This window comes from Variovorax sp. GW821-FHT09A10, from assembly GCF_059418385.1.
This window is the reverse complement of sequence record NZ_JBWKPT010000004.1, coordinates 553505-608051: the sequence shown is the minus strand read 5'-3', so window position 1 is coordinate 608051 and position 54547 is coordinate 553505. Positions and strand designations below refer to the sequence as shown.

General features: G+C 66.4%; 61 protein-coding genes and 1 tRNA gene (1 of these 62 only partly in view). 21 read left to right on the top strand and 41 right to left on the bottom strand.

Annotated elements, in window-relative coordinates:
- Window positions 1–582: the 3' portion of a helix-turn-helix transcriptional regulator gene (locus tag AC07Q9_RS19550; RefSeq protein ID WP_495311391.1), read on the top strand. It extends 402 nt beyond the left edge of the window; only the last 582 of its 984 coding nucleotides appear in the window; its start codon lies off the left edge, out of view; the stop codon is at window positions 580–582.
- A 63-nt stretch (window positions 583–645) separates the two neighbouring features.
- Here the strand turns inward: AC07Q9_RS19550 and AC07Q9_RS19545 are convergent, their stop codons facing one another.
- Window positions 646–2775, bottom strand: coding sequence for a PQQ-dependent dehydrogenase, methanol/ethanol family (locus tag AC07Q9_RS19545; protein WP_495311389.1), 2130 nt, complete (start codon window positions 2773–2775; stop codon window positions 646–648).
- Between the two features lie 143 nt (window positions 2776–2918).
- Between AC07Q9_RS19545 and AC07Q9_RS19540 the strand changes: the two genes are divergently transcribed.
- Entirely contained in the window at window positions 2919–4169 is a 1251-nt protein-coding gene (locus tag AC07Q9_RS19540) for a helix-turn-helix domain-containing protein (protein ID WP_495311386.1), read from the top strand.
- A 14-nt stretch (window positions 4170–4183) separates the two neighbouring features.
- Here the strand turns inward: AC07Q9_RS19540 and AC07Q9_RS19535 are convergent, their stop codons facing one another.
- The 19 genes from AC07Q9_RS19535 to AC07Q9_RS19445 all read right to left on the bottom strand — a co-directional run bounded on the left by AC07Q9_RS19535 (window position 4184) and on the right by AC07Q9_RS19445 (window position 27787).
- Window positions 4184–5338 carry an ROK family transcriptional regulator gene (locus AC07Q9_RS19535; RefSeq protein WP_495311384.1) on the bottom strand — a complete coding sequence of 385 codons (1155 nt, stop codon included), beginning with the start codon at window positions 5336–5338 and terminating at the stop codon, window positions 4184–4186.
- Between the two features lies 1 nt (window position 5339).
- A complete protein-coding gene (locus tag AC07Q9_RS19530) occupies window positions 5340–6134 on the bottom strand; it encodes an ATP-binding cassette domain-containing protein (RefSeq protein WP_495311381.1) in 795 nt (264 codons plus the stop codon).
- 1 nt (window position 6135) lies between these two features.
- Window positions 6136–7326, bottom strand: coding sequence for a sugar ABC transporter permease (locus AC07Q9_RS19525; protein ID WP_495311379.1), 1191 nt, complete (start codon window positions 7324–7326; stop codon window positions 6136–6138).
- A gap of 138 nt (window positions 7327–7464) precedes the next feature.
- Window positions 7465–8487, bottom strand: a complete 1023-nt coding sequence (gene xylF, locus AC07Q9_RS19520) for a D-xylose ABC transporter substrate-binding protein (RefSeq protein WP_370869643.1) — start codon at window positions 8485–8487, stop codon at window positions 7465–7467.
- Window positions 8488–8750: 263 nt separating this feature from the next.
- Complete coding sequence (locus tag AC07Q9_RS19515; RefSeq protein ID WP_495311377.1) at window positions 8751–11309, bottom strand: phage head spike fiber domain-containing protein; 2559 nt, start codon at window positions 11307–11309, stop codon at window positions 8751–8753.
- A complete protein-coding gene (locus AC07Q9_RS19510; RefSeq protein ID WP_495311375.1) occupies window positions 11306–11917 on the bottom strand; it encodes a DUF4376 domain-containing protein in 612 nt (203 codons plus the stop codon). The genes AC07Q9_RS19515 and AC07Q9_RS19510 overlap by 4 nt, the downstream gene beginning before the upstream one ends.
- 2 nt (window positions 11918–11919) lie before the next feature.
- Window positions 11920–18627, bottom strand: a complete 6708-nt coding sequence (locus tag AC07Q9_RS19505; protein ID WP_495311373.1) for a phage tail protein — start codon at window positions 18625–18627, stop codon at window positions 11920–11922.
- A complete protein-coding gene (locus tag AC07Q9_RS19500; RefSeq protein ID WP_495311371.1) occupies window positions 18615–19031 on the bottom strand; it encodes a DUF6950 family protein in 417 nt (138 codons plus the stop codon). Before AC07Q9_RS19500 ends, AC07Q9_RS19505 begins: the two co-directional genes overlap by 13 nt.
- The gene (locus AC07Q9_RS19495) at window positions 19028–19651 is read right to left on the bottom strand and encodes a hypothetical protein (protein WP_159274826.1); all 624 of its coding nucleotides are present in this window, start codon (window positions 19649–19651) and stop codon (window positions 19028–19030) included. Before AC07Q9_RS19495 ends, AC07Q9_RS19500 begins: the two co-directional genes overlap by 4 nt.
- Window positions 19648–20271, bottom strand: a complete 624-nt coding sequence (locus AC07Q9_RS19490; RefSeq protein WP_495311369.1) for a hypothetical protein — start codon at window positions 20269–20271, stop codon at window positions 19648–19650. The genes AC07Q9_RS19495 and AC07Q9_RS19490 overlap by 4 nt, the downstream gene beginning before the upstream one ends.
- Window positions 20268–22931: a phage tail tape measure protein gene (locus AC07Q9_RS19485; protein ID WP_495311367.1), complete on the bottom strand. Its 2664-nt coding sequence runs from the start codon at window positions 22929–22931 to the stop codon at window positions 20268–20270. Before AC07Q9_RS19485 ends, AC07Q9_RS19490 begins: the two co-directional genes overlap by 4 nt.
- Window positions 22932–23020: 89 nt before the next feature.
- The gene (locus AC07Q9_RS19480; protein ID WP_139700586.1) at window positions 23021–23371 is read right to left on the bottom strand and encodes a DUF1799 domain-containing protein; all 351 of its coding nucleotides are present in this window, start codon (window positions 23369–23371) and stop codon (window positions 23021–23023) included.
- A 17-nt stretch (window positions 23372–23388) separates the two neighbouring features.
- The gene (locus tag AC07Q9_RS19475; protein WP_095950412.1) at window positions 23389–23739 is read right to left on the bottom strand and encodes a hypothetical protein; all 351 of its coding nucleotides are present in this window, start codon (window positions 23737–23739) and stop codon (window positions 23389–23391) included.
- Window positions 23740–23806: 67 nt separating this feature from the next.
- Window positions 23807–24736 carry a phage tail tube protein gene (locus tag AC07Q9_RS19470; protein ID WP_492683416.1) on the bottom strand — a complete coding sequence of 310 codons (930 nt, stop codon included), beginning with the start codon at window positions 24734–24736 and terminating at the stop codon, window positions 23807–23809.
- A 68-nt stretch (window positions 24737–24804) separates the two neighbouring features.
- Complete coding sequence (locus tag AC07Q9_RS19465; protein ID WP_495261448.1) at window positions 24805–25284, bottom strand: hypothetical protein; 480 nt, start codon at window positions 25282–25284, stop codon at window positions 24805–24807.
- 174 nt (window positions 25285–25458) lie between these two features.
- On the bottom strand, window positions 25459–25731 hold the full coding sequence (locus AC07Q9_RS19460; protein ID WP_235944287.1) for a hypothetical protein: 273 nt from the start codon (window positions 25729–25731) through the stop codon (window positions 25459–25461).
- Window positions 25728–26378, bottom strand: coding sequence for a hypothetical protein (locus AC07Q9_RS19455; protein WP_495311364.1), 651 nt, complete (start codon window positions 26376–26378; stop codon window positions 25728–25730). The genes AC07Q9_RS19460 and AC07Q9_RS19455 overlap by 4 nt, the downstream gene beginning before the upstream one ends.
- Window positions 26375–26875, bottom strand: coding sequence for a lysozyme (locus tag AC07Q9_RS19450; RefSeq protein WP_495311362.1), 501 nt, complete (start codon window positions 26873–26875; stop codon window positions 26375–26377). The genes AC07Q9_RS19455 and AC07Q9_RS19450 overlap by 4 nt, the downstream gene beginning before the upstream one ends.
- A 189-nt stretch (window positions 26876–27064) precedes the next feature.
- Window positions 27065–27787 (bottom strand): XRE family transcriptional regulator, encoded by a 723-nt coding sequence (locus AC07Q9_RS19445; RefSeq protein WP_221937729.1) that lies wholly within the window; start codon window positions 27785–27787, stop codon window positions 27065–27067.
- Window positions 27788–27954: 167 nt separating this feature from the next.
- Here AC07Q9_RS19445 and AC07Q9_RS19440 point away from each other — a divergent pair, with 167 nt between their 5' ends.
- From AC07Q9_RS19440 to AC07Q9_RS19390, 11 genes are all read left to right on the top strand, one after another.
- On the top strand, window positions 27955–28218 hold the full coding sequence (locus AC07Q9_RS19440) for a helix-turn-helix domain-containing protein (protein WP_159274832.1): 264 nt from the start codon (window positions 27955–27957) through the stop codon (window positions 28216–28218).
- A 110-nt stretch (window positions 28219–28328) separates the two neighbouring features.
- Entirely contained in the window at window positions 28329–28481 is a 153-nt protein-coding gene (locus AC07Q9_RS19435; RefSeq protein WP_185993763.1) for a hypothetical protein, read from the top strand.
- Window positions 28481–28897, top strand: a complete 417-nt coding sequence (locus AC07Q9_RS19430; RefSeq protein ID WP_495311361.1) for a hypothetical protein — start codon at window positions 28481–28483, stop codon at window positions 28895–28897. The genes AC07Q9_RS19435 and AC07Q9_RS19430 overlap by 1 nt, the downstream gene beginning before the upstream one ends.
- 116 nt (window positions 28898–29013) lie before the next feature.
- Window positions 29014–29319 carry a hypothetical protein gene (locus AC07Q9_RS19425; protein ID WP_495311360.1) on the top strand — a complete coding sequence of 102 codons (306 nt, stop codon included), beginning with the start codon at window positions 29014–29016 and terminating at the stop codon, window positions 29317–29319.
- Entirely contained in the window at window positions 29316–29702 is a 387-nt protein-coding gene (locus tag AC07Q9_RS19420) for a hypothetical protein (RefSeq protein ID WP_495311358.1), read from the top strand. The genes AC07Q9_RS19425 and AC07Q9_RS19420 overlap by 4 nt, the downstream gene beginning before the upstream one ends.
- An 11-nt stretch (window positions 29703–29713) precedes the next feature.
- Window positions 29714–30334, top strand: coding sequence for a DUF3164 family protein (locus tag AC07Q9_RS19415; RefSeq protein ID WP_095950404.1), 621 nt, complete (start codon window positions 29714–29716; stop codon window positions 30332–30334).
- Window positions 30331–30510 carry a hypothetical protein gene (locus AC07Q9_RS19410; RefSeq protein WP_139700597.1) on the top strand — a complete coding sequence of 60 codons (180 nt, stop codon included), beginning with the start codon at window positions 30331–30333 and terminating at the stop codon, window positions 30508–30510. Before AC07Q9_RS19415 ends, AC07Q9_RS19410 begins: the two co-directional genes overlap by 4 nt.
- A 16-nt stretch (window positions 30511–30526) precedes the next feature.
- On the top strand, window positions 30527–30967 hold the full coding sequence (locus tag AC07Q9_RS19405) for a Mor transcription activator family protein (RefSeq protein ID WP_492683422.1): 441 nt from the start codon (window positions 30527–30529) through the stop codon (window positions 30965–30967).
- Window positions 30968–31353: 386 nt separating this feature from the next.
- Window positions 31354–32376: a thiamine pyrophosphate-dependent dehydrogenase E1 component subunit alpha gene (locus tag AC07Q9_RS19400; RefSeq protein ID WP_495311356.1), complete on the top strand. Its 1023-nt coding sequence runs from the start codon at window positions 31354–31356 to the stop codon at window positions 32374–32376.
- Window positions 32367–33329: an alpha-ketoacid dehydrogenase subunit beta gene (locus tag AC07Q9_RS19395; RefSeq protein WP_454900997.1), complete on the top strand. Its 963-nt coding sequence runs from the start codon at window positions 32367–32369 to the stop codon at window positions 33327–33329. The genes AC07Q9_RS19400 and AC07Q9_RS19395 overlap by 10 nt, the downstream gene beginning before the upstream one ends.
- A 21-nt stretch (window positions 33330–33350) precedes the next feature.
- Window positions 33351–33800, top strand: coding sequence for a MarR family winged helix-turn-helix transcriptional regulator (locus tag AC07Q9_RS19390; protein WP_495311353.1), 450 nt, complete (start codon window positions 33351–33353; stop codon window positions 33798–33800).
- Here the strand turns inward: AC07Q9_RS19390 and AC07Q9_RS19385 are convergent.
- A complete protein-coding gene (locus AC07Q9_RS19385) occupies window positions 33788–34555 on the bottom strand; it encodes an SDR family oxidoreductase (protein ID WP_495311351.1) in 768 nt (255 codons plus the stop codon). The genes AC07Q9_RS19390 and AC07Q9_RS19385 overlap by 13 nt on opposite strands.
- 123 nt (window positions 34556–34678) lie before the next feature.
- Here AC07Q9_RS19385 and AC07Q9_RS19380 point away from each other — a divergent pair, with 123 nt between their 5' ends.
- Both AC07Q9_RS19380 and AC07Q9_RS19375 read left to right on the top strand, forming a co-directional pair.
- The gene (locus AC07Q9_RS19380; RefSeq protein WP_495311349.1) at window positions 34679–35608 is read left to right on the top strand and encodes a LysR family transcriptional regulator; all 930 of its coding nucleotides are present in this window, start codon (window positions 34679–34681) and stop codon (window positions 35606–35608) included.
- A 71-nt stretch (window positions 35609–35679) separates the two neighbouring features.
- Complete coding sequence (locus tag AC07Q9_RS19375; protein ID WP_492683427.1) at window positions 35680–36714, top strand: Bug family tripartite tricarboxylate transporter substrate binding protein; 1035 nt, start codon at window positions 35680–35682, stop codon at window positions 36712–36714.
- A 17-nt stretch (window positions 36715–36731) separates the two neighbouring features.
- Here the strand turns inward: AC07Q9_RS19375 and AC07Q9_RS19370 are convergent, their stop codons facing one another.
- Complete coding sequence (locus tag AC07Q9_RS19370) at window positions 36732–37061, bottom strand: DUF1840 domain-containing protein (RefSeq protein WP_489061229.1); 330 nt, start codon at window positions 37059–37061, stop codon at window positions 36732–36734.
- Window positions 37062–37078: 17 nt separating this feature from the next.
- A complete protein-coding gene (locus tag AC07Q9_RS19365) occupies window positions 37079–38347 on the bottom strand; it encodes a class I SAM-dependent methyltransferase (RefSeq protein ID WP_489061230.1) in 1269 nt (422 codons plus the stop codon).
- A gap of 118 nt (window positions 38348–38465) precedes the next feature.
- Here AC07Q9_RS19365 and AC07Q9_RS19360 point away from each other — a divergent pair, with 118 nt between their 5' ends.
- From AC07Q9_RS19360 to AC07Q9_RS19335, 6 genes are read left to right on the top strand one after another with little or no spacing between them, the layout of a single operon-like run.
- Window positions 38466–40850: a bifunctional salicylyl-CoA 5-hydroxylase/oxidoreductase gene (locus tag AC07Q9_RS19360; RefSeq protein WP_495311346.1), complete on the top strand. Its 2385-nt coding sequence runs from the start codon at window positions 38466–38468 to the stop codon at window positions 40848–40850.
- Between the two features lies 1 nt (window position 40851).
- Window positions 40852–41331 (top strand): MarR family winged helix-turn-helix transcriptional regulator, encoded by a 480-nt coding sequence (locus AC07Q9_RS19355; RefSeq protein WP_101491458.1) that lies wholly within the window; start codon window positions 40852–40854, stop codon window positions 41329–41331.
- A complete protein-coding gene (locus AC07Q9_RS19350; RefSeq protein WP_354347742.1) occupies window positions 41328–42182 on the top strand; it encodes an enoyl-CoA hydratase family protein in 855 nt (284 codons plus the stop codon). Before AC07Q9_RS19355 ends, AC07Q9_RS19350 begins: the two co-directional genes overlap by 4 nt.
- Before the next feature lie 8 nt (window positions 42183–42190).
- Entirely contained in the window at window positions 42191–43384 is a 1194-nt protein-coding gene (locus tag AC07Q9_RS19345; RefSeq protein ID WP_139700616.1) for an acyl-CoA dehydrogenase family protein, read from the top strand.
- A 4-nt stretch (window positions 43385–43388) separates the two neighbouring features.
- Complete coding sequence (locus AC07Q9_RS19340) at window positions 43389–45017, top strand: AMP-binding protein (protein WP_495311344.1); 1629 nt, start codon at window positions 43389–43391, stop codon at window positions 45015–45017.
- Window positions 45014–45412 carry a RidA family protein gene (locus AC07Q9_RS19335; protein ID WP_056576966.1) on the top strand — a complete coding sequence of 133 codons (399 nt, stop codon included), beginning with the start codon at window positions 45014–45016 and terminating at the stop codon, window positions 45410–45412. Before AC07Q9_RS19340 ends, AC07Q9_RS19335 begins: the two co-directional genes overlap by 4 nt.
- A gap of 204 nt (window positions 45413–45616) precedes the next feature.
- On the opposite strand, the gene AC07Q9_RS19330 is transcribed toward AC07Q9_RS19335, so the two are convergent.
- The 18 genes from AC07Q9_RS19330 to rplN form a co-directional block, all read right to left on the bottom strand.
- Window positions 45617–45693, bottom strand: a tRNA-Met gene (locus AC07Q9_RS19330).
- Between the two features lie 18 nt (window positions 45694–45711).
- Window positions 45712–46110 carry a 50S ribosomal protein L17 gene (gene rplQ / locus AC07Q9_RS19325; protein WP_056576970.1) on the bottom strand — a complete coding sequence of 133 codons (399 nt, stop codon included), beginning with the start codon at window positions 46108–46110 and terminating at the stop codon, window positions 45712–45714.
- Between the two features lie 87 nt (window positions 46111–46197).
- Window positions 46198–47187: a DNA-directed RNA polymerase subunit alpha gene (locus tag AC07Q9_RS19320; RefSeq protein ID WP_056576973.1), complete on the bottom strand. Its 990-nt coding sequence runs from the start codon at window positions 47185–47187 to the stop codon at window positions 46198–46200.
- Between the two features lie 142 nt (window positions 47188–47329).
- Window positions 47330–47953: a 30S ribosomal protein S4 gene (gene rpsD / locus AC07Q9_RS19315; protein WP_056576976.1), complete on the bottom strand. Its 624-nt coding sequence runs from the start codon at window positions 47951–47953 to the stop codon at window positions 47330–47332.
- 130 nt (window positions 47954–48083) lie between these two features.
- Window positions 48084–48488 (bottom strand): 30S ribosomal protein S11, encoded by a 405-nt coding sequence (rpsK, locus tag AC07Q9_RS19310; protein WP_009124825.1) that lies wholly within the window; start codon window positions 48486–48488, stop codon window positions 48084–48086.
- A 12-nt stretch (window positions 48489–48500) separates the two neighbouring features.
- Window positions 48501–48866 carry a 30S ribosomal protein S13 gene (gene rpsM, locus AC07Q9_RS19305; protein ID WP_013544105.1) on the bottom strand — a complete coding sequence of 122 codons (366 nt, stop codon included), beginning with the start codon at window positions 48864–48866 and terminating at the stop codon, window positions 48501–48503.
- Window positions 48867–48889: 23 nt separating this feature from the next.
- Window positions 48890–49003 carry a 50S ribosomal protein L36 gene (gene rpmJ, locus AC07Q9_RS19300; protein ID WP_013544106.1) on the bottom strand — a complete coding sequence of 38 codons (114 nt, stop codon included), beginning with the start codon at window positions 49001–49003 and terminating at the stop codon, window positions 48890–48892.
- Between the two features lie 66 nt (window positions 49004–49069).
- Window positions 49070–50383, bottom strand: coding sequence for a preprotein translocase subunit SecY (gene secY, locus AC07Q9_RS19295; protein ID WP_119555012.1), 1314 nt, complete (start codon window positions 50381–50383; stop codon window positions 49070–49072).
- 27 nt (window positions 50384–50410) lie between these two features.
- Entirely contained in the window at window positions 50411–50842 is a 432-nt protein-coding gene (gene rplO, locus AC07Q9_RS19290) for a 50S ribosomal protein L15 (protein WP_099793804.1), read from the bottom strand.
- Between the two features lie 11 nt (window positions 50843–50853).
- The gene (gene rpmD, locus AC07Q9_RS19285; protein WP_019653974.1) at window positions 50854–51036 is read right to left on the bottom strand and encodes a 50S ribosomal protein L30; all 183 of its coding nucleotides are present in this window, start codon (window positions 51034–51036) and stop codon (window positions 50854–50856) included.
- Window positions 51037–51071: 35 nt separating this feature from the next.
- Window positions 51072–51590, bottom strand: a complete 519-nt coding sequence (gene rpsE / locus AC07Q9_RS19280; protein WP_099793806.1) for a 30S ribosomal protein S5 — start codon at window positions 51588–51590, stop codon at window positions 51072–51074.
- Window positions 51591–51608: 18 nt separating this feature from the next.
- Window positions 51609–51974, bottom strand: coding sequence for a 50S ribosomal protein L18 (rplR, locus tag AC07Q9_RS19275; RefSeq protein WP_056577252.1), 366 nt, complete (start codon window positions 51972–51974; stop codon window positions 51609–51611).
- A 14-nt stretch (window positions 51975–51988) separates the two neighbouring features.
- Window positions 51989–52522, bottom strand: coding sequence for a 50S ribosomal protein L6 (rplF, locus tag AC07Q9_RS19270; RefSeq protein ID WP_099793808.1), 534 nt, complete (start codon window positions 52520–52522; stop codon window positions 51989–51991).
- 24 nt (window positions 52523–52546) lie between these two features.
- Window positions 52547–52942 (bottom strand): 30S ribosomal protein S8, encoded by a 396-nt coding sequence (gene rpsH / locus AC07Q9_RS19265; protein WP_056516708.1) that lies wholly within the window; start codon window positions 52940–52942, stop codon window positions 52547–52549.
- Window positions 52943–52962: 20 nt separating this feature from the next.
- Window positions 52963–53268 carry a 30S ribosomal protein S14 gene (gene rpsN / locus AC07Q9_RS19260; protein WP_489061237.1) on the bottom strand — a complete coding sequence of 102 codons (306 nt, stop codon included), beginning with the start codon at window positions 53266–53268 and terminating at the stop codon, window positions 52963–52965.
- Window positions 53269–53276: 8 nt separating this feature from the next.
- Window positions 53277–53816: a 50S ribosomal protein L5 gene (rplE, locus tag AC07Q9_RS19255; protein ID WP_056576993.1), complete on the bottom strand. Its 540-nt coding sequence runs from the start codon at window positions 53814–53816 to the stop codon at window positions 53277–53279.
- An 11-nt stretch (window positions 53817–53827) separates the two neighbouring features.
- Window positions 53828–54160, bottom strand: a complete 333-nt coding sequence (gene rplX / locus AC07Q9_RS19250; RefSeq protein WP_062474813.1) for a 50S ribosomal protein L24 — start codon at window positions 54158–54160, stop codon at window positions 53828–53830.
- Window positions 54161–54172: 12 nt separating this feature from the next.
- Entirely contained in the window at window positions 54173–54541 is a 369-nt protein-coding gene (gene rplN, locus AC07Q9_RS19245) for a 50S ribosomal protein L14 (RefSeq protein WP_009124801.1), read from the bottom strand.
- Window positions 54542–54547 lie beyond the last annotated feature (6 nt).

Sequence of the window (54547 nt, the reverse complement as noted above, 5' to 3'; positions counted from 1 at the left end):
CAGACGAACTTCGTGCACTGGCTCAGCCTGTTCCGCGCCGACCCGCAGGCCCATCCGTCGGAGGCCGAGCGGCAGCTGCTCGAGAGCCTCGCACCGCACGTGATGCAGGCGCTGGCGCTGAACCGCGTGATGCACCTGGACCGCCTCGAGGCGGGCAGCGCGTCGCCCGGCGGCTCGGCCATCGGCGACCTGCGCGGCGTGCTGTACCACGCCGACCGGCTGTTCGAGGCCATGCTGAAGGCCGAGTGGCCGGCCTGGCACGGCCGCACGCTGCCCGATGCGCTGCTGCAGCACTTCCTGCAGGGCCACGCGCGCTTCAACGGGCGCGAGATCGTGGTCACGCACCGCGTCGAGCAGCGCCTGCTGTTCCTCAAGTGCCGCCATCGCTGCCGCGCCGACAGCCTCACGCCGCGCGAGCACACCATCGCCGAGCTGCTGGCGCGCGGCGACACCCACAAGGAAGTGGCCGCCATCCTGAACCGCTCGCCGGCCACCGTGCGCAACCACATCCAGTCGATCTACGACAAGCTGCAGGTGGGCAACGTGGCGGGGCTGATCCACGAGCTGCGGCTCGCAGGCTGACAAGCGCCCTGCCCAAAAGAAAAGGCGCCGAGGGCGCCTTTTCTGTTTGAGTCCGCGATGCCTCTACTTCGGCCGGATCGCGTCCGCCGTGCCCTGGATGAAGGCCTTGATGCTCTCGATGTCGTCGCCCGAGAGCTTGCCCGTGAAATCGGGCATGCCGCGCGACATGGCCGGGCCCTTGAGCACGAACTTGTCGAGGTTCTCGATGTAGGCCGGGTCGAGGTAGCCCAGGTTCGGGATGTTGCCGCCGCGGTCCACGCCCGGCACGCCGTGGCAGAACACGCAGTTGCTCACGTACAGCATGGTGCCGGCCTGGACCTTGGCGGGGTCGTACTTCACGCCCTGCACGAGCTTGGCCATGCGGTACTCGACGAAGGCGGGCATCTTGGCCGTGCCGCCGACCGCGAAGGTGTAGACCGTGCCCGGGCCCTGGCGCTCGGTGGCGCGCTGCGCCAGGCCATACACGCCGCCCCAGCCCACGGCCACCGACACGTACTGCTTGCCGTCCACCATGTAGGTCGCGGGCGCCGCCACCACGCCGGTGCCGGTGGGCGTTTCCCAGAGCTTCTCGCCGGTCTTCGCGTGGTAGGCCACCAGGCGCCCGTCGGCCGTGCCCTGGAACACGAGGTCGCCGGCGGTGGTCAGCGTGCCGCCGTTCCATGGCGAGGCGTAGTCCACGCCCCAGGCTTCCTTCTGCTTGATGGGGTCCCAGGCCACGAGGCGGCCGAAGGGCTTGCTCGTGGGCGGCTCGACGTTGGCGAACTTGCCCAGGTTCCAGCCCAGCGCCGCGTGCGGCCGGCCGGGCGCGTTCTCGTCGAACTTCCAGGCCTTGTCGTCCATCAGGTTGATCGGCACGTGCTGGGCGGGCAGGTAGGCCAGGCCGGTCTGCGGGTTGTAGGACATCGGGTGCCAGTTGTGCGCGCCGAACGGGCCCGGGATGCTGTCGCCCGGTTTCTCGTTCTGGCGCGCGGCGGCGATCTCGATCGGCCGGCCGTTCTTGTCGTAGCCCGTGGCCCAGTTGACCTCGACGAAGTTCTTCGCCGAGATGAACTTGCCGTTGGTGCGGTCGATGACGAAGAAGAAGCCGTTCTTCGGCGCGTGCAGCAGCACCTTGCGCGCCTTGCCGCCCAGCTTGACGTCGGCCAGGATCATCGACTGGGTGGAGGTGTAGTCCCAGTTGTCGCCGGGCGTCTCCTGGTAGTGCCACTTGTACTTGCCGGTGTCGGGGTCGAGCGCCACCACCGAGCCCAGGTACAGGTTGTCGCCGCCCTTGGGGCTGCGCGCCTTGGCCGCCCAGGGCGAGCCATTGCCGGTGCCCACGTACATCAGGTTGAGCTCGGGGTCGAAGGCGAAGCTGTCCCACGCCGTGCCGCCGCCGCCGGCTTCCCAGTACTTGCCGCTCGGGTCCCAGGTCTTGGCGGCGCGCGCCATCGACTCGTCCTCGAAAGGCTTGCTCGGGTCGCCGGGCACCACGAACCAGCGCCATTTCTGGTCGCCGGTCTTCGCGTCGTAGGCGGTGACGTAGCCGCGCACGCCGTACTCGGCGCCGCCGTTGCCGATGATGACCTTGCCCTTGAACACGCGCGGCGCGCCGGTGATGGTGTAGCTGCCCTTCTGGCCGTCGATGGTGTTCTTCTCCCACACCTTCTGGCCGGTGGCGGCGTCGAGTGCGATCAGCCGGCCGTCGTAGGCGGCCACGTAGACGCGGCCCTCGTACAGCGCCACGCCGCGGTTGACCACGTCGCAGCAGCCCTTGAAGCCCTTGGAGCGGTCGACCTGCGGATCGAAGGTCCAGATCTTCTGGCCGGTGCGCGTGTCGATCGCATGCACGATGCTCCACGAGGCCGTGACGTACATGATGCCGTCGACCACCAGCGGCGTGGCTTCCACGCCGCGTGTCGATTCGAGGTCGTACGACCAGACCAGCCCGAGCTGCTTCACGTTGCCGGTGTTGACCTGGTCGAGCCGGCTGAAGCGCGACTCGGCGTAGTCGAGCCCGTGGCTGGGCCAGTCGGGCGTCTTCTTCGCCGCGTTGGCGCGCACGAAGTTGCCGTCGACGCGCTTGACGGCCGCGCCGGCGCGGTCCTGCGGGGTGGCCGCGGTCTGGGCCAGCGCCGGGGCCGCAAGGCCCAGGCACAGCAAGGCGCCCGCAAGCAGGCGCCGCCCGGAAAGAGGCTTTGTTGTCGTCTTCATCGTGGTCTGTCTCCTTCGTCGTTCTGCCCCAAGGATCGTTCGCACGGCGCCAGCCTTCACCCCCGGGATTTCCCCAGTCCAGCCTTGTTCCATTGCGGAACACATTCGAGACGGTCCCTGAATCCAGAAGAGGCGGCGAACCCATGGCGCTCGACAGGCTCGGCACGGCGGATGCGCCGCGCCAACTCTTTGCCAGCACGCCGGCGCAGCGCGTGGCGCTGGCGCGGCAGCAGTTCTTCGAAGAAGGCGTGCGCCCCTCGGGGCTGGTCGGCGAGGCGGTCATCCAGTCGTGGATGCGCTGCAGCCGCACCCACGCCGACCGGCAGCGCGTGGTGTCCTTCGACGCGGTCACTCCCAGCCGGCTGCACACCACGCTCGCGCGCAACCGCGAGCTGCTGGACGTGGCGCGGCACGAGCTCGCGCAGATGGAGCACATGCTCGCGGGCACCGACTGCCGCGTGATCCTCACCGACCGCGACGGCGTGGTGGTGCATGTCACGAGCCAGCCCGCCGGCACGCACCAGCCCGTGCTGCGCCAGACCGCGCGCCTGGGCGTGAACATCTCCGAGCGCGTCGTGGGCACCACGGCGCCGGGCATCGTGGCCAGCACCGGGCAGGCCTGCACCGTCGACGGCGCCGAGCACTACTACGACGTGCTGTGCCACATGCAGTGCGCCGCGGCGCCGATCCGCGACGTGAGCGGCCAGCTCGCGGGCGTGCTCGACCTCACGGTGGAGGCGCGGCGCTTCGGCTTCGACGCGGCCTCGATGGTCGCGCTGCACGCCACCATCATCGAGAACCGGTTGCTGCAGGCGCAGTCGCGCGACCACCTCATCCTGCGCTTCCAGGCCAGCCCCACGCTGCTGGGCACGCCGCTCGAGGCGCTCGCGGGCATCGCGCCCGACGGCACCATCGCGTGGCTCAACAACGCCGGCGCGCGGCTGCTGGGGCGGTTGCCCGAGGCGCCCGACGACCGCGACGTGGAATGCCTGCTGGGCCACGACCTCGCAAGCCTGCTGCGGCTGGGCCGGCGCGAGGCCGCGCAGCCGCTGCGGCTGGCCAGCGGGCTCGGCGTGTGGATGCAGGCGCAGCTCAAGGGCGCGGACGGTGCGGACTTCCGGCATGCGGTGGCGATGCCGGACATGGCGAGCGCGCAGGTCGATGCGCCGGTGGCGATTGACGTGCAGGCGGAGCAGCCCGTGGCGCTGGCCTCCGCCGGCGAGACACCACCGACCGAAACCCTGCGCGAGCACAGTCGCAAGCTGATCGAGGACACGCTCGCGGCGCACGGCGGCAACGTGTCGCAGGCGGCGCGGCAGCTCAACGTGTCGCGCGGCACGCTGTACCGGCGGCTGCGCGGCTGGCACAACGACGACAGCAGCGCAGCGGACTGACGGACAGCGAAGGTTCAGGCGCCGGCGCGCGCCAACGCACGCGCGCGGCGCGCCTTCGCATCGGGCTGCAGCGGCCGCAGGTAGTCGTGCAGCGCCAACGCCGCCGCCCCCACCGCAGGCGCAAGCGCTTCGTAGCGCGCCGTGCGCAGCTCCGGCGCGGGCATGCCGGCGCGCTCGGCGTGGCCCTTCACGCCTTCGAACGCGGCCTGCGCGAACTCCGGGTGTTCCGCGCAGACCTTGCCCCCGAGCACGATCGCGCGCGGGTTGAAGGTGACCCACAGGTTCTGCAGCAGCACGCCGAAGAACGCGGCGGCGCGCGCCATGTCCGCGCCCTCGCGCGCCAGCACGCGCGAGCCGAAAAAAGCCTCGGCGCAGCCGCGCCGGCCGCACGAGCACAGCGGCCCGTCCAGCTGCAGGATGGTGTGGCCGATCTCGCCGGCCATGCCTTGCGCGCCAGTGAAGAGGCGGTCGTTCAGCACCACGCCCGCGCCCACGCCCACGTCGCTGTTGACGAAGATCAGCGGGTCTTCGCCCTCGCCCGCGGCGAACTCGTACTCGCCGAGCGCTGCCGCATCGGCGTCGTTCTGCAGCTGCACGGTGACGCCCGGCAGGCCGGCCGCGGCCAGCGCCTTCTCGAGCGCAGGCAACAGGCTCACGTTGCGCCAGCCGAGGTTCGGCGCGAAGCGGACCACGCCCGTGCAGTCGTCCACCGCGCCGGGCACGCACACGCCGATGCTCGACAGGCGCAGGCCGCGCTCGTCGAGCTGCGCGTGCGCCGCCGCCGCCATGCGCGCGACCTGTGCGCATACGCGGGCGGGCTCACCGTCGTCCAGCGGCTGGGCTTCCGCATGCAGCACCTCGCCCTGCAGCGAGACGCACACGAGGCGCAGCGTTTCGACGGCGATCTCCACGCCCATCAGCGCGCGCACGCCGACGTTGATCTGCAGCGGCGTGGACGGCCGCCCGAGCCCATCGGCCACGGCCGCGCCCGATTCGCTGAGCCAGCCTTCGTCGAGCAGCTCGCGCACCAGCAGGCTCACGGTCGACTTGGTGAGCCCGCTTTCGCTCGCGAGCCGCGCACGCGACAAGCCCGGCTGCGCGCGCAGCAACCGCAGCAGCACGCTGCGGTTCAGGCGCTTCAAGAGCTGCTGGTCACCGATGGTCTTCATGTCATGCCGCTGCGGTGGCTGCGTGGTGCGCCTGTTCGCGCCCCTCGGGCCGCTTGCCGGCGATGATCATCCCGAGCACTTCGTCCTCGGTCACGTCGGCCGTGCGGTAGGTGCCCACGAGCTTGCCGTTCTTCATCACCGCGAGCCGGTCGCTCAGCGAGAACACGTCGGGCATGTCGTGCGTGATGAGGAAGATGCCGACGCCGTCGTCCTTCAGCTGCTTGACGAGGCGCCCGACCATCGCCGTCTCTTCGGGGCCGAGCGCGGCGCAGGGCTCGTCCATGATGAGGATGCGCGCGTTGAAGTACAGCGCGCGCGAGATCGCCACCACCTGCCGCTGCCCGCCCGACAGGCGCCGCACCGGGATGCGGATGTTGGTGAAGTTCTTGTTCAGGCGCTGGAACACCTTGCGCGCCTGCACTTCCATGAAGTGGTCGTCCAGCGTGTTCCACGCCGTCATCTTCTCGCGGCCCAGAAAGAGATTGGCCACCGAGTCGAGGTTGTCGGCCAGCGCGAGCGTCTGGTAGATGGTCTCGATGCCTTGGGCCTGCGCCTCGGCGGGCGTGCGGATGTGGACCTTCTCGCCGGCGATGAGCGTGTCGCCCGAATCGATCGGGTAGGCCCCCGCGAGCATCTTCATCAGCGTGGACTTGCCCGCGCCGTTGTGGCCCAGCAGCGCGACCACTTCGCCGGGGTAGAGGTTGATGCTCACGCCGTCCACGGCCTTCACGCCGCCGAAGGCCTTGCGGATCTCGCGCAGCTCGACGAGCGGTTTCGTCTTGTCGATGTCGGCCATGTCAGTTTTCCCCGAACTTGCGGCGGTACAGCACGTCGAAGACGACGGCGACGATCAGCACCTGGCCGATGATCACCATGCGCTTGCCGATGGGCACGTCGAGCAACAGCATGCCGCTGTCCAGCGACTGCATGATGAGCGCGCCCAGCACCGAACCGAAGATCGAGCCGCTGCCGCCCGCCAGCGCCGTACCGCCGATGACGGCCGCCGCGATCACGTACAGCTCCATGCCCGTGCCCAGCGAGTTGGTGCCCGCGTTGAGCCGCGCGATCGACACGATGGCCGCCACCGTCACCAGCACCGCCAGCAGCGCGAACAGCATCAGCGTGACGCGCTGCACCGGAATGCCCACCAGCGCCGCCGCGTCGGGGTTGCCGCCCATCGCGAACACGTAGCGGCCGAAGCGCGTGCGGTGCACGATGAACGACAGCACGATCGCCACCGCCGCCCAGATCAGCACCGGGATCGGAATGCCCTGCGGCTCGCTCTTGGACGAGATCTGGTAGCTGTTCATCACCCAGGCGAAGCCGACCACCACCGCCACCGGCACCGCCGTGAGCAGCACGTCGAGCCACAGCGCCTCGGTCGGCATGTCGTAGCGCTGGCGCGCGCGGCGCTTTTGCACCATGCGCCCGAACAGCACCAGCGCCACCAGCCCCGCGAGCACCCAGCTGGCCGTGACGCCGATGCCGCCGTCGTAGCCGCCGCCCAGGCGCTGGAAGAACTCGTCGTTCACCGGCTGCGTCTTGCCGTCGGCCACCAGGAAGGCCGCGCCGCGAAACGACATCAGCCCGCCCAGCGTGACCACGAACGACGGCACGCCCAGCACCGCCGTGAGCCAGCCCTGGTAGATCGATACCAGGAGCGCCACCGCGAGCCCCGCGAGGCAGGCCGTGGGCCACGACCAGCCCGAGGTGTACTGCAGGTAGGCGATGAGCACGCCGACGAAGCCCATCACCGAACCCACCGACAGGTCGATGTGGCGCGCCACGATGATCAGCACCATCACCGTGGAGACGATGCCGACCACCGCCGTCTGCTGCGCGACGTTGTAGAGGTTCTCGGGCGAGAGGAACACGCCGCCCGACATGATGCTGAACGCCACCGCCATCGCGGCCAGCAGCACGCACATCAGGAGCAGGCGCAGGTCGATGCCGGTGCGGCGCCACCAGCCGGGTGTTGGATCGCTCATTTTTTCAAGCCCCCTCAGGACGGACTACAGGTGCGCAACCGCCCACCGGCAGGCCCTTGCGGGTCGGCCGGAAGCCATGTTGCGAAGAGATGGAACGGCGCGCTCAGCGGGAAGCTGAACGCGCCGGTGGTTGCAGCGTTACTTGCAGGCCGCGGGCGCGTTCGCGCCCGAGACGCCCTTGCAGAGTTCGTCCTTCTTGATCCAGCCGGCCTTGACGATCACGTCGAGGTTGTCGCGCGTGATCGGCACCGGCGTCAGCAGGCGCGAGGACAGCGAGATCTTCTTGGCACCGCCGGCCCAGGGTGCGGCCTTGTCGACCGGCTTGCCGGCTGCGAGCGATACCGCGGCCGTGGCGGCTTCGCGGCCGAGTTCGCGCGAGTCCTTCCAGATCGTCGCGGTCTGCGTGCCCAGCGCCACGCGGTTCAGCGCGGCAAAGTCGGCGTCCTGGCCCGACACCGGAATGCCGCGCAGGCCCTTGGCCGTGAGCGCCGCCACCGCACCGCCGGCGGTGCCGTCGTTGGCCGCCACCACCGCATCGACCTTGTTGCCGTTCTTGGTGAGGATCTGCTCCATGTTCTTCTGCGCGACCTCGGGCTTCCAGCCTTCGGTGTACTCGTCGCCGACGATCTTGATGTCGCCCTTCTTGATCGCGGCGTCCAGCACCTCTTGCTGGCCGGCGCGCAGGAAGTCGGCGTTCGGGTCGCTCGGCGAGCCCTTGATGATCACGTAGTTGCCCTTGGGCTTGACCTTGAGCACCTCGCGCGCCTCCATGCGCCCGACCTCGACGTTGTCGAAGGTGATGTAGAACACGCCGGGCGCCTCGATCAGCCGGTCGTACGCCACCACGGGCACCTTCTGGCGCGTGGCCTTCGTCACGGCGGGCAGGATCGCGTCCTTGTCCATCGCCAGCACGATCAGCGCCTTCGCGCCCTTGGACATCAGCCCCTCGATGTCGCCCAGCTGCTTCTCGGGCGAGCCGCCCGCGTCGGCGCTGATGTATTTCGCGCCGAGTTTTTCCAGCTGCGCCTTGATCGCGGCCTCGTCGGTCTTCCAGCGTTCTTCCTGGAAGTTGGACCAGCTCACGCCGACCACGGTCTGCGCCATCGCGCCCACGGCCGTGAGACCGAACGCCAGGGCGGCCAGGGTGTGTTTCGTTGTCAGTTGCATCGATGTCTCTCCTCAGAACGGTGGGCCGGGGTAGTTAGTTTGAGTGGCGAACTAACTATCCCATCGGCGGGAGGTTCCGGGCACCCGGGAATTCCCCGAGACGTGGGCGAAGGCACGGATGGGTGATGGGCTTGGCAGTACGAAGAAGGATTGCCTGGGGATGCCGTGAGTTCGTGAGCAGGCATGAAAAAGGCCCCCGAAGGGGCCTGATGTGTGATTGCGCTTTTCGCGCTGGGCCTGCGGCCAGGGTTACTTCCTTACGCCGTCAGTGCCACCACTTCCGCATCCGTGAGCTTCTGCGGCTGGTAGCGCACCGCGCGGACGTGGAAAAAGGGTTGATTGCTGCCGCCGTAGGACAGGTTTCCAACGCCAAGGTTGGCGAACGGCGGGACCGTTGGCAGGGCAGCCTTGAGGAGTTGGCCGTTGCACGCGAACCGAAGGCCATCGGCGCCATAGCTGAGGGCGACCTTGACCGGGCTCCCAACAGGTGTTCCCTGGAGTCCGACCGAGACCGTGTTCGGCCCCGACGGACCGTTGACAGCCGAGTAGGCGTAGGCGAGCGCCGACGCAGTGAACCCGATGCCCACGCGATTTCCGACCGCTGTGCCAATCTCGACAAGATTCCTTGCCGTTGTGTCTCCCTCTTTCGGCCGTCCAAACTCCATGAGGATGGTGCCTTCAGCGGCATTGCACCAGCCCTTCTTTGCGTCGACGAGGACGAGATCACCTGCTCTCGTGGTTGCCCCGGAGGTAGCGGCGTCTGCCTGTCGGGTTGTCGTTGCTGAAGTGGCGCCGTCAGCGAGACGCGTCACTGTCGCCGTCGTTGTCGGGATATAGCTCGACGCGGACGACGCCTGTTCCAGCTGCAAGCCCGTGAACTTGAAAGCCCGGGCGCTGTTGGTGCCGTACTTCCAGATACCCGACACAGTGCTGGGAACGGATGCATCGGTGGTCCGCGTGCCCGTGAGCCGGTACACGCCGCCCCCGACATGCGTCATGGTGCAGGCGGCGGGAGAGATTGGCGCGTTCGCGATGACGAGCGCGAAGTCCGCCGCGCCGCCAGACGCGGGCATGCTGGGCGCTCCGCCGTCATCCATCTTCACGAAACAGGAAATCACGTAGGTGGTCGACGGCGCAAGAACAGGCGACTTGGCGGCATAAGACGCGAACGTGCCGGCTGGCGGCGGCGCAGGGAATGCGATGCCTGTCGTGAACCCCAGCTCGCTCCAGGACGCCGCCGCGCATCCGATCCTGACGGGCACATCCGCAAGCCCATTGCGAAACTCGCTCTCGGTCAACAGGTTGGTGCTGGACACCTCTTGCATGAGCCAGGGTGCGATGGTCAGGTCGGCGGGGTTGTAGGTCATCCGCGCGGCGCCCGCCGCAGCGGTCTTCATCACACCCATGGCGTCGAAGTAGGTGCCGATGGATGCGCGGCCGGTGAAGGTCTCGGTGCTCGGGATGTAGCTGGTCGCATAGGCACCGGCTTCGAGCTGGGCGCCCCAGATCTGAAAAGCGCCGCTATCGGGACCTGCATCGGTGAATCCGGCATAGCAGGCCATCGCATCACCGACACCGATGCCAGTTGCCTGTGTGTAGGTGCAACGAAACCACCCATTCCCTACGGACCGCATTTCCCACCCGGCCCCTGAGATGGAGGGGGCGGCACCCGACAACGTGCACAGGCCAAAGGTGAAGTTTGTGGACGTCGTACTGTTGCGCAGCAGGAGTGAGATGGGAGCCGCTCGGGAGACATTTCGAACGTAGACGGAATAGGTCAAGACAGTGGAAGTCGCAGCTGGCCCTGTTTGAGCGAACGGCCCGGTCGGCGCGCCCGACACCTCAACAGCCCGAAGACTTCCATCTGGAGCCAACTTTCCCGACGCTCGAAAGAGGCCGCTCGTTGCCCACGGCGTCAGGTGCATGTCGCTGCTCTTCTGCAGGATGTTGGTGCGCTGCTCCTCGACCATCAGCACTGGGGGCAAGGTCAGGTTCGATGGCTCGTGGCTGTTGCGCGCAACACCCGCCGCCGCATAGCGCAGGACGCCGTTCACGTCGTAGTAGCTGCCGATGGAGCTGCGCGCCGTGACGGCATCGACGCTGGGAATGTAGGAGCTTGCGAACGCGCCAGTCTCAAGCTGCGCGCCCCAGATGTAGATACCGGCAACACCGTCGCCCGACCCACTGGTGCCAACAGAAGAACCGGGGTAGATGGCGGCCACAAGCGCGGCAGAAGCATCGCTCGTGAAAACCAATTCGACACGACGCCAGCCATTGCCTGCATCGACAACCCTTTTCGAAACCTCGACAAATCCGCCGTTCACCACACCTGCGGCTGTCATCGTTGTCAGATTGAAGGGAATGCTGATGCTGTCAGCAGAAGAGGCGCCTCGCGCATAGATCCAGCCGCTCGAAGAGCCTCCCGCCTTCGCATAGAAGGAGTAAGCGTAGGTGGTCGCTGTTGCAGCCTTGGCAACAGTCTGAACGACGTGGCCGAGGCCTGCGGCGGCGCCGCTGTTCAGAATCAGCTTGCATGCATCCCATCGCCCATTGGGCGCAACAGCGGCTTCCGGCACCGGCGTGGCATTCGACCTTGTCCACGTTGGATATCTATCGAAGCGAGACGAGAACAACAACAGGTTCTGCCGCGGGCTTTCGATCAGCAACCCCTTCGAAGCTTTCGTGATCGGATCGAAATCGAAGCGCGGCGTGGGGCTGGGCTGAATGAAACCCTGCGAGTTGACGCAGGTGCCGTTGGTGCCACCAGAGTAGGTGAACAGCTCTGTGAAATTCTTGTCGGTGAGCGTGGTGGTCATTGCGTTTCGATGCTGTTGTGGGTGAGGGGCCAGCCCGCGGAGATGTCATAGGCCTCGGTCTCAGCCTCTGTCCGGAGTTGGTCGATGGCGGCGTGGTGCGTGCGCTCAGCACTGAAGCACGCCTGGACATGCAGGCCGATCGCGCGGGCCACACCACGAAGTTCGTCGATGGTCAGGCGCGCCCATCCGCTGTCGGCCTTGAAGTCGACGGCGTCGATGCCCGCGATGTCGGCGTTGACGATCACCGCCGTGATGCGGTCCTGGTCGGGCTTGCCCGTGAGAACACGCACGCCGTTCTGCAATGTGATGCCGCCGGTTTCGATTTCCCATCGATGCTCGGTGACGCGCTCGCGCAGTGAGCGACGACGGTCCTCCATCGTTCGCGGATCGAGCCAGGCGCGTTGCGTCCAATCGAACACGTGGTGTTCGTCTGGCTTCGACGGCATGTCGACAGGCTTCCCATCCGCGATGTATTGGTCGAATCGGGCTTTTCCCACATGGACAGACTCGCCTTCGAAGGCCTGACTGAGGCACTCGTCCTCGGAGCCGGCATAGCCTGAGCGAACGACCTCTCCGGTCGCGGTTCTATAGACAGTGAAATCGATCATGTTCAACGACGTGTGGCAATTGCATAGATGAAAGAGCCGGAGAGACCGGAGGGCGATGTAGAGGAGATTTCGATCACGGAGTCACCTGGCCAACATTGAAAATTTGCACCACCAGTCACAGTGGTACCTGCAATGCCTGCACCAAACCAGACCTGGTTTCCGTTCACTTTGATCGAGACAAATCCCGTCATCATCAAAAAGACAGTCCCCATTGCGAAGACCTCCAACGTCTGCCCCGTGCTGTTGCGGTAGAGCAATTGGCAGACATTCCCCGGCGAGACTGCGTATCTGGGAACGGTGACCGCTTCGCCGCGAATGTTGAGCGTGCCGATCACGTCGGCCTGACCGATCGTCAGCCCTCCCCGATCCAGGTTGAAGCCAGGCCCCCACAAGCGGAAGCTATCCCCTCCGTTGGGGGTCCCCAGCATCTGCAGGCCGCAAGACCCCTGGGTGAAGTCGACAAAAGAGGCCCCATCCGGTGCCTTGGCGAGTATCCAGCCCCATCTGCCATCGCCGTACCACTTGTCGGTGGAGCGGATGTAGCCCCAGTCCGTTCCCGCCATGTTCCCGTTGATCGTGATCTGACCCGCACTGATGTAGTTCAGCTTCGAGATCGTGGCCGTCAACTGCTCCACATCCAGCGAGCGGGCCTTGATGGACCCGTCGACAAACAAGTTGCCATCCATGCCGATGGTGCTGGCACCGTCCACGGGACCGACGATGAACGGGTACTTGGTCTCTCCGCCCGTGGCAGTCTGGGCGATCGCGAACTTGTCGACGAGCACGACCATCTTGCTCTCGACGTTGTCACTGTCGAGCAGGATCCCGGCGACCCGGTTGTTGGCCGTGACGTTGAGCTTCCACGTCGACTTGACCTTCCCGTCAAGCGTCGCAAGTGCACTCGACGTCGCAGTGATCGACGCAGTGTTCCCATTGACCTTGGCCGTCACATTGGTCAGCGCCGTCGCCTGGCTCGTGATCGCGCCTTCCGCGCTCGTCACGCGCGTCGTGAGCGCATTGACCGCGGTGGCGTCCGCCTTCGTTGCCTCCGCCTTGGTAATCCGCAGGCTGTCCGTGACATCCTCGAAGCGGAACCCCTGGATCTCTGAATAGCCTGTCGTGCCACCCGTGTGGTTCAGGGCGAAGCCGGGGCTGACCGAGGTATCACCGAAGGCGCTGCCGAGGAGGTCCAGCGAGATCAGGGTCCAGACGTTGTTGGGCAGGCTGCCGATCGCGATGGGACTGTTGCTGTAGTTGCCCAACGTGTTGCGCCACCAGGTCCAATAGTGCGTGCCGTTGGCATCCACGCGTCGGACCCATGCCGTGAGGCGGTAGGTCCGCGCCGGATCGATCACTACCTTGCTCTTCGAGTAGTTCCAGAAGTTCGCGCCGCCCACGGGCGAACGGCACACCGTCGTGGCGACCTTGCCGGTCGTGGTCGTGACGAAGTACGTCGCCAGGTTGGTGCCGTAGTGGCTGCGCCAGGCCGCTGCGTTGGCCAGGCTCTCGTCTGCCGTCAGGCTGGCCTGCGAGTCGGCACGTCCCAGCTCCAACCCGCTGTTGATGCTGGTGATCGCATCGCCCTGCGACGTGATCAGGCCTTCCGCATTCGTGACGCGCGTCGTCAATGCGGTCAGGGCCGTGTTGCTGGCCTTGCTCGGCAGGCCGTTCGTCGTGTGGTTGACGGTGGCCGACAGCGCCGTGATCGCGTTGGCGTTCGCCGTGTCCGCGGTGACGCGGGCACTCTGCTCGGCCGTCACGGCTGCAGCAGCATCTGCCTTGTTCGTGTTGACGACCGCTTCGAGCGCTTGCCGTGCAGACACCTCGGCCGCATCCGCCGTGATGCGCGCCTGGCGCTCCTCGTAGATCAGGCCGCTGGCGAGCGTCGGGCCCGTCGGCTTCTCCCAGACTTCGAAGGCATTGCCCACGAAGTCGTTGACCAGCGACGCCCCGATCACCGTGTCCAGGCTGCCCGAGGTATCGGGAACGCCCGTGAGCGCCACCGACAAGCCCTGCCGCTGGATCGCCTCTGCGCTGTCCGCCTGCGCCCGCGCCACCGCCTCGGCCTGCAGCGCTGCCGAGCCGGCCGTGGCGTTGCCGGTGACGGTCGCCTGCAATGCGGTGATCGCATTGGCATTGGCCGTGTCGGCGGTGGCGCGCACGCTCTGCTCAGTCACCAGCGCCGCATCGGCGCTGGTCTTGTTGCCCGCGACCGTGGCCGCCAGCGCCGTGCGGGCCGTGATCTCCGCGTTGTCGGCGGCGATGCGTGCCTGGCGTTCGCTGTAGACCAGGCCCGAGCTGACAGCCCCCACGTCCGTGCCGGTGTAGGCACCGCGCACCTGCGTGGCCAGCGATTCGCGCGCCGTGACTTCCGCCGTGTCCGCCGTGGCACGCGCACTCTGTTCGGCGTTGATCGCGGCATTGACGGTGGCCAGGTTCCCGGCCACGGTCGCGGCCAGTGCCTGGCGGGCCGTGACCTCGGCGGCATCGGCATTGGCGCGCGCCGTCTGCTCCGCCACGAGCGCGGCATCCGCGTTCGTCTTGTTGCCGGCCACCGTGGCTGCCAGCTGCTGCCGGGCCGTGACCTCGGCGCTGTCCGCGCTCACCCGTGCATCGCGCTCCGATGCCAGGAGGCCCGAGCTCAGTGCGCCGATGTCATTGCCGTTGTAGGCGCCGCGCAGTTGCGTCGCGAGGTTCTCGCGCGCCGAGACCTCGGCGGCATCCGCACTCGCACGCGCAGCGATCTCGGTCTGCAGCGCAGCGTTCGAGGCGCCCGGTGACGGGCGTCCGATGGCGACCCAGTCGATCTCGAAGTACGCCGTGGCAGTCTGCGCCGCCGACAGCTCGATCCGGAGCTGGTCGATGGCCACATCCCAGCCGGGGCTGACCGTGACCATGCCGATGCCTGCGCCGTCGTAGGTCGGCTCCGTCATCGTCACACGCCGCGACGCATCGAAGCCACTGTCGCTCGCCGCGCGCCAGGACAGCGCGCCGTCCCATGCGGGCGCACCGACCTTGCGCACACGCATGCGGATCTGGCCGTAGGTCGAACCGTTCGCGGCAATCCCCACAGGCGACACGACGAAAGGATCGGTCGCATGGTTGGCGGGGCGGATCCACCCCGCTGCCACGGAGGGCGTGCCATTGCCCGTCCAGGCCTCCAGGCCGGAATCGAAGTACCAGATCTTTGCGTAGTCGAACTGCTCGCCCACGCCTGCCGAGATCAACGTGATCTGCTGTGCCAGGGCTTCGTCGCTCGTGGCGCGCGCACTGCGCTCCTGGTAGATCAGGCCACTGACCACCTGCGACAGGTCCGACCCGCCGTAGCCACCGGTGAGCTGCGCCTGCAGTGTCTCGCGCGCACTGACTTCGGCGGCGTCGGCCGCCACCCGAGCCTGGCGTTCTTCGGCGATCAGGCCACTGCCCACCTGCCCCAACGCCGGTGCCTGCCAGACGCCGTAGCTCTGCTCGGCAAACCCGATGTCCAGCGACGCGCCATCCACGTAGGCCAAGGTGGCGGCGAGGTCCGTCGCGCCGACCAGCGCGACCGTGAGCGACTCGCGGCTGCGGGCCTCGGCCGCGTCCGCGGCACTGCGCGCCGAGGCTTCGTTGCCGATGGCGGCAGTCAGCGACGCGTCCGCGGCCTGCAGCTGCGTGGCCAGTTGCTGGCGTGCCGATGCTTCCGCCGCATCGGCGCTGGCGCGCGTCGTGGCTTCGGTCTGCAGTGCCGCCTGCGCGGTGCTCAACGATGCGTTCAGCGTCGTGAGGCGTGACGACAGCGACTCGTCCGCGGTCTGCCGCGCCGTGGCCTCGTCCGCAATCGCGGCGCTGCGGGCATTGGTCTCGGCAAGCAGCGCCGCCGCCCGCGCGCTCTGTTCGGCGGTGATCGCCGTGGCGCGGGTGCTGGCCTCGGCCGTCACCGCAGCCTTCCGGTCGGCCACCTCCTGCGAGACGGCTGCCACACGTGCCGTGATCTCGGCCTGGTCGGCCGCAGCGCGGGTGGTGGCTTCGGCGGTGAGCGCGTTCGTCACCTGCGTGACCTGCTGCGTTCGCTGCTGGGCCTCGGACACCAATGCCGCCGAGCGCGCGGCCGTTTCTGCCGCCAGGGCGGCCGTTCGCGCAGCCGCTTCGGCGCTCAGGGCCTGCGCGCGATCCTGCGTTTCCTTCGCCAGCGCCTGGCCCTGCGCCTGATCGACGGCCTTGAGCTCGTCGACGGCCTCGTTCAGGCCCTTTTCGAGTTCTTCCAGCGCTTCGTCGATGCCGGGCAGCACCGTGAGCTGCACATACGCGGCCGCGCTGCCGTTGCCGCCGGCATCGACGGCGCGCACCCAGTAGCGCCAGCTGCCCGTGGCTTCGGTGCGAACGAAGGTCCGCTCAGCCGTGCGTCCGATCTCTTCGGAAGTCTCGAGCGTGGCGCCCCGGCGCAGCTCGTAGTACGCGATCGGCTGCATGGTCTTGCAGTCCTGCCAGGCCAGGTCGATCTCGTTGCGCCAGACGGTGCCGTTCACGAGCGGCTGCGCAGGCGCCGCGATGTCGATGGACGCGGAGACCGGCACCGACCATTGGTTGGACGTGCTGCCGTGCGAAGCCCAGACACGCTGGGTGCCCGCGCGCAGCCACCCGAGGTTGGCCGCGACGCCCTTGGCGGAGAACACCTCGTCGGCCAGCTCCCAGCTGGCGCCGATGCGCACGCGGGTCGTGCTCCAGTCGAGCAGGTCGAGCCCGATCGGCTGACCCCAGGTGGCGACGATGCCGGCGTCGGTCACGTCGAGTGTGAGCCCCGCCACGTCGCCAGGCACGCCGCCCTTGCCGACCAGCGTGTGCTCGGCCGTGGCCCACGGGCTCGATGCGTAGGGCGTTCGAAAGCGCGCACGCACTTGGTAGAGGCTGCGCACCGACAGGCCCAGCAGGAAGGTCTCGGTGGCATCGCCCGGCAGTTGCGACGAGTGCCAGTCGCTCACCGGCGCCAGCGAGCGCCATTGCACTTCGACCGCGCCGCTCTTCAGGATGTTGAGCTCGTTCGATTTCGCCCACGAGACGCGGGCGCGCGCCACCATGCCGCCGTCCTGCAGAGACATCTGCGACGGGCCGCTTTCCACCTTGAAGTCGAACGGTGCCTGCGGTTGCAGGAACGGGCTCGGCAGGTTGGTGTTCGGCGCCGCGTCGGCCAGCACCTCGTCGGCCAGGTCGTAGTAGGCCGGCACGTCCTCGATCACGAGCAGCGACAGCGGTGCGTTGCGCGCGTAGGTCCAGTCGGTGACGCGGAAGGTCTTGTTGGTAAAGCCGTACAGCGCGCTCGAGAGCACGATGCGGTCCCCGGGCTGCAGATGCCAGGCCAGCATCTTCGGATGGATGCGCAACACGAAGCCGCCGCGGCTTTGCTCGACCACCACGCGGGCGATCTGGTGGCAGCGCACATGCGAGGTCGTGAAGGCCAGCGCCATGTCGGTGAACTTGTCCTTCGCATCGAGTGCACGGAAGTTCGAGTTCTGGTAGGGCGAGAAGTCCTCGCTGACGCCGTTGCGCGCGCCATTGACATACGTGCCGCGCATGCCGTTGAAGCGACTCGCACCGGGATGGGCGGTCTGAGCCACCGCCGTGGGTGCCAGCATGTCGTCGTCGTCGAGGTTGAGCACCGGCGTGCTCCATGCGCCGGCCTGGACGCGCCAGACGCCGCCCGACTCCAGGCTAAAGCCAGCCATCGCGTCCTCGATCTGCTGACGGGTCGATTCGCGGTCCTGGTCGGAGCGGAACATGCCGTCGCAGACGTACCGGGCGCGCGAGTTGCCGTAGTTCAGCGCGTCGCCTGCTTGCACCGCGGTGTAGACCTGCTCGTCGCAAGCGTTGGCGGCAGCGATGAGCGCGTTCTCGTCGATCTGATCGGCCGCCGCGAGGTAACCCGACTCCGAGCGCAGGAAGTCGGCCAGGCACAGTGCCGGGTTGCGCGAGTAGACGGTCTGACCGGTGCGCGGGTCGTGCACCTTCTTGCCGCGAATCCTCGCGGTGATCTCGGGAATGCCACCCTGGAAACGATCGAACAGCAGGTTGAGCGTGACGACCGCATAGGTGCAGCCGCTGAGCTTGTGCTGTTCGGTCCAGAAGTCGACATTGGGGAATGTCTCGTGCAGGCTGGCGCGAAGGAAGCCATCGGCCGTGTCCACGCCGCCGGGCGAGGTGTGAAACTGCACGTTCACCGACGGACCTTCCGAGGGCCATCCGTTGAACAGCGGCGGCATCTGGAACTCGGCACCATCGGTCCAGCCGGCCGCGTTAGGTCGTCCCACCGACGTACCGTCAATGAAGATTTCGTCGATGGCCTCGCACTCGTGCGCCGCGAAGACGATCACGATGTGCTTGAAATGGGCCATCGCACCGCTGTCGAGCACAGCAACGATGGCGCCGCCCACGCGTGCAGGTGCGCCGTAGACCGTCGACCAGGGAGCTTCCGAACTGACCAACGTGGCGGTGCGGTCACGCAGGTTGGCAACGTCTTCGGCGAACTTGCGGGCCGCGGCCTGGCGCGCCTTCTTCTTGGCTTGCGATGAGGCGTAGGCCGAACTCACGATCGAAACGACCGCAGCGACTGCCGCTCCATAGCTCGTGATAGCGGAAATGATCCCGCCGATGATGGACGTCGGCTCCGCATGCGCCACCGCCGCAAAACAAAGAAGACCAAACAGGACGGAGAACCGTCGAATCAAATGCGCCATGCGGCCACCCCCTCGGTCATTGGAAGAAAAATCAATCGGTCGGTGCCGGGCGCCACGATGTGTGAGCCCGTGCAGATGCCGAAGCTGTAGCCCGAAACGCGGCCAATGCGACGGCCGCTGCGAGCCAGCACGACATCGCCGCGTTGCGCCATGCGCCCTGGCTGCGAGGTCCCCAGGAGAGCGGAGGCCGCCGCCTCGAAACCGCCCGAGGCACGCACATGTCGCAGCGCCGTCAGCAGCCTCTTGGGCGCCAATGCACCGCCCGGCGCGCGCAGCGCCTCGAGCGGGTCCACACCGCGCTGCTCGCGCACCCAGTCCGCGGCAATGCTTGCGCAGTCGTGCCTGAAATAGGCGAAGCCGGTATGGCGTCGCGCGTCGATGAAGGCGTCAAGGTCGGTGCTCATTTGCTGTGAACCCCCAGGGTTTGCCGGTATTGAAGATTGGCCTGCAACCACTTGCTGACCCAGATCGACGGATTGCCGATCAGGCCCGTGAGGTAGGAGAAGCCGAGTTCGCCCGGATGCCGCGCCTGGTGCTGCGCGTTGTTCATGCGCAGTGCAGCGGGATTGCTGCGCACGTCGTAGCTCGCCGTGCGGCAGTCCATGCTGATCGAGGCGTTGTTGCCGTCGCGATCGATCTTCATCTGGTCCATCACGCCGACGAAACGCAGCACGGGCGCGCCGGTAATCTGCAGCGTGTTGGCATCGAGCATCGCGATCCACACGCGCACACGACGGTCCTGGTAGTCGGAGGGATCGCCAAGCGCCAAAGCACGTGTGCCGATGTCCACTGGCGAGAGCGTCAGCGTGAGCTTCTCGGCCGCCCCGTCTTCGCTCTCGTGCAGCTCGCCGATGGAGCCGAGGTTGCCCACGCCCTGCCAGGTCTCGCCCATGACCTGGACGCTGAGCGGCCAGTTCGTGAAGCGCGCCGTGCCCGAGCGCAGTTGCAGTTCGACCAGTGCGAGTTCGCCATAGGCGCCGGCGTTGGCGGTGGCCTGAAAGCCGCTGTTGGTGGTGACTGTCATTCCCAGGACTCCATGAGATCGAGGCTGAAGCCGCCCTGCGTGCGCGACTCCGACGACCAGTTGTTCTTGGTATCGACCTTGCGCATGAGGCAGGTCGGACGATCCCAGACCACGGCGCTGCCGGCGGCCACGGCCACGCGCAACACTGGCTCGACCGACACCACGATCAGCCCCGACGCGTTCGCCACGGCATCGGCCTGCACATGCAGCAGCTGTCGCTGGATCGATCCCTGGTTGACACCGATCCAGTCGCCCTGCAGCAAGGTCTTTCCGGCTTGCGCCGCACCCATCTGGATCGACAGCGACGACGCGCCCGCCGCAGCGGCCAGCGCCGTCCATGTGCCCCGCGCGCTACCGCACGGGGCCGGCTGCAACATGTCGCTGACCGCGAGCACGTTGACCTGGCCGCGCAGCGCATGCACCAGGCTGCGCCACATCGCGGCCTCGTTCATCAGCGGAATACGCTCTTCGCTCACGAGCGCACAGGTGCGTCGCGGCGGTGCCAGCACGGCGACCTGCGACGAGCCGGTGTCGCCACTGCTGAAGCTCAGGTCGAAGGTCTGGATACCAAAGTCCTGCCGCTTGACAGGCAAGGTGGGGGGCAAGGTGATGATGCTCATTGGGGCACCACCCGCATACGCTTGAGTTGTTCCATTTGGCCTTGGTTGTTTGCTTGAAGTGCACGGTCCAGATCGGCCATCACGGCGCCGCGATCGGACCTCGAATCGATGTGGAAGACGGTGGAGGGCGCGTAGTGCAAGGCACCACCTGAACCCGAACCTTGAGCGCTGATGCCAAGACGTCCGTCGGAGCCACGGCGCAAAGGCATGATGGCTTCGGGCCCGGCCTCGCCCATGAGGCCGATGCCGTTGGCGAAGGGGAAGAAGGTGGGCTTGCCGACCACGCTGTTGGCGTAGGCGTGCAGACCAGGAGACGAAAAGACATTGCCGTTGGCGCTCTTGGTCCATCCATTCAGACCGATCAAGGTGCCGAGGGAGTCACCGCCCAGAAGGTTGGAAATACCTACCGTCGCGGAAGTCCATCCCCCGCCGAAGAGGCCTGAAACTGCGCTGAGGATTCCACCGAGCCCCGAAGAAGAGGAGCCTCCATCGGGTTTGGATCCGCCTCCCGAGATTGACCCCTTGAGCGCACGGGTCAGCCAGCCGGCGAAGCCGTCCACCGCGTCCTTCAGCGTTGCGTCGTAGAACGCATCGGCCAGCGACTGCACGAGCTTCTTCTTGAGCCCTTCGCCCATCTTGTCTATGGCATCCCGACCGCCGCCTTCCAGGAGATTCACGAAGCCGTCGCGAAACACGCCACCGATTTCGCCGGCCATCTTCTTCGACTTCTCTTCGTCCTTTTCCTTCTCCTTCTTCTGCTTCTCGTCGGTGGTTTTCAGGCGTTCAGAGTCCCGCGTTGCCGCAGCCAGCTCCTTCTCGGCAACAAGACGAGCCTGCAGCGACTTCAGGTAGGCCGGATCGACGTTCTCGGTTGCATCGAGCTCCTGGATCTGCCGCTCGGTTTGCGCGATGGTCCGCTGCTGGATCGCTTCCGTTGACAAGCCATGCACGGCGTTCTGTTCTTCCAAGGCGCGCGTCTGTTCGCGGACCTTTTCGGTGGCTTGCTGCGAAGTCTTGAGTACCGCGTTTCGAGGCGTTGCATCCAGCTCCGCATACGAGCGTTCGGCATCGTCGTTGACAAACCGGCGTTGCTGCTCGACAGTTTTCGAACGGACCTCCAGCTTCTGCCTGTCGGCGGCCGATCCCTTCTTGGTACCCAACAAGCGCAGTTCGGCCTGGATCTCGTCTTCTTGGTCCTTCAGGTCCTTCAGGCGCAGATCCCGCTTCTGGCGCACAACTGCGTAGTCATCGAGCAGGTCGCGTTTGCGCAGGCTGTCGATATTCTTGAAGCCTTCTGCGGTGAGTCGCGCCTTGGCGCTGTAATCCTCGCGGACGGCCTCGAGACTTGCTCGACGGGCTTCGTCTTCGGCGCGGTCAATGCCGGAAGCGCCTGTTCCAACTCGTCGCCCGGCATCTTTTTTCTTCTCGTTGGCTTCGTCAATCTTGGCAATTCCTGCTCGTTGAGTACGAGCATCGTCCGCATTGTTCAACGCAACTGATGAAGAGACTCTCAAACCCTCGAACAACACCGCTCTCTTCGCGACGGCCTCTTCTCGATCCTTGTCCAGCCTCGCCCCAGCCTTGCCTCGGCCGAAAGCCGCCCCCTCGCCGTTGCTGACAAAGCCATTGCCTTGCTTGAGAAGATCGATCTGCGCGATCTCCTTGTCGATCGCTTCGATCTGCTTTTGAAGCGTGACGGGGCGCCCAACGTTGAGCATGGCATCCCAGGCTCTCTGGGCGAATCCGGTCACATTCAGCCAGGCGCGTTGCAGACTGCCGAGATTGGCGACAACCTCGGTGGTACGTTCTTTCATCGCGACGGCGAATGTCTTCTGCGCGAGCGCAGCCGCTTCTTCCGTCTTCCCTTGCTTCTCCAGCGCGACGATGCGCTCGTAGGTGCTCGCGCTCAGGTAGTGGTAGGTCTCATTGAGCTTGGCTGATGCCTTGGAAGGCTCGTCAGCCAGCTTGACGAAATTGCTCACGGCCTCATTGATCGACGTGCCGAGCACCCGATTCATTTCCGCCGTCGCGCCCGCCACTTCGCTCACGACGTCGCCGCCGATCCTGCCCGTGTTGACCACTGCGGTCACGGCTTCGGCGGCCCTGGCCTGTGTACCCTTGGTCCCGGCGATCTCGATGGCTGTTGTCTGGAGCTGATCGCTGGTAAGGCCGACGTAGTTGCCGGTCATTGTGTTGGCGTTGGCGTAGGCCGCGGCTTCCTTGCTGCCTTCGACATACGCGTCGGTCAGCAGGGTCACCGCTTTGGTCGCCAGACTGACCCGTGTGGACGCACTCAGAAGGTAGTCACCCAGGGCCTCGGTCGCAGGGCCCATGCCGCCGAGCGTCGAGACGAGCTTGTCGCCTTCATTCAGCAACGATGTGAAGGGCGACTTCCCACTCTGGATACTTGAAAAGAGGCTTTGAACTGAGGAGGAAACCTCCTTCACCGAGGAAGAGACGTCCTTGGCAGCGGCATCGCCCCTCGCCTTCGCTTCTTTGGCTGAAGTCTCGACCTTGGCCTTGGCCTCTTCCGCCCGGCTCGCTTCGGTCGAGATCCTGTCGATATATTCTGAAAATTTGTCGGCGAATTCGGAAAGGCTCGTATTCATCGATGACGCGTCCATCGTCTTCCGGATTGCCGTTTTTTGTGTCGCAGCCATGTCTGTATGGTCCGTTTGAGAGAAAGAAAAAATAAGGCCGACATCTGCCGGCCCCAAGCTCCTTCGATGGCCGTCGGCCCGCGCTGTTGCTAGACGTTCAGCACCGCAATGCCTTCGTCTTCCATCACCTGCAGTTGCAGGAACACCTCGCGCTGGCGCACACGCGGAATGCCCAGGCGCCGCATCGCCACGTCGACCGCACCGAAGTCCAGCCCCTGGAACCACGCGCCTGCCGCACCGGCGACCACTCGCCATTGCGTGCGGCAGGCGTGGAACACCTCGAAGGCTTCCTGGTGTTCCGGCCACAGCTCGAATGGCGGCGGGCCGTCCCCGTTCGCCATCGAGGAGACGAGCTTTTTCGGGTCGAGCCCGAGCGACGCGCACTGGCTGCGGAGATCGTCGTCCAGCTCGTCATGGACGCGATGCGCGACTCCGAGCACGAAGCGCGCGGCGCCCCTCAGTTTTTTACGGCGGCCGGGTACGCGTGCTCGAAGTAGCTGTAGGCAATGGCCGCCTCGAAGGTCGGCCAGTCCTCCGCGGCTGCGGCGCGGTTGTCGGGCGTGCAGATGAAAGGCGCGTTGTCTTCGCCCTCCAGGCCCTTCCAGTCGGCCAGCACCATGTCGAGCAGTTCGCGGTCGGTGAGGCTGCGCGCGTCCAGCCGCGCCTGCAGCGTTTCGTTGTCGGTCTTGGACAGGCGCTTGAAGACGGCGTCGAAACGCACCTCCTCGACCTGGCCGTCACCGGGCACACGCATCACCACGGGGGCGATGAAGGTGGGCTTCACGGCGATCTTGAGCTTCTGGGGCATCGGGTTCTCTTCCTTGTGTCTTGAATGAATGACTGGGTGCTTGAGCGAATGAAGAAGAAGGCCGTGCTCAGCGCACGACGATCGACCACTCGTCGTTGCCCGAGCCGCTGGGCACGAACTCGAGCGGCACGGTGACCATCTGCACGCCGTCGACGTCGCTGTAGGTGGGCTTGCCGATCTGCGCGCGCGGCGAGAGGAACTCGACGACGTTGGTCGCGCCCTGGCCGTGCTTGAGGGCCAGGGGCACGCGCTTGCTCGAACGCGCCATGCCGATCCAGTCCTTGGTGGCCACCGAGGTGTTCTCGAAGGTGACCGAGCCGGTGGAGACGCGGGCGGTGATCTCGACCGAGTCGACGGTCATGAGGTCGCGCTTCACGACGGTGTTGCCGGCATCGAAGCTGAAGGCGCTGGCCGCCACGCCCAGGCCGTCGAGCATGAGGGTGGTGTTGGCCTTGTTCACGCCCAGCGGGTCCATGAACTTGGTGTAGTCGGCCGTGGGCAGCGGTGCGTCGGCGGCAGGCACGAACAGGCCGGTGAACTCGAACTGCCACTTCGGGATGCCCTTGGCGTCGATGGTGGCCTTCACGTTGCCGTGCGCGTCGGTCATCTTGTAGACGGTGCCGTCGACGTTGCCGTAGATGGTGAGCGACTCGAGGCTGTCGGTGGCCGGTGCGAAGGTGGTGCTGACGCCGGCGGCCGTGGTGACGGCGATGGCGCAGCCGCGCATGAGCGCGGCATAGGCCGGCACATCACCGGCAGCGGCGACGCCCGCGATCTCGACCGAGAAGGCGATCTTGCTGTACTGGGTCACCAGCACGGAGCCACGCGAGCCGAAGTAGGGTCGCACGTTGTCGCGCTGGACCACATCGCCTTCGATGGGGGTCAGGGTGACTTCGCTGACCAGGATGGCGTTGGCCGCACCGGTCGGAAGGGCGTCGGTACCGCGTACCGTTTCAGGCTTGGCCAGGATGGCCATCTTGCGCATGAGTTTTGCCATGTCGGCGTTCTCCGTAGATTGGTTGGTTGGTTGATGGAAGGAAGGGACTGATGAACAGAGGGCCTGGCTCAGAGGTAGCGCCAGGTCCGCAACTGCAGGGAGGCGCCGTGGCACTGCACGCCGCAAAAACTGACCGCGCCGGTGCCGCCGACCTGCATGCCGTCGGTGGCTTTCTCGTCCTTGATCGGGCTGGGGGCGCATGCGCCGCCGAAGCTCGGGTCCGCGCGCACGGCGTCGCGCACGGCCTCGATCAATGCGTCGAAGACGAGCTCCGAAGCGGCGGTGTCGTCGACGGCCATGTAGCCGTGCAAGGTCCAGGTGTCGACGCTGAGGGTGCGCCCGACATTGAGGCTGCGCTCCTCGGTGGCGTCGCGGCGCAGCCACCAGCCGCGCAGCTGCTGCGCGCCGCCGGGCAGCGTGTGAAGGTAGAGCGCGCGCAGCGCGGCCTCGTCGCTCGCGAAGCGCTCGCGGTCGTGAACGCGGCCGATCTGCGGCACGCCGTTCAGCGTCTGGACAATGGCCGCGCGCAAGGTGTCGAGGCCGCTCATGCCGCGGCTCCGGCCGAATGCTGCGGCGTGAAGATCGTGTGGATGGAAGTGGTGTGCATCGTTGGCTGCGTTGGTTGGTGAATCAACTGTCGCGGCCGGGCCCGAAATGCAAAAGGCCGACATCTGTCGGCCCCTGGTGCGAAAAGACGGCGGCGCGCGCCTTCGTTCATGCGTTCAGTTCGCACCGGGACCCCCACCGCGAAACCACTGCTTGATGGCCTCGATGAGCAGCGCGGTGCCGATGGCCATCGCGCCGCCCGAGGCGGCGCCGAACACGGCCGCGCGCTGCTCGACGGCGCGCAGCCTTCCGTCGAGTGCATCGAAGCGCGCATCGAAGCTGTCCATGCGCCGGTTCTGCTGGTCCTGCCCCTCCTTCAGGGCTTGCACGAGGCCGTGGATCTGGCCGAGCAACAGCAGTTCCTGTGCGCGGGCGTGGGAGTCGCTCATGGGACGGGCCTTTCTGTGATGAACTCGATCAGCGCGCGATGCCGGAGGCGATCGGCGGCGCAGGATTTCGCGTTGAGGTGGTGGTTGTCCCAGGCGTCGTCGACGGTGAGGCCGGCGTCAGCAGCACAGGCTTCGACGGAGGTGTCAGCAAGTCCGCAGGCACCGGCGGGAACGTCCGTGCCCGCGAGGGCGCTGTTCCACAGCCAGACAGCAGCAAGGCTGAGGCGATGACCGCGGTCGACAGGGTCGCGCTGTGCATCGCCAGGCGCGACAGCATCCGGGTCCGCTCGCGGCGCGACAGGTCGCGCAGGATCGCCAAGCCGCTCAGCGCGGCGATCAGGAACAGCAGGAGGAACGACAAGAGAAACGCGCCGGCGTAGATCATGGAACGGGCCTTCGAGGGTGAAGTAGCGGGCCTGCAGGGCGCTGGCGCCGAGCTGGTAGCGGGTCGATGCGGCACGCCCGCGCGCGTACTCGGCTTCGAGGTCTTTCGCGAATTGCGCGGCGCGCTGCGCTTCCTTGTCCTGCCAGAGGACGCGCTCCTTGGTGCGGCCTGCGTCGTGCACGGCCCATCCGCCGACCGCGAGCAGCAATGCGCCCGCACCGACGGCCACGGCGATCACGGAAAGTCGTGTGCCAAAGCTCATGGCGCATTCCCCTGGCATTGCGCATGCAGGCGCAGACGGTCTTGCCAGAGTCCGCCGCAGGTTTTGTTGCCGGGCGCGGAGCAATCGGTCTTGCCCGCGTACTTCCAGCCAAGGATGGCGTCGCATGCGCCTGCGTAGTCCCCGCGGTTGAGCCGCTGCACCAGCACCGAGGTGTGGCCCGCGCGGCCGCCCGTGCAGAAGTTGAAGGCGCCGATGTTGTAGGCCAGGCTCACATAGGCGTCGTACTCGTGTTGGTGCAGCGGCACTTGCACGCACTGCTTGAGCGCGCTTTCATACGTCTGCACATCGCGCAACGCGCGCTGCAGCGCGGGCACGGGCGCCGTGGTGTCGCCCATGCGAACGCCGCCGGTGGTGCCGAAGCCGATGGTCGGCACTGCGGTGCCATGCACGGGGTCGGGGTAGGCTTTGTCGCTGTAGCCCTCGCGCGCGACGATGCCCACCAGCCCGGCCGCGCTGAGCGCAAGAACGGTCAGCAATTGGCGCGGCGACGCGCCCCCTTTTTCGGCGGACGCAGGTTGCCGCCAGAACCTTCGAGAGATGTCTTTGCCCATGCCCTCATGGTCGGGCGTGGGGCTCGATCGGCTGAGGTCGACATGCGCCGACCTGTTTTTCAGCGCAGGGTGCTGCCTACACTGGCCTGCCCGCCGAACGCGGGAGCGCGCGGGTCAGATCTCGCCGCCGTGCCAGACGACGCGACCGCTGATGTGCAGTTCCGCGGCCTGCTCGGCGCTGAGCACCTGGGGCTTGTAGGCGGGGTTGTAGCTGATGATCTGCAGGCCGCCGGTCGAGAAGTCGCGCTGCAGCACCTTCACGTAGTCGTGGCCGTCGAGCTGGATCACGTACACGCCGTCCTGGTCGAGCGACTTGGTGGCGGTGTCGACCAGCAGGATGTCGCCGTTGTTGATCTTGTCGGCCATCGAGTCGCCGCGCGCATGGACGATGCGGGCATAGGCCGGCTTCACGCCCTTGCGCGCCATCCAGGCCCGGTTGAACGCGAAGCGGCCCATGTCTTCCTGCGAGCCGTTGTACGAGCCCCCGCCGGCGCTCACGCGCACGTCGAGCAGTTCCACCAGCACGAAGGTCTCGTCGTCGAGCCCGTTCGACAACGGGCTGGCCGGCTGGGCGGACTGGAAAGGATTCAGCTCCGCCGGATCGACGCCCAGCGCCAGGGCCATCACATACAGCTGCGCGAGGCTGGCGTCGCTGACGCCCCGCTCGATGCGCCCCACCGTATTGAAGTGAAGACCGCTGCGCTGCGCGAGGTCGTCGATGGTGAGGCCCTTGCGCTTGCGCAGGTCCCGCAACCGCGCGCCCTGTGCAAGGGCCAGCTCGTTGACGCGGGCGGTCACCTGGGTGTCGTCGAAAGGGGTAGGGGTGGGCGACGTCACGATCACTCTGCTTTGTGCGAAGGCGCACATATTAAACACAAAAAGGTACTTTCTCAACCCAAAAAGTGTTTCACCGGCAAGAAATATCGCCTTGCGTGTTTTTTTAAATTGTCAAAACCTGTTTTATGTGCATAATCGAAACCATCAACACAAAACGAGATTTTTCGATGGACTGGCACCCGGCTCAGGTTAAAGCTGCACTTGCAATGGTCGGAACCAACCTGTCGAAGTTGGCCAAAGAACACAAATACGCGCACATCAATGAAGTTCTGTACCGCCCCTGGGTTGCGGCGGAGCGCATCGTGGCCCGCGCGCTGGCCCTCGAGCCCGAAGCGATCTGGCCCAGCCGTTACCGGCGTCCGCGCCACCGCGGCATTGCGATGACGCGCAATCCGCATGCGCTGGCACCTCCTGGCGAAGGACCTGACTGAGCGTGGCCGGGGCTCGTCGCACGGGATGCGGCCGGGTGGCCCGACATGGCACGCCAGGGCCTGGTGTGTACGCAGGAAGAAGAAGAGACGAGTGATTTCAAGAGTGCCCGATGAAGGTTGCAGCCTTCACCGGGCGTGCCAGTGAACTGAGCAGTGCCACGAGCGAGGAGAAATGTACTGTGAGAAAAGGCTTCGTCAAGACCGAGAAAAAGACCGCGTTCGACGGCGCGATGCGCTTCGAACGACTGGCAGGAGGTGCGTGATGCAGGACACCGCCTCTTCTTCCGAATGGTTCGTCGCCAAGGCCTTGCTGGCACTCGCCGAGCAGCGCATCGCGAACGCGCACGCCGAAGCGGCCGCGCCGCCACCGCCGCCCGACGACACGGCCGAGCCGATGGCGGGCGACGGCGCCCCTTTCGCCGAACGCCTGTGGCGCCTGCTGCGCATCCGCCGCGCACTGACCGCCGACGAAGCCGCGAGCCTGCTGGCCGATGCGGACGACGACGTGGCCGAGGCCCGGCGCCAGGCCGGCGCACTGATGCTGTCCTGGTCGCGGCAGCGCCCGAAGGACGTGCGCATCGGCGCGCGCCGCGTCGACGGGTTGAAACGCTACGTGCTTCAGCGCGACGTGGGCGCCACGCCGCCGCCACGCACGGCCAGGGAAGGACACCCCGCATGAACGGCGCCACGGATCAGGCAGATCGCACGGATCGCGCATGGGAGCAGCGACTCGCACGGGCCGTTGCCGCGCACCTCGAAGCGCACGGCACGGCATCGGCCGGGGAACTCGACCGCATGCTGGCGCACCACCTCGCGGGCTACCGCCCCGAGCCGGGCAGCCCGGCGCTTCGCCGGCAACTGGCACGGCTGGCGGATGGCGGCCACGTCCACGCCGTGACGGTCGGCGGCCGGCGGCGCTGGCGATGCGGTCCCGGGCCCGTGGCCGAGCGCATGGCCTCGGCGCGCCGCGTGACGCGGCTCGACACCAGCGTCTACATGCCCGTGCACAGCCCCGTGGTGCGGCCGGGCGCGCTCGACTTCACGCGGGTGCCGAGCCTGCTGCTCGGCACGCGGTTCAGCTACTGGGGGTCCGCGCAATGAGCGGCGCCGATCCGACCCTCACCGCCGCCCAGGTGCTGGCCGAACTGCGGACCTGTGTCGGGCGCGCGCACGGCCTGCACGTGCGCGATCTCGTCGCCCGCATCACCGGCCGCTCGACACCGGCGCCCGCCCAGGAACGCCGCGCGCGCGAACACGTCGCCGCGCTGCGGCTGCAGGGCGAGCACATCTGCGGCAAGCCCGACACCGGCTACTTCATGGCCGCCACGGCGGCCGAGCTCGACGAGACCTGCCGCTACCTGCGCAGCCGCGCCGTCTCCGGCCTGCGCATCGAAAGCCGGCTGCGCCAGGTGTCGCTGGCGGCCCTGCTCGGGCAGCTCGCCCTTTCCGACAACGACACCCCCCAGAACAACGCCAACTCCTGAGAGGACATTCCATGCAAGAAGCCATCGCACACCACCCGGGTTACTGGAAAGACGCCAACGACGCGCTGATCCCGGTGTCGAAGATCAAGCCCATCGACAAGGACCGCCATGCCGTCGTCAGCGAACTCTGCGAGCAGGCCCGCCAGCAGAGCGCGGCGCTGATCGGTTTCAAGGTGGCCGCCATGAACGCGGTGCACGCGTTCATCGAGCGCAGCCTGGCGGCCTACGACGTGAAGCAGGGCGGCCGCAAAGGCAACGTCACGCTCGTGAGCTTCGACGGCAAGCACAAGGTGGAACGCCGGATGCAGGACACCGTCGTCTTCGACGAACGGCTGCAGGCGGCCAAGGCGCTCATCGACGAGTGCATCCAGAGCTGGAGCAAGGGCAGCAACGCCAACATCAAGGTGCTGGTGAACGATGCATTCCACGTCGACCAGCAGGGCAAGATCAGCACGGCCCGCGTGCTCGGCCTGCGCCGGCACGACATCGCCGACGCGAAGTGGCAGCAGGCGATGAGGGCGATCGGCGACAGCATGCGCATCGCCAGCACCAAGCCCTACATCCGCTTCTACGAGCGCAACGACGTCACCGGCGAGTACACGCCGATCAACCTGGACGTGGCCGCCGTATGAGCATGCACATCACCGAACCCTCTTTCTGCGCCTGGTGCATGGCGCCCGGCGCCAGCCTGCACGAGATCGCCTGCGACGCCTGCCGGCCGCAGCTCGAAGCCGCGGGCCTGGTCGAACCTTCGGCGATGCGGGAGCGCCCGCCCGCCAAGGTGCAGATCGGCCCCACCGACATCTGAAACGGAGCCCCACCCCATGAGCCCTCCCGAGTTCGTCAGCACCCTGCCGTTTCCAACGCACACGATCGCGCCGTGGCCGCGCCGGGCCGCGCCGGCGCGCGACCTGCTGCCGCCCCGGTTGCGGGAGTTCGCCCGCCTGATCGGGTTGTCGGCCACCATGTCGTTCGTCGCGCGCTACGGCGGCCTGCGGATCTACATTCCGGCGAACCCGGCCCCCGACCATCCGTTCGCCGCACTGATCGGCTTCGACAACCTGCGCGCCCTCAGCGCCGAGTACGCCGTCGACGGCACGGGGCTTCGCTTCGTGCTGCCCAAGGCCCAGCGGGCCCTCGACGCCCTCCGCAACGAACGGATCCGCACGGACTACAGCACGGGCAAGTCGATCCGCGCGTTGGCCGCGGAACACAGCCTCGTGGAACGCCAGGTCTCGCGCATCGTCGCGGACATTTCGCTCTGACCCGGAGGCCGGGCGGCAGGGCCCGGCCTTCTCACAGGAAAACTCTGGGGACAGTTTCCGGACAAGCCCCCTGTTATCCACAGCGGGAGCGACCTCGCCCAAGTTGTTCCTGTTTTGATAGCACCGCGAAAGCACAGGAGCACACAGTGTCCGGGGTGTGACAAGTTGTTGTCAGGCAAGGGAAAAAGTGCCCTGTCCACAGATCGGGTTTACCCTTATCTACTACTACTAACTTAAATAAGAAGAATAAATAGAGAAGAGAACAGGAAGCCCGCGCCCGAAAAGGAGGCCGGGCGGGGGGTCGAAGGGTTAGCCCGGTAGGTCGAATCCGTCTCGGTTGATACGATTTTTCTCGAAGCGCCGATCCCCAGGGCGTTGGAGACAAGATGGACCCGAGCAACCCCCCAGGCGCCGGCGAGGCGCTGTACCGCGTCATGGTGCGCATCCGCGCCTTCGAGAACGCCGCCGAAACCGCCAGCCAGGGCGGGGTCAGCGCCTACGGCCAGCAGGCGGGCGGCGCCGCCAAGGTGCGCGGGCCGCTGCACCTGTCGACCGGGCAGGAAGCCGTGCCGGCGGGCGTGTGCGCCCACCTGCGCGCGAGCGACTACCTCACCTCCACGCACCGCGGCCACGGCCACACGCTGGCCAAGGGCGCGGACCTCACGCGAATGATGTGCGAGCTGTTCGGCAAGGCCACGGGCTTCAACGGCGGCAAGGGCGGTTCGATGCACATCGCGGATTTCTCGGTGGGCATGCTGGGCGCCAACGGCGTGGTCGCGGCGGGCTTGCCGATCGCCGTCGGCGCGGCGCACGCGCAAAAGCTCTTGAAGCGCAGCGACGACATCACGGTCTGCTTCTTCGGCGACGGCGCGATCAACCGCGGTCCGTTCCTCGAAGCGCTGAACTGGGCCCGCGTGTACGACCTGCCCGTGCTCTTCGTCTGCGAGGACAACCGCTGGAGCGCCACCACCGCGAGCGGCCCGATGACGGCGGGCGACGGCGCCTCGGCGCGCGCCGCGTCGATGGACATCGCGGCCACGCAGGTCGACGGCAACGACGTGTTCGCGGTGCATGCCGCCGCCGCGCGTCTGGTGGCCGAGGTGCGCAGCGGCGCGGGGCCGCGCCTGCTGCACGCGCTCACCTACCGCGTGAAGGGCCATGTGTCGGTCGATCTCGCGGCCTACCGCGACCCGGCCGAACTGGCCGCCGCGCTGGAAACCGACCCGATCGCGCGCGCCCGCGGGCACCTGCTGGACACCGGCGTGGCCGTCGCGACGCTGGACGCCATCGAGAACGCCGCGCGCGACGAGGTGGACACGGCCCTGGCCGTGGCCGATGCGGCGCCCTGGCCCGAGGCGAGCGCCGCCTTCACCGACGTGCAGACCACGGGAGCAGGCCAATGGCTGTGACGACGCTGAGCTATTCCGAAGCCGCCGTGCGCGCGCTGCAGCAGGAGATGGACGCCGACCCGCGCGTGGTCGTGCTCGGCGAGGACGTGGGCCGCGGCGGCATCTTCGGCCAGTACAAGGGGCTGCAGCAGCAGTACGGTGCCGAACGCGTGATCGACACGCCGATCAGCGAGGCCGCGATCATGGGCGCCGGCGTGGGCATGGCGCTCGCGGGCCTGCGCCCTGTCGTCGAGATGCGCGTGGTCGACTTCGCGCTGTGCGGCATGGACGAGCTGGTGAACCAGGCCGCGAAGAACCGCTTCATGTTCGGCGGCCAGGGCCGCGTGCCGCTGGTGGCGCGCATGCCGGGCGGCATCTGGGACGCCTCGGCGGCGCAGCATTCGCAGTCGCTCGAGGCCTGGTTCGCACACCTGCCGGGCGTGGTGGTGGTGAGCCCGTCGACGCCGCAGGACAACCACGGCCTGCTGCGTGCGGCGCTGCAATGCGGCGACCCGGTGGTCTACATCGAGCACAAGACGCTGTGGGGCGTGCGCGGCGAGGTGGACGACACGCTGGCCGTGCCGCTGGGCAAAGCGGCGCGCGTGCGCGAAGGCAACGCGCTCACGCTCGTGAGCTGGAGCAAGCAGATGCAGCCTTGCGCCGCGGCCTGCGACGCGCTGGCGGCCGAGGGCATCGCAGTCGACCTGATCGACCTGCGCACGCTGTGGCCCTGGGACCGCGAGACGGTGCTGTCGTCGTGCGCGCGCACGGGGCGGCTGCTGGTGGTGCACGAGGCGGTGCAGGCCGCGGGTTTCGGCGCCGAGATCGCCGCGAGCGCGGCCGAAGCCACGGGCTGCCGCGTCGCGCGGCTGGGCGCGCCGCGCATTCCGGTCGGCTACGCGCCGGTGCTGGAGGCGCAGTCGCGCGTCGGCGTGGACGCGATCGTGGCGGCGGCGAAGAAGCTGGCCGGCTGAACCACAAAAGCACGAACGGCCATGGACCCGCTCTTCTTCAAGCTGGTGCGGGTCGTCAATCTCACGGCGCGGCCGTTCCATGAGCGCGTGGGGCGCGAGCACCAGCTCACGCTGAACGAGTGGCGCGCGATGGCCGTGCTGGCCGCGCAGCCGGGGCTCAGCGCCACGCAGGTCGCCGACCTCACCGGCCTGGACAAGATGGCCGTGAGCCGCGCGCTGGCGGGCCTGAAGCGCCACCAGCGCGTGCAGCGCCGCAGCGACCCGACCGACCAGCGCTGCAGCCGCCTGTACCTCACGGCCGCCGGCAAGGCGCTGCACGCCACCGTCGGCGCGCTGGGACGGCAGCGCGAGGCCGAGCTGTTCGCGGGCGTCGATGCGAGCGAGCTGGCCCGCCTGAGCGACACGCTCGACACGCTGATCCGCGCGGTGGAGCGCGCGCCCGACCCCGGCGCAACCGATCAGACGGTGTAGCCGCCGTCCACGCTCAGGTTGGCACCGGTGACGAAGCCGCCGTCCGGGCCCACGAGGTAGGCGACCATGCCGGCGATTTCTTCGGCGCGGCCGTGGCGCGGCAGCACCATCACCTCGTGCATCGAGGCGGCGCGCGGGCCGGTGGCGGGGTTCATCGCGGTGTCGATGGGGCCGGGCTGCACGTTGTTGACCGTGATGCCACGCGCGCCGAGATCGCGCGCCAGGCCGCGCGTGAGGCCGACGATGGCGGCCTTGCTCATCGCGTAGACGCTGGCGCCCGCGTCCAGCACGCGCTCGGCGTTGATGCTGCCGATGTTGACGATGCGGCCCGTGCCGTCGCCCATGTGGCGCGCGGCGGCCTGGACGGCCACGAAGGTGGCGCGCACGTTGACGTCGATGGTGCGGTCGAAGTCTTCGAGCGAGAAGGTGTCGAGTTCGCCGCCGAGGTACACGCCGGCGTTGTTCACCAGGATGTCGAGCCGCTCGAAGGCGCGTGCGCCCTGGGCAATGGCGGCCGTCAGCGCAGCGGCGTCGCCGGCGTCGGCACGGATGGCCAGCGCGCGGCCGCCGGCGGCCTGGATTTCGCCGGCGAGCTTGTCGGCCTCGGCCTGCGCGCTGACGTAGGTGAAGGCCACGGCCGCGCCATCGCGCGCCAGCCGGCGCACGATGGCGGCGCCGATGCCGCGCGAGCCGCCGGTGACGAAGGCGACCTTGCCCGCCAGGACGGGGGAGGAGGACACAGAGGTGGAAGCCATGATTTTTCCGATCAGTTGGAGGAGGAAGGCCTTCAGTGTCGGAATTCCATTCCCTTTGCGGTAGCCATCAATCGGCCCGATCAGATTCAACCCAAAGTTGAAGATGAACGCCAGAATGGCGGCATGGAACCGCTCAATCACCTCGAATCCTTCGTGCAGAGCGCCGAGGGCGGCAGCTTCTCGGCGGCCGCGCGGCGCCTGGGGCTGACGCCCGCGGCGGTCAGCAAGAACGTGGCGCGGCTCGAGGCGCGGCTGGGCGTGCGGCTGTTCCAGCGCAGCACGCGCCGGCTCACGCTGACCGAGGCCGGCGAGCGCTTCCTGGCGCAGGTGGGCGGTGCGCTGGCCACGCTGCAGGACGCCGTGGCCGGCCTCGCGCAGGACGACGGCCAGCCGTCGGGCACGCTGAAGGTGAGCATGGGCCAGGCCTTCGGGCGCGAGCACGTGCTGCCGTTCATGGGCGACTTCCTGGCGCGTTACCCGAGCATCGTGCCCGACTGGCATTTCGACAACCAGCAGGTCGACCTGGTCGGCGAGGGCTTCGACGCGGCCATCGGCGGCGGCATTGCGCTGTCGCCCGGCGTGGTGGCGCGCGAGCTGGCGCGCATCCACGTGGTCGCGGTGGCGGCGCCGGCCTACCTGGCGGGGCGCGCGCTGCCCGCGCATCCGTCCGAGCTGGCGCGCTTCGACGTGCTGCTGCGCCGCTCGTCGCCCACGGGCCGGCTGCGGCCCTGGACGCTGCGGCATGCGAGCGGCGAAGAAACCATGGTCGACCTGCCGGCGCGCCCGCGCGCGATCTTCAACGACCCCGAGGCGATCGCGCAGGCGGCGCTGCTGGGGCTCGGCGTGGCGATGCTGCCGATGCCCTTTGTGGAGCGCGGCCTGCGCAGCGGCGCGCTGGTGCGGCTGCTGCCCGAGTGGTACCAGGATTCGGGCGCCGTGTGGATCTACTACCCGAGCAAGAAGCTGCTGCCGCCGAAGACGCGGGTGTTCGTCGACTTCGTGCTGGCGCGTTTTCGCGAGGCGCAGTTCGCGCAGCGGATGCAGGTGGGCTGAGCGGCGATGTCCATCGAAGGCCGGGGTTTTTACTCGCGACGCCTGCGGCGCCCCCCTGTACAAAGGCGCGCATGACTTCCATCTCCCGCTCTTCTTCCGTCACTTCCTCCACCCGCCGCTTCGCGCTCGTCGCCACGGCGGCGGCCACCCTCGCGCTGCTGGGCGGCGCGGCACACGCGCAGGCCACCTGGCCGACCAAGCCGGTGCGCATCGTCGTGCCCTTCGCGGCCGGCGGCACCACCGACATCCTGGCGCGCGCCGTGGCGCCCGAGCTCTCGAAGGCCTTCGGCCAGCAGTTCATCGTGGACAACCGTGCGGGCGCCGGCGGCAACGTGGGCGCCGAGATCGTCGCGCGCTCGCCCAACGACGGCTACACGCTGCTGATGGGCACGGTGGGCACGCACGGCATCAACCGCGCGCTGTACCCCAAGCTGCCCTTCGACCCGATCAAGGATTTCGCGCCGATCACCCTGGTGGCCGCGGTGCCGAACGTGATGGAGATGAACGCCGAAAAGGCCAAGTCGCTGAACATCCGCAACGTGCAGGACTTCATCAAGTACGCGAAGGCGAATCCCGGCAAGCTGAACATGGCATCGAGCGGCAGCGGCACCTCGATCCACCTGGCGGGCGAACTCTTCAAGAGCATGACGGGCACCTTCATGGCCCACATCCCGTACAAGGGATCGGGCCCGGCGCTGCTGGACATGGTGGGCGGCAACGCCGATGTGATGTTCGACAACCTGCCCTCGTCGATGGCGCAGATCAAGGGCGGCAAGCTCACGGCGCTGGCCGTGACCAGTTCGCAGCGCTCGCCCGCGCTGCCCGATGTGCCGACGGTGGAAGAAGCCGGCGGCCCCGCGCTCAAGGGCTATGAGGCGAGTTCATGGTTCGGGCTGCTGGCGCCGGCCGGCACGTCGCCCGAGATCGTGAACCGCATCCAGCAGGAAGTGGCCAAGTCGCTGGGCACGCCGGCGATCAAGGAAAAGATGCTGGCCCAGGGCGCGATCCCCAGCGGCAATTCGCCGGCGGACTTCACGAAGCTCATTGCGAGTGAGCACGTGAAGTGGGCAAAAGTCGTGAAAGAGTCCGGCGCAAAGGTGGACTGATCACGAGCCGGGACCGCTCAGGTCCCCCAGGTCACGTCCTTGCTCTCGGCCTGCGAGTCCTTGAGCATGTGCAGCAGCGGCGCGGCGCGCTGGTGCAGGCCGACATGCTGCTTCTCGGCTTCGGCGTCGTGGCCTTCGACGGCATGCTCGTCGTGGTTGTGCGGCGCCGGCTTGCTGCTTTCACGGGCCAGTGCGGCCTCGAGGGCGGCGATGGCGCCGGGGATCTGCTCGACCGTGATGATGCCCTGCGGCGCGGCCGGCTTGCCGACGATGTCGAGCAGCTGGCGCGCATGCACCTCGAGCATCACGAAGTCTGGGGCGGCCCGGGATTTGAAGCGGTAGAGCATGGTGGTGGTGTCCTCACTTATTTGTAGATGTAGTCACGGGCAAAAGGGTACACCGATTGCGCACCGCGCAAGGCGCCATGTTCGACCTTGCCGTCGGGCTTGGTCGACAGCATCTGGTGCAGCGAAATCCATCCCTGCTCGAAGCTCATCGCCGAGCCCGCGAGGTACAGGCGGTAGGCACGCAGCACACGCTCGGCGTTCTCGCCCTGGCGGCCACCGCTGCGGCCCAGCACCTCGCGCGCGGCATCGAGCTGCGCCTCGAGCGCATCCGACCACGCCCACAGCGTGCGCGCGTAATGCGGGCGCAGGCTCTCGGTGTCGACCATCTCCAAGCCGGCCGCCGCGGTCTCGCGCAGCACGTGCGTCACGTGCAGCAGCTCGCCGCCGGGGAAGATGTACTTCTCGATGAAGTCGCCCATGCCCGCACCGAGCTGGCGGTAGTTCAGCTCGCCCGAGGTGATGCCGTGGTTGAGCACCAGCCCGCCCGGCTTGAGCAGCGTGTGGATCTTGCGGAAGTAGGTCGGCATGTTGGCCGCGCCCACGTGCTCGAACATGCCCACCGACGAGATCTTGTCGAAGGGCTGGTCGTCGGGCAGCTCGCGGTAGTCGCGCAGCTCCACGCGCACGCGGCCCTGCAGCCCTTTTTCTTCGATGAGCCGCTGCACATGCGCGTGCTGGTTCTTCGACAGCGTGATGCCGGTGGCGTCCACGCCGTAGTGCTCGGCCGCCCACAGCAACAGCGCGCCCCAGCCCGAACCAACGTCGAGGTAGCGCTCGCCGGGCTGCAGCATGAGCTTGCGGCAGATGTGGTCGAGCTTGGCTTCCTGCGCCTGCGCCAGCGTGAGCTCGGGCGTGCGGAAGTAGGCGCATGAATAGACGCGGCGCGGGTCCAGCCACAGCGCGTAGAAATCGTCGGAGACGTCGTAGTGGAACTCGATCTGCGCGGCGTCCTTGCGCAGCGAATGCGAGCCGCGTGACTTGGCGCGGTGCTGCAGGCGGCTCCACCAGCTGGTGTCGGTTTCGGCGGGGTTGCCGGGCAACAGGCCGACGGTGGCGTCGATCAGGTCGCGCATGGCGCCCTCGATCTGCACCTTGCCCTCGACGTAGGCCTCGCCGATGGCCCCGACCTGCCGGCCGGCCAGCTTGGCCAGCACCGACCACTCCTTGAAAGCCAGCGTCACGCGTGAGCCCGCCTGGGCGACCCGGCGCCCGTCGGGCAGCTCCAGTGCGATGGGCACGGGCAGCGAGGCCAGCTGCGACTCGATCTTGGGTATCAAGTGTTGCATGGGGCCATGGTATTGATTTTTCCAAGAATTTGCATGACATCGCGCGCCGCACGGGCACGGGGCCTCTGCAGAGAACCCCTCGTTGACAACAGATCGTTTATGCCTAAACTATTCAACCATGAACAGCTTGACCTCCCCCCGCCTCGCGCCCGCCTCGGACCTCCAGCGCATCCTGTGCATCGGTGGGGGTCCAGCCGGCCTGTATTTCGCCCTGCTGATGAAGGCCCGCAACCCGGCGCTGCAGATCACGGTGGTCGAACGCAACCGCCCCTTCGACACCTTCGGCTGGGGCGTGGTGCTCAGCGACCAGACGCTGGGCAACCTGCGCGCGGCCGACGGCCCCACAGCCGCGCTCATCGGCAACGAGTTCCACCACTGGGACGACATCCAGGTCTTCTTCAAGGGCCGCCAGGTGCGCTCGGGCGGCCACGGCTTCTGCGGCATCGGCCGCAAGCGCCTCTTGAACATCCTGCAGGAACGCTGCCTCGAACTCGGCGTGGAGCTGGTGTTCGAAACCGACGCCACCGACGACCAGGCCATTGCCGCGCAGTACAAGGCCGACCTCGTGATTGCCAGCGACGGCCTCAACAGCCGCATCCGCCAGCGCTACGCCGACGTGTACAAGCCCGACGTCGACCTGCGCAACTGCCGCTTCGTGTGGCTGGGCACGCACCAGACCTTCGATGCCTTCACCTTCGCCTTCGAACAGACCGAGCACGGCTGGTTCCAGGCGCATGCCTACCAGTTCGACGACAAGACCTCGACCTTCATCGTCGAGACGCCCGAGGCCGTGTGGAAGGCCCACGGCCTGGACCAGATGGAGCAGCCCGAGGCCATCGCCTTCTGCGAGAAGCTGTTCGCCAAGTACCTGGGCGGCCACGCGCTCATCAGCAACGCCACGCACCTGCGCGGCTCGGCCAACTGGATACGCTTTCCGCGCGTGGTGTGCGAGCGCTGGACGCACCGCATCGACGTCGAGGGCCGCTCGGTGCCCGTCGTGCTCATGGGCGACGCCGCGCACACCGCGCACTTCTCGATCGGCTCGGGCACCAAGCTCGCGCTCGAAGACGCGATCGACCTGGCCAACGAATTCGAACAGGGCGGTACGCTCGACCATGTGCTTGAAGGCTATGAGGCACGCCGCAGCGTCGAGGTGCTGAAGATCCAGAACGCCGCGCGCAACTCCACCGAATGGTTCGAGAACGTGCCGCGCTACACGGGCATGGAGATCGAGCAGTTCGCGTACTCGCTGCTCACGCGCTCGCAGCGCATCAGCCACGAGAACCTGCGCGTGCGCGACACGCAATGGCTCGGCGGTTACGAGCAGTGGCTGGCGGGCGGCAAGGCGATGGCGCCGATGCTGATGCCGCTGAAGGTGCGCGGGCTCGAACTCAAGAACCGCATCGTGGTCTCGCCGATGGCGACCTACAGCGCGGTCGACGGCGTGCCGCAAGACTTCCTGCTGGTGCACCTGGGCGCGCGCGCCCTCGGCGGCGCCGCGATGGTGTGCGTCGAGATGACCAGCCCCACGCCCGAAGGCCGCATCACGCCGGCCTGCACGGGCCTGTACAACGACACGCAGCAGGCCGCGTTCAAGCGCATCGTCGACTTCGTGCACACGCAGTCGAGCGCCAAGATCGCGATCCAGCTCGGCCACAGCGGCCCCAAGGGCTCGACGCGCGTGGGCTGGGAAGGCACCGACGAGCCGCTCGAAAGCGGCAACTGGCCCGTGCTCGGCGCCAGCGCCCTGCCCTACGGTGAACAGAACCAGCTGCCGGCCGCGATCACGCGCGCCGAGATGGACACGCTGCGCGACCAGTTCGTCGACTCGACACGCCGGGCGGTCGAGTGCGGCTTCGACTGGCTCGAGCTGCACTGCGCGCACGGCTACCTGCTGTCGGCCTTCATCAGCCCGCTCACCAACCAGCGCACCGACGAGTACGGCGGCGACATCGCAGCGCGCTGCCGCTACCCGCTCGAAGTGTTCCGCGCGATGCGCGCCGTGTGGCCGGCCGACAAGCCGATGAGCGTGCGCATCTCGGCGCACGACTGGGCACCGGGCGGCAACACCGATGCCGACGCCGTGGTGGTCGCACGCCTCTTCAAGGAGGCCGGCGCCGACTTCATCGACGTGTCGTCGGGCCAGACCACGCGCGATGCCAAGCCCGTGTACGGCCGCATGTACCAGACGCCGTTCGCCGACCGCATCCGCAACGAGGTCGGCATCTCGACCATCGCGGTGGGCGCCATCACCGACGCCGACCAGGCCAACAGCATCATCGCGGCCGGCCGCGCCGACCTGTGCGCCGTGGCGCGCCCGCACCTGGCCGACCCGGCCTGGACGCTGCACGAAGCCGCCAAGCTGCAAAGCCGCGACGTCGACTGGCCCAAGCAGTACCTGAGCGGCCGCGACCAGATGTACCGCGAGATCGCCAAGCAGCAGCAGATCGCCGCGGCCACCGCTGCCGCGGGCCGCGCGGCCGACGCCGAAGAGACGCACTGACATGGACCTCGAAGCACGCGCCCACAGCGAGCACCCGGAGGCGCTGCGCCTCTGGCTGCGCATGCTCACCTGCACGCAGCTGGTGGAAAAGCAGGTGCGCAACGGACTGCGCGCGCAGTTCGCCACCACGCTGCCGCGCTTCGATCTCATGTCGCAACTCGAGCGCTCGCCCGACGGCCTGAAGATGAACGAGCTCTCGCGTCGCATGATGGTCACGGGCGGCAACGTCACCGGCATCACCGACCAGCTCGTGACCGAAGGGCTGGTGGAGCGCATCAACGTCGAGGGCGACCGCCGCGCCTGGCGCGTGCGCCTCACGCCGCGCGGACGCAAGCTCTTCAACGAGATGGCGCAGCAGCACGAAGACTGGATCGTCGAGGCTTTCTCGAGCCTCAACCCCAAGGAGATCGCGCAGCTTCACAAGCTGCTCGGCAAGGTCAAGCAACATTCCCACAGCAGCCAATTGGCGGAGACCGCATGAAGCACTACATCGGCGCAAGCAATCCCATGCGCGCGCAATTCGAACCCAAGGCCGACTACAAGGCCGAGCACTTCGCCTGGCGCTACGAGGCCGGCGTCGGCACCATCACGCTGAACCGCCCCGAGCGCAAGAACCCGCTGACCTTCGACTCGTACGCCGAACTGCGCGACCTGTTCCGCGCGCTGACCTACGCGACCGACGTGAAGGTGATCGTCGTCACCGGCGCCGGCGGCAACTTCTGCTCGGGCGGCGACGTGCATGAAATCATCGGCCCGCTGACCGGCATGCGCATGCCCGAGCTGCTCGAGTTCACGCGCATGACGGGCGACCTCGTGAAGGCCATCCGCAACTGCCCGCAGCCGATCGTCGGCGCGATCGACGGCGTGTGCGCCGGCGCCGGCGCGATGATCGCGCTGGCCTGCGACCTGCGCTACGGCACGCCCGCCACGCGCACCGCTTTCCTCTTCACACGCGTGGGCTTGGCCGGCGCCGACATGGGCGCCTGCGCGCTGCTGCCGCGCGTGATCGGCCAGGGCCGCGCCTCGGAGCTGCTGTTCACCGGCCGCGCCATGACCGCCGACGAAGGCCAGGCCTGGGGCTTCTTCAACGCACTGCACGACAGCGCCTCGCTGCTCGACGCCGCCACCAAGGTCGCGCGCGACCTGGCCGAAGGCCCGAGCTTCGCGCACGGCATGACCAAGACCATGCTGTCGCAGGAATGGTCGATGACCATCGACCAGGCCATCGAGGCCGAAGCGCAGGCGCAGGCGATCTGCATGCAGACCGAAGACTTCAAGCGCGCCTACGAGGCCTTCGCGGCCAAGCGCAAGCCGGTGTTCGGCGGAGACTGACGCGCATCATGATGACCAAGATCCCCGCCCCACCTTCGACCGCGCACCTCGCGCTGCCGTTCTTCGACGACGCGCACCGCGCGCTCGCCAACGACCTGCTGCCCTGGTGCGCCGCCCAGGAGATCGATGAGCGCGACGACCGCGCGGCTTGCCGCGAATGGGTGCGCCGTCTCGGCGACGCCGGCTGGCTGCGCTACGCGGTGCCCGGCAGTGCCGGTGGCGCGCTCGAGCGCCTCGATTCGCGCGCGCTCGTGCTGCTGCGCGAAACGCTCGGCTACCACTCGCCACTGGCCGACTTCGCCTTCGCGATGCAGGGCCTGGGCAGCGGCGCGATCACGCTGGACGGCACGCCCGAGCAGCAGTCGCAGTACCTCACGGCGGTCGGCCAGGGCAAGAAGATCGCGGCTTTCGCGCTCAGCGAACCTGAGGCCGGCTCCGACGTGGCAGCGATGGCAATGCGCGCCGAGCCCACCGCCGACGGCTGGCGCCTGAACGGCGAGAAGACCTGGATCAGCAACGGCGGCATCGCCGACTTCTACTGCGTGTTCGCCAAGACCGACCCCACGGCCGGCACGCGCGGCATCACGGTGTTCATCGTCGACGCGACGACGCCGGGGCTCGACACCTCGGCCCACATCGACGTGATGGCGCCGCACCCGCTGGCCACCCTGCGCTTCGACAACTGCGTCGTGCCGCGCACGGCGCAGCTGGGCACGCTGAACGGCGGCTTCAAGCTCGCGATGCGCACGCTCGACATCTTCCGCGCCTCGGTGGCCGCGGCCGCGCTTGGCATGGGACGCCGCGCGCTCGCCGAAGCCATCGCGCATGCCAAGGGCCGCCGCATGTTCGGCCAGACGCTGGCCGACTTCCAGCTCACGCAGGCCAAGCTCGGCGAGATGGCCGCGCTGATCGACAGCGCCGCGCTACTCACCTACCGCGCCGCCTGGATGCGCGACGACGCGGAGCGCCGCGGCGCGCCGGCGGTCGGCGACGTGTCGGCCGCAGCCGCCATGGCCAAGATGTGCGCCACCGAGAACGCCAGCCGCGTGATCGACATGGCGCTGCAGATGCATGGGGGACTCGGCGTGAAGGTCGGCACCAAGATCGAAAGCCTGTACCGGGACATCCGCTCGCTGCGCATCTACGAAGGCGCGACGGAAGTCCAGCAACTGATCATCGGCAAATCCGTTTTGCGGGGGTGAAACCGTGTCTGCCCAAGTCGATCGCTTCGTTCATGACCGCCTGCCGCCTGCCGCGCAGCTGCCGGTCTTTCGCTACGACCTGCCCGAGCTGCAGTTCCCCGACCAGCTGAACCTGGTCGAGGAGCTGCTGGACAAGGCGGTCGCCAAGGGCTTCGGCGACAAGCCGATGCTGCGCTCGCCCGCCGGCGTGCTCACCTACGCCCAGGCGGGCGTCGAGGTGAACCGCATCGCCCAGGTGCTGGTCGAGGATCTCGGGCTCGTGCCCGGCAACCGCGTGCTGCTGCGCGGCGGCAACTCCGTGTGGATGGCGCTGTCGTGGCTGGCCGTGGTCAAGGCCGGGCTGATCGCGGTAGCGACCATGCCGCTGCTGCGCGCCAAGGAGCTGGGCGAGATCATCGAAAAATCGCAGCCCGTGGCCGCGCTGTGCGAGGGCCGCCTGCTCGAGGAGCTGGTGGCCGCGCAGCAGGCGCATCCCGTGCTCGCGACGGTGATTGCCTTCAATCAGCCGGACGCGCCCGATTCGCTGTCGGCCCGCGCAGCGAGCAAGAGCGGCGTGTTCCAGGCCTGCCCCACGGCGGCCGACGACATCGCGCTGCTGGCCTTCACCTCGGGCACCACGGGCAAGCCCAAGGCGCCCGTCACCACGCACCGCGACGTGGTCGCCATGTGCCAGACCTGGCCGCGCCACGTGCTGCGCGCGCGCAGCGACGACATCGTGGTCGGCACGCCGCCGCTGGCCTTCACCTTCGGGCTCGGCGGGCTGCTGATCTTCCCGATGTGGGCCGGTGCGTCGGTGTACTTTCCCGAGGGCGCCTTCTCACCCGAAGCGCTCGTGAAGCTCATCAACGAGGTCGGCGCGACCCTCTGCTACACCGCGCCCACCTTCTATCGCCAGATGGCGCCCTTCGTCCGGCAGCACGGGGCGCCGAGCCTGCGCATCTGCGTGAGCGCAGGCGAGGCGCTTCCCGACGCCACGCGCCAGCTCTGGAAGGAGACCACCGGCATCGAGATGCTCGACGGCATCGGCGGCACCGAGGTGTTCCACATCTACATCTCGGCCGCCGGCGACGAGGTGCGCCGCGGCGCCGTCGGCAAGGCGGTGCCGGGGTTCACGGCCAAGGTGGTCGACGACGAGGGCAACGAGGTGCCGCGCGGCACGGTCGGCAAGCTGGCGCTGCAAGGGCCGGTCGGCTGCCGCTACCTCGACGATCCGCGCCAGGCCGACTACGTGAAGAACGGCTGGAACTACCCCGGCGACTCGTTCGTGCAGGATGACGACGGCTACTTCTTCTATCAGGCGCGTGCGGACGACATGATCATCACGGCCGGCTACAACGTCGGCGGCCCGGAGGTGGAAGATGCGCTGCTCAAGCACCCGGCCGTGGCCGAGTGCGGCGTGATCGGCAAGCCCGACGCCGACCGCGGCATGATCGTGAAAGCCTTCTGCGTGCTCAAGCCCGGCAACGCCGGCGACGCAGCGATGGTGAAGGCCCTCCAGGACCACGTGAAAGCCACCATCGCCCCCTTCAAGTACCCGCGGGAGATCGAGTTCGTGACGGCGCTGCCGCGCACCGAAACCGGCAAACTCCAGCGCTTCAAATTGAGACAACTCAACAGCAACACACCATCATGACGAACAAACTCATTCAGCCCCCGGGCTGGCTGCCCCCGAAGGGCTATGCAAACGGCATCGCGGCGCGCGGCACCCAGGTGTTCGTCGGCGGCCAGATCGGCTGGAATGCCCAGCAGCAGTTCGAATCCGACGACTTCATCGACCAGTGCGGTCAGGCGCTGCGCAACATCGCCGAGGTGCTGCGCGAAGCCGGTGCCGGCCCCGAGCACATGGTGCGCATGACCTGGTACGTGACGGACCGCGACGAGTACAGCCGGCGCCTGTCCGAGCTCGGCCCGGTCTACCGCGACGCGCTGGGCCGCAACTTCCCGGCCATGACCTGCGTGCAGGTGGCGGCGCTGGTGGAGCACCGCGCGAAGGTGGAGATCGAGGTTACGGCGGTCATTCCGGACTGACCCCGCCCTTGGGCTGCGCGCCAGCGCAGTCTTCAGGCGCCGCTGCGGCGCACGTTCTCGAAACCGGCCTCTTTGCGGGGCGGGCCAGAAACAGAAAAGCCCTCTTCGCGAGGGCATTTTTTTGTGTCGAATTTCGACCGGGAATTTCCAAAAGAATTTGGACAAAGAAAAAGGCCCTTTGATTTCTCAAAGGGCCTTTTAAATTGGTTGCGCGAGCAAGATTTGAACTTGCGACCTTTGGGTTATGAGCCCAACGAGCTACCAGGCTGCTCCATCGCGCGGCAAGTATAAATTATAGCTTATTCAGCGGCGTTTTGCTCAGCGCCAGCATCTTTAATTTCAGCACGGTCGACCAGTTCGACGAGCGCCATCGGGGCGTTGTCGCCCACGCGGAAACCCATCTTCAGGATGCGGGTGTAGCCGCCCGGACGCGCGGCGAAACGCGGGCCGAGTTCGCCGAAGAGCTTGACGACGCTGTCGCGGCTGCGCAGGCGGTCGAAGGCCAGGCGCTTGTTGGCGAGCGTGGGCTTCTTGGCCAGGGTGATCATCGGCTCGATGACGCGGCGCAGTTCCTTGGCCTTGGGGACCGTGGTCTTGATGACTTCGTGCTCGATGAGCGAATTCATCATGTTCTGCAGCATCGCAAGGCGGTGCGAGCTGGTGCGGTTGAGTTTGCGAAGTCCGTGTCCGTGACGCATGGTGCTTTTCCTTTACTTTATTAAACAGGCAGCCGTATCAGGTACTGCCCGGGCACGAGCCCTCAGGGGCTCAATTCAAAACAAAAATCAACGCTTGTCGAGACCGGCCGGCGGCCAGCTTTCAAGCTTCATACCCAAGGTGAGACCGCGCGAAGCGAGGACTTCCTTGATTTCGTTGAGCGACTTGCGACCCAGGTTCGGGGTCTTGAGCAGCTCGTTTTCGGTGCGCTGGATCAGGTCACCGATGTAGTAGATGTTTTCGGCCTTCAGGCAGTTGGCCGAACGCACCGTCAGTTCGAGTTCGTCGACAGGGCGCAGCAGGATCGGATCGAATTGCTGGGCGCTGCGCGGTGCGGGTGCATCGAATGCAGCGAGTTCGCCGCCTTCGAGCTGCGCAAACACGGCGAGCTGTTCAACCAGGATTTTAGCCGATGCGCGAACGGCATCTTCGGCGCTGATCGCACCGTTGGTTTCGATCTCGACCAGCAGCTTGTCCAGGTCGGTACGCTGTTCCACACGGGCGCTCTCGACGGTGTAGCTCACGCGCTTGACGGGCGAGAACGACGCGTCCAGAACGATGCGGCCGATCGACTTGGTCGGCTCGTCCGCGTAGCGGCGCATCGTGCCGGGCACATAGCCGCGACCCTTCTCGACCTTGATCTGCATGTCGAGCTTGCCGCCTTGCGACAGGTGCGCGATCACGTGGTCAGGATTGATGATCTCGACGTCGTGCGGGGTCTGGATGTCCGATGCGAGGACCGGGCCTTCGCCGTCCTTGCGCAGGCTCAGCGTGACTTCGTCGCGGTTGTGGAGCTTGAACACCACGCCCTTGAGATTCAGCAGGATGTTGACGACATCTTCCTGCACGCCGTCGATCGACGAGTACTCATGCAGAACGCCAGCGATCGTGACTTCGGTGGCCGAGTAGCCGACCATGGACGACAGCAGAACGCGACGCAGCGCGTTGCCGAGCGTGTGGCCGTAGCCGCGCTCGAAAGGTTCGAGCGTGACCTTGGCCTTGTTGGCGGCAAGTTGCTCGACCTGGATGGTCTTGGGTTTCAGCAGGGTGGTTTGCATGCAGACTTCCTCTCAATACCCCCGGCTCGTTACACCGGTAAGGCTGGTGAAGCGCCTGATCCGCAACAGAGTGCGGAGCAGGAACGTGAACAACAATATCAATCTCCCGCCGGCGCAAAGACGCGCAGGCGGGTAGAGAAAATCAACGCGAATACAGTTCGACGATCAGCGATTCGTTGATGTCGGCTGCGAATTCGTCGCGATCCGGGACCTTCTTGAAGGTGCCTTCGGCCTTGTCGGCGTTCACATCGACCCATGCCGGCATGCCGACTTGTTGGGCCAGTTGCAGCGCTTCGACAATGCGGTTCTGCTTCTTCGACTTTTCGCGCACGGCGATCACGTCACCGGTCTTGACCAGGTACGACGGGATGTTGACCGACTGGCCATTCACGGTGATCGCCTTGTGCGACACGAGCTGACGTGCTTCGGCGCGCGTCGAGCCGAAGCCCATGCGGTAGACCACGTTGTCCAGGCGCGACTCGAGGATGAACAGCAGGTTGGCGCCGGTGTTGCCACGGCGACGATCGGCTTCTTCGAAGTAGCGGCGGAACTGCTTCTCGAGCACGCCGTACATGCGCTTGACCTTCTGCTTCTCACGCAGCTGCAGACCGTAGTCGGAGGTGCGCTGACCCGAGGTGCGACCGTGCTGGCCGGGCTTGGAGTCGAACTTGGCCTTGTCTTGAATGGAGCGGCGGGCGCTCTTCAGGAACAGGTCGGTGCCTTCACGGCGGGAAAGTTTGGCCTTGGGGCCGAGGTAACGTGCCACGGTATTTCCTTGGTGTCATCTGCCGCAGTTGCCTGCGGGAGCCATCGGCGGATGTGCCGATGGCGGTGGGCTTAGTGAAAAAACAAATGCGCAGCCGCTCGAAAGCTGGCTGCGCCTTGCGGACTGACGATCAGATGCGGCGACGCTTCTGGGGACGGCAGCCGTTGTGCGGAACGGGCGTCACGTCGGCAATGGAATTGATCCGGATGCCAAGCGCAGCCAGTGCGCGCACCGACGACTCGCGACCAGGACCGGGGCCCTTGATCTCGACGTCGAGGTTCTTGATACCTTGTTCGACAGCAGCACGGCCGGCCACTTCGGAAGCGACCTGCGCAGCGAACGGGGTCGACTTGCGCGAGCCCTTGAAGCCCTGGCCACCCGACGAAGCCCACGACAGGGCGTTGCCCTGGCGATCGGTGATCGTGATGATGGTGTTGTTGAACGAGGCATGCACGTGGGCGATACCGTCCGCAACGTTCTTGCGAACCTTCTTGCGAACGCGCTGTGCGGCGTTGTTTGCAGGTGCTTTAGCCATGCTTGTCTATCCTTATTTCTTCAGGGACTGCGCAGCCTTGCGCGGACCCTTGCGGGTGCGGGCGTTGGTGCGCGTGCGCTGGCCGCGCATCGGCAGGCCGCGACGGTGACGGAAGCCGCGATAGCAGCCGATGTCCATCAAACGCTTGATGTTCATCGTCGTCTCGCGACGCAGATCGCCTTCGATCGTGAACAGAGCGATCTGGTCGCGGATCTTTTCGAGATCGGCGTCGGTCAGATCCTTGATCTTCTTCGAATATTCGATGCCGCTCGCTTCGCAGATTTGACGGGCGCGGGTGCGACCGATACCGAAAATGGCGGTCAGGCCGATTTCAGCGTGCTTGTGCGGCGGGATGTTGATGCCAGCAATACGTGCCATGTGCGTCCTCTAATACTCTTCAATCAACCCTGGCGCTGCTTGTGGCGCGGGTCGGTGCAAATCACACGCACCACACCTTTACGGCGGATGACCTTGCAATTACGGCAGATGGTTTTGACCGAAGCCGAAACTCTCATTTCATTCTCCTAAAACTGTTTAACGTGGCGGTCTACCGCCCGGACTCAATACTGAAACTCACAGCCCTACGATGTCTTGAAGTTCGCCTTCTTCAGCAGCGATTCGTACTGCTGGGACATCATGTAGTTTTGCACCTGGGCCATGAAGTCCATCGTGACGACCACGATGATCAGCAGGGAGGTACCACCGAAGTAGAACGGCACGTTGTACTTCAGGATCAGGAACTCGGGCAGCAGGCAGACGAAGGTGATGTACACCGCGCCAGCCAACGTCAGGCGAACCAGAATCTTGTCGATATAGCGAGCGGTCTGGTCACCCGGGCGAATGCCAGGAATGAACGCACCACTCTTCTTCAGGTTGTCGGCCGTTTCCTTGCTGTTGAACACGAGTGCCGTGTAGAAGAAGCAGAAGAAAACGATCGCAGCAGCGTACAGCAGCACGTAGATCGGCTCGCCCGGACGCAGTGCGCTGGCGATGTCCTTGATCCAGCGGAAGCCACCGTCACCGGCGCTGAACCAGCCCACCACCGTTGCCGGCAGCAGAATGATCGACGACGCGAAGATCGGAGGAATCACACCGGCCATGTTCAGCTTCAGGGGCAGGTGCGACGACTGACCGCCGTAAACCTTGTTGCCGACCTGACGCCGCGCATAGTTCACGAGGATCTTGCGCTGACCACGTTCCACGAACACCACGAAGTAGGTGACCAGCACCACGACAGCGATGATGAAGAGCGCGACGATGGGGTTCATCGCACCGGTCGTCACCAGCGAAGCCAGGCCGCCGATGGCGCCCGGCAGACCGGCCGCGATACCTGCAAAGATCAGGATCGAGATGCCGTTGCCGAGACCGCGTTCGGTGATCTGCTCGCCGAGCCACATCAGGAACATCGAACCAGCGGTCAGGCTCACCATGGCGGTCAGGCGGAAGCCGAAACCGGGGGCGATCACCAGACCGGCCGACGATTCGAGGGCCACTGCGATGCTGAACGACTGGAACAGAGCCAGGCCGAGCGCGCCATAGCGCGTGTACTGCGTGATCTTGCGGCGACCGGCCTCGCCTTCCTTCTTCAATTGCTCGAAGCTGGGAAGCACGTAGGTCATCAGCTGCATGATGATCGACGCCGAGATGTACGGCATGATCCCCAACGCGAACACGGTGAAACGCGACAGCGCCCCGCCCGAGAACATGTTGAACAGGCTCAGAATGCCGCCCTGCTGGCCCTGGAACAACGCTGCCAGCTGGTCCGGGTTGATACCCGGCACAGGAATGTGCGCGCCAATCCGGTAGACCACGAGCGCGAGCAGCAAAAAGACGAGCCGACGACGAAGGTCGCCGAACTTGCCTGTTTTTGCGATCGTTGCCGCGTTAGTTGCCACGAAGAACTTCTTTCAGTCCGAAGGTGATCAGGCGAAGCTGCCGCCGGCTGCTTCGATCGCAGCCTTGGCACCAGCGGTCGCACCCACGCCCGTCAGCTTGACGGCCTTGGTGAGTTCGCCGGTCTTGATGATCTTGACGACCTTGGCGAGCTGGCCCACGAGGCCGGCTTGCTTCAGTGCCAGGACATCGACTTCGGCCAGGCCGAGCTGCTCGAGAGCAGTCAGCGTGACTTCGGCGTTGTACTTCAGCAGGTGCGACTTGAAGCCACGCTTGGGCAGGCGACGCTGCAGCGGCATTTGACCGCCTTCGAAGCCGACCTTGTGGAAACCGCCTGCGCGCGACTTCTGGCCCTTGTGACCGCGACCTGCGGTCTTGCCGATGCCGGAGCCGATACCGCGGCCGACGCGACGCTTGGCGTGCTTGGCGCCAGCTGCCGGCTTGATGCCATTGAGTTCCATATCAGTCTCTCTTACAGAACTTTGACCAGATAACTGATCTTGTTGATCATGCCGCGCACTGCGGGCGTGTCTTGCAGCTCGCTCACGCTGTTGAGCTTGCGCAGGCCGAGGCCACGCACGGTCGCGCGATGCGATTCCTTGGTGCCGATCGGGCTCTTCACCAGCTGCACCTTGAGGGTTTGTTGTTGCGTCATTTGAATGCTTCCTTCAGCCTTGCGAGAGCTTGCGCTCAGGCGAAGATTTCTTCGACGGTGAGACCGCGCTTGGCAGCCACATTGCCGGCCGTCGTCGAGTTCTTCAACCCGTCGAGCGTGGCGCGAACCATGTTGTAGGGGTTCGACGAACCATGGCTCTTGGCCACGATGTCGGTGATGCCCATGACTTCGAACACGGCGCGCATCGGGCCGCCGGCGATGATGCCGGTACCCTTGGGAGCCGGGTACATCACGACCCTGGCGGCACCGTGATGGCCTTGCACCTGGTGGTGCAGCGTGCCGTTCTTGATCGCAGCCTTGAACAGGTTGCGACGGGCTTCTTCCATTGCCTTCTGCACGGCAGCAGGCACTTCCTTCGACTTGCCCTTGCCCATGCCGACGCGGCCTTCACCGTCACCGACCACGGTCAGTGCTGCGAAACCGAGGATACGACCACCCTTCACCACCTTGGTGACGCGGTTGATCGCGATCATCTTCTCGCGCAAACCGTCCTCAGGACCTTCGTTCTGCGTTCTTGCTTGAATCTTTGCCATTTTGAATCTCGTGTCCGATTAGAACTGCAGACCGGCTTCGCGGGCTGCCTCGGCCAGCGCCTTGACGCGGCCGTGGTAGGCGAAACCTGCACGATCGAAAGCGACCTTCTCGACGCCGGCAGCCTTCGCCTTTTCAGCGATGCGCTTGCCGATGGCGGTGGCAGCGGCGGCATTGCCACCCTTGCCCGAGGCGCCGAGTGCTGCGCGCACTTCGGCTTCGGCGGTCGATGCGGTTGCGATCACCTTGGTGCCGTCGTCGGAGATGACGGTGGCATAGATGTGCAGGTTGGTGCGGTTCACCGTGAGGCGGGCCACGCCCTGCGTCGCGATCCGGATGCGGGTCTGGCGCGAGCGGCGAAGACGCTGTGCTTTTTTGGTCAACATCATTTTGCTGCCCCTTACTTCTTCTTGGTCTCTTTGATCACGATCTTCTCGTCCGAATAACGGATGCCCTTGCCCTTGTAGGGCTCAGGCGGACGAACAGCGCGGATCTCAGCGGCGATTTGACCAACGCGCTGACGGTCAGCACCCTTGATCACGATTTCGGTCGGGGTCGCGGTGGTCACCGTGATGCCTTGCGGCATGTCGATGTTGACCGGGTGCGAGTAACCGACTTGCAGGTTCAACTTGTTGTTGGACGCTGCAGCCTTGTAGCCGACGCCGACCAGGTTGAGCTTCTTCTCGAAGCCCTTGGTCACGCCAACCACCATGTTGTTCACCAGCTGGCGAATCGTGCCGCTCATCGCATTCGCTTCACGCGATTCGTTGGCGGGCTCGAAGCTCAGCTTGCCGTCATTGCTGACGACGTTCACCAGCGCATTGCGAGCCAGGTTGAGCGTGCCGCCCGTGCCCTTGACGCTGATCTGGTCTTCCTTGATCGACACATCCACACCTGCGGGGATGGCAACCGGCATTTTTCCTACTCGGGACATTTCAGTAACTCCTCGATGTCTCGGTTAGGCGACGTAGCACAGAACTTCGCCACCGACACCGGTAGCGCGAGCCTTGCGGTCGGTCATCACGCCCTGGGGGGTCGTGACGATCGCAACACCGAGGCCGTTCTGGACTTGCGGGATGGCGGCGCTGGCCTTGTAGACGCGCAGGCCGGGGCGGCTCACGCGTTCGATACGTTCGATGACCGGGCGGCCAGCGTAGTACTTCAGCGTGATGACGAGTTCGGACTTGCCGGCATCGGTCTTCACTTCGAAGCCGTCGATGTAGCCTTCGTCCTTCAGGACTTGTGCAATCGCGGCCTTCACCTTGGAAGACGGGATCGACACAGTGGGCTTCGCCACCATCTGCGCGTTACGGATACGCGTCAGCAGGTCGGCAATGGGATCACTCATGCTCATGTTGTTTGCTCCTGCCTGGCTTACCAGCTGGCCTTGGTGACACCGGGGATGTCGCCAGCGAAAGCCAGTTCACGGATCTTGGCGCGAGCCAGACCGAATTGACGGAAGGTGCCACGGGGGCGACCGGTGATTTCGCAACGGTTGCGCTGGCGCGTGGGGTTCGCGTTGCGCGGGAGCTTCTGCAGGCCCAGGCGGGCTGCTGCGCGCTCTTCGTCGCTCTTCTTCGCGTCGTTGGAAATTGCCTTCAGTTCCGCGTGCTTCGCAGCGAACTTGGCAACCAGCTTGTCGCGCTTGAGTTCGCGCTGGATCAAAGATTGTTTGGCCATGGTTCGCCTCAGTTCTTGAACGGGAAACGGAAGCCAGCGAGAAGCGCCTTGGCTTCTTCGTCGGTCTTGGCCGTCGTCGTGATGCTGATATTGAGACCGCGCAGGGCGTCGACCTTGTCGTACTCGATCTCAGGGAAAATGATCTGCTCTTTGACGCCGATGTTGTAGTTGCCACGGCCGTCGAATGCGCGACCCGAGATACCACGGAAGTCACGCACGCGGGGCAGGGCCACGGTGACGAAACGGTCCAGGAACTCGTACATGTGCACGCCACGCAGCGTGACCATGCAGCCGATCGGCTGGTTTTCGCGGATCTTGAAGCCGGCGATGGCCTTCTTCGACTTGGTGACCACAGGCTTCTGGCCAGCGATCTTGGTCAGGTCGGCGACGGCGTTGTCGAGGACCTTCTTGTCGGCGACTGCCTCACCCACACCCATGTTCAGGGTGATCTTGGTGAGACGCGGAACTTGCATCGGCGACTTGTAGCCGAACTTTTCCGTCAGGTCTTTCGCGATCTTTTCGCGATAGTGTTGTTGGAGACGTGCCATGTGAGTACCTCTTAGGCGAACTTGATTTCGTCGCCGCTCGACTTGAAGACGCGAACAGCCACGCGCTTGCCGTCGGCACCTTGGGTGACCTTGATGCCCACGCGATCGGCCTTGCCGGTCGCGGCATTGAAGATCGCCACGTTGGATTGGTGAATCGGCATGGTCTTCTCGACGATGCCACCGGTCGTACCCTTGAGGGGGTTCGGCTTAGTGTGCTTCTTGACGAGGTTGATGCCGTCGACGATCACATGCGAATCGTCTGCGCGCAGCGACACGACGCCGCGCTTGCCCTTGTCACGACCGGCCAACACGATGACCTGGTCGCCTTTGCGAATCTTGTTCATGGCGTTGTGTCCTTAGAGAACTTCGGGTGCCAGCGACACGATCTTCATGAACTTCTCGGTGCGCAGTTCGCGCGTGACCGGTCCGAAGATGCGGGTGCCGATGGGCTCCAGCTTGGCGTTGAGCAGCACGGCGGCATTGCCGTCGAACTTGACGAGCGAACCGTCAGCACGACGGATGCCCTTGGCGGTGCGGACCACCACTGCGCTGTAGATCTCGCCCTTCTTGACGCGACCACGCGGAGCGGCTTCCTTGATGCTGACCTTGATGACGTCGCCCACGCTGGCGTAACGCCGCTTGGAGCCACCGAGCACCTTGATACACAGGACGGATTTCGCGCCCGTGTTGTCGGCCACTTCGAGCCGGGATTCAGTTTGGATCATTTCTTG

Coding starts and splice junctions, on each gene's coding strand:
- AC07Q9_RS19475 (WP_095950412.1), bottom strand. CDS start 23,739: ATGCCCCAGAAGCTCAAGATCGCCGTGAAGCCCACCTTCATCGCCCCC.
- rplQ (WP_056576970.1), bottom strand. CDS start 46,110: ATGCGTCACGGACACGGACTTCGCAAACTCAACCGCACCAGCTCGCAC.
- AC07Q9_RS19505 (WP_495311373.1), bottom strand. CDS start 18,627: ATGGCGCATTTGATTCGACGGTTCTCCGTCCTGTTTGGTCTTCTTTGT.
- AC07Q9_RS19390 (WP_495311353.1), top strand. CDS start 33,351: ATGGACCCGCTCTTCTTCAAGCTGGTGCGGGTCGTCAATCTCACGGCG.
- AC07Q9_RS19455 (WP_495311364.1), bottom strand. CDS start 26,378: ATGAGCTTTGGCACACGACTTTCCGTGATCGCCGTGGCCGTCGGTGCG.
- rpmJ (WP_013544106.1), bottom strand. CDS start 49,003: ATGAGAGTTTCGGCTTCGGTCAAAACCATCTGCCGTAATTGCAAGGTC.
- rplE (WP_056576993.1), bottom strand. CDS start 53,816: ATGGCACGTCTCCAACAACACTATCGCGAAAAGATCGCGAAAGACCTG.
- AC07Q9_RS19365 (WP_489061230.1), bottom strand. CDS start 38,347: ATGCAACACTTGATACCCAAGATCGAGTCGCAGCTGGCCTCGCTGCCC.
- AC07Q9_RS19350 (WP_354347742.1), top strand. CDS start 41,328: ATGAAGCACTACATCGGCGCAAGCAATCCCATGCGCGCGCAATTCGAA.
- AC07Q9_RS19370 (WP_489061229.1), bottom strand. CDS start 37,061: ATGCTCTACCGCTTCAAATCCCGGGCCGCCCCAGACTTCGTGATGCTC.
- AC07Q9_RS19425 (WP_495311360.1), top strand. CDS start 29,014: ATGCTGGCGCACCACCTCGCGGGCTACCGCCCCGAGCCGGGCAGCCCG.
- rplX (WP_062474813.1), bottom strand. CDS start 54,160: ATGAACAAGATTCGCAAAGGCGACCAGGTCATCGTGTTGGCCGGTCGT.
- AC07Q9_RS19405 (WP_492683422.1), top strand. CDS start 30,527: ATGAGCCCTCCCGAGTTCGTCAGCACCCTGCCGTTTCCAACGCACACG.
- AC07Q9_RS19435 (WP_185993763.1), top strand. CDS start 28,329: ATGAAGGTTGCAGCCTTCACCGGGCGTGCCAGTGAACTGAGCAGTGCC.
- AC07Q9_RS19410 (WP_139700597.1), top strand. CDS start 30,331: ATGAGCATGCACATCACCGAACCCTCTTTCTGCGCCTGGTGCATGGCG.
- AC07Q9_RS19510 (WP_495311375.1), bottom strand. CDS start 11,917: ATGATCGATTTCACTGTCTATAGAACCGCGACCGGAGAGGTCGTTCGC.
- AC07Q9_RS19360 (WP_495311346.1), top strand. CDS start 38,466: ATGAACAGCTTGACCTCCCCCCGCCTCGCGCCCGCCTCGGACCTCCAG.
- AC07Q9_RS19460 (WP_235944287.1), bottom strand. CDS start 25,731: ATGAGCGACTCCCACGCCCGCGCACAGGAACTGCTGTTGCTCGGCCAG.
- AC07Q9_RS19540 (WP_495311386.1), top strand. CDS start 2,919: ATGGCGCTCGACAGGCTCGGCACGGCGGATGCGCCGCGCCAACTCTTT.
- AC07Q9_RS19385 (WP_495311351.1), bottom strand. CDS start 34,555: ATGGCTTCCACCTCTGTGTCCTCCTCCCCCGTCCTGGCGGGCAAGGTC.
- AC07Q9_RS19515 (WP_495311377.1), bottom strand. CDS start 11,309: ATGACCACCACGCTCACCGACAAGAATTTCACAGAGCTGTTCACCTAC.
- rplF (WP_099793808.1), bottom strand. CDS start 52,522: ATGTCCCGAGTAGGAAAAATGCCGGTTGCCATCCCCGCAGGTGTGGAT.
- AC07Q9_RS19500 (WP_495311371.1), bottom strand. CDS start 19,031: ATGAGCACCGACCTTGACGCCTTCATCGACGCGCGACGCCATACCGGC.
- AC07Q9_RS19400 (WP_495311356.1), top strand. CDS start 31,354: ATGGACCCGAGCAACCCCCCAGGCGCCGGCGAGGCGCTGTACCGCGTC.
- AC07Q9_RS19380 (WP_495311349.1), top strand. CDS start 34,679: ATGGAACCGCTCAATCACCTCGAATCCTTCGTGCAGAGCGCCGAGGGC.
- AC07Q9_RS19345 (WP_139700616.1), top strand. CDS start 42,191: ATGATGACCAAGATCCCCGCCCCACCTTCGACCGCGCACCTCGCGCTG.
- AC07Q9_RS19355 (WP_101491458.1), top strand. CDS start 40,852: ATGGACCTCGAAGCACGCGCCCACAGCGAGCACCCGGAGGCGCTGCGC.
- rpsH (WP_056516708.1), bottom strand. CDS start 52,942: ATGAGCATGAGTGATCCCATTGCCGACCTGCTGACGCGTATCCGTAAC.
- AC07Q9_RS19430 (WP_495311361.1), top strand. CDS start 28,481: ATGCAGGACACCGCCTCTTCTTCCGAATGGTTCGTCGCCAAGGCCTTG.
- AC07Q9_RS19320 (WP_056576973.1), bottom strand. CDS start 47,187: ATGCAAACCACCCTGCTGAAACCCAAGACCATCCAGGTCGAGCAACTT.
- rplN (WP_009124801.1), bottom strand. CDS start 54,541: ATGATCCAAACTGAATCCCGGCTCGAAGTGGCCGACAACACGGGCGCG.
- AC07Q9_RS19375 (WP_492683427.1), top strand. CDS start 35,680: ATGACTTCCATCTCCCGCTCTTCTTCCGTCACTTCCTCCACCCGCCGC.
- AC07Q9_RS19490 (WP_495311369.1), bottom strand. CDS start 20,271: ATGAGCATCATCACCTTGCCCCCCACCTTGCCTGTCAAGCGGCAGGAC.
- rpsE (WP_099793806.1), bottom strand. CDS start 51,590: ATGGCAAAGATTCAAGCAAGAACGCAGAACGAAGGTCCTGAGGACGGT.
- AC07Q9_RS19530 (WP_495311381.1), bottom strand. CDS start 6,134: ATGGCCGACATCGACAAGACGAAACCGCTCGTCGAGCTGCGCGAGATC.
- AC07Q9_RS19440 (WP_159274832.1), top strand. CDS start 27,955: ATGGACTGGCACCCGGCTCAGGTTAAAGCTGCACTTGCAATGGTCGGA.
- AC07Q9_RS19395 (WP_454900997.1), top strand. CDS start 32,367: ATGGCTGTGACGACGCTGAGCTATTCCGAAGCCGCCGTGCGCGCGCTG.
- rplO (WP_099793804.1), bottom strand. CDS start 50,842: ATGGAACTCAATGGCATCAAGCCGGCAGCTGGCGCCAAGCACGCCAAG.
- AC07Q9_RS19335 (WP_056576966.1), top strand. CDS start 45,014: ATGACGAACAAACTCATTCAGCCCCCGGGCTGGCTGCCCCCGAAGGGC.
- AC07Q9_RS19485 (WP_495311367.1), bottom strand. CDS start 22,931: ATGGCTGCGACACAAAAAACGGCAATCCGGAAGACGATGGACGCGTCA.
- AC07Q9_RS19415 (WP_095950404.1), top strand. CDS start 29,714: ATGCAAGAAGCCATCGCACACCACCCGGGTTACTGGAAAGACGCCAAC.
- AC07Q9_RS19545 (WP_495311389.1), bottom strand. CDS start 2,775: ATGAAGACGACAACAAAGCCTCTTTCCGGGCGGCGCCTGCTTGCGGGC.
- rplR (WP_056577252.1), bottom strand. CDS start 51,974: ATGTTGACCAAAAAAGCACAGCGTCTTCGCCGCTCGCGCCAGACCCGC.
- AC07Q9_RS19420 (WP_495311358.1), top strand. CDS start 29,316: ATGAGCGGCGCCGATCCGACCCTCACCGCCGCCCAGGTGCTGGCCGAA.
- AC07Q9_RS19525 (WP_495311379.1), bottom strand. CDS start 7,326: ATGAGCGATCCAACACCCGGCTGGTGGCGCCGCACCGGCATCGACCTG.
- rpsK (WP_009124825.1), bottom strand. CDS start 48,488: ATGGCTAAAGCACCTGCAAACAACGCCGCACAGCGCGTTCGCAAGAAG.
- rpsN (WP_489061237.1), bottom strand. CDS start 53,268: ATGGCCAAACAATCTTTGATCCAGCGCGAACTCAAGCGCGACAAGCTG.
- AC07Q9_RS19465 (WP_495261448.1), bottom strand. CDS start 25,284: ATGAGCGGCCTCGACACCTTGCGCGCGGCCATTGTCCAGACGCTGAAC.
- AC07Q9_RS19495 (WP_159274826.1), bottom strand. CDS start 19,651: ATGACAGTCACCACCAACAGCGGCTTTCAGGCCACCGCCAACGCCGGC.
- AC07Q9_RS19535 (WP_495311384.1), bottom strand. CDS start 5,338: ATGAAGACCATCGGTGACCAGCAGCTCTTGAAGCGCCTGAACCGCAGC.
- AC07Q9_RS19470 (WP_492683416.1), bottom strand. CDS start 24,736: ATGGCAAAACTCATGCGCAAGATGGCCATCCTGGCCAAGCCTGAAACG.
- rpsM (WP_013544105.1), bottom strand. CDS start 48,866: ATGGCACGTATTGCTGGCATCAACATCCCGCCGCACAAGCACGCTGAA.
- rpmD (WP_019653974.1), bottom strand. CDS start 51,036: ATGACGCAACAACAAACCCTCAAGGTGCAGCTGGTGAAGAGCCCGATC.